Annotated in this window: 52 protein-coding genes (1 of these 52 running past the window's edge); 30 read left to right on the top strand and 22 right to left on the bottom strand. The window is 73.8% G+C overall.

What is annotated here, in order from left to right:
- Positions 1-95, top strand: partial view of a MarR family winged helix-turn-helix transcriptional regulator gene (locus D6B71_RS18160; RefSeq protein WP_121257687.1) — the 3' portion only. 412 nt of this gene lie to the left of the window's left edge; the window shows 95 of its 507 coding nt (coding positions 413-507); the start codon falls outside the window, past its left edge; it ends in the stop codon at positions 93-95.
- The gene (locus D6B71_RS18155) at positions 92-655 is read left to right on the top strand and encodes a DUF488 domain-containing protein (protein ID WP_240641542.1); all 564 of its coding nucleotides are present in this window, start codon (positions 92-94) and stop codon (positions 653-655) included. Before D6B71_RS18160 ends, D6B71_RS18155 begins: the two co-directional genes overlap by 4 nt.
- Before the next feature lies 1 nt (position 656).
- Here D6B71_RS18155 and D6B71_RS18150 read toward each other — a convergent pair whose 3' ends face one another.
- Entirely contained in the window at positions 657-1,292 is a 636-nt protein-coding gene (locus D6B71_RS18150; RefSeq protein WP_121257686.1) for a DUF2238 domain-containing protein, read from the bottom strand.
- 219 nt (positions 1,293-1,511) lie between these two features.
- Here D6B71_RS18150 and D6B71_RS18145 point away from each other — a divergent pair, with 219 nt between their 5' ends.
- A complete protein-coding gene (locus D6B71_RS18145; RefSeq protein ID WP_206051843.1) occupies positions 1,512-2,741 on the top strand; it encodes an MFS transporter in 1,230 nt (409 codons plus the stop codon).
- Positions 2,742-2,767: 26 nt separating this feature from the next.
- Here the strand turns inward: D6B71_RS18145 and D6B71_RS18140 are convergent, their stop codons facing one another.
- The 3 genes from D6B71_RS18140 to D6B71_RS18130 form a co-directional block, all read right to left on the bottom strand.
- Complete coding sequence (locus tag D6B71_RS18140; RefSeq protein WP_121257682.1) at positions 2,768-4,006, bottom strand: flavin reductase; 1,239 nt, start codon at positions 4,004-4,006, stop codon at positions 2,768-2,770.
- Between the two features lie 133 nt (positions 4,007-4,139).
- The gene (locus tag D6B71_RS18135) at positions 4,140-6,428 is read right to left on the bottom strand and encodes a heavy metal translocating P-type ATPase (RefSeq protein WP_121257680.1); all 2,289 of its coding nucleotides are present in this window, start codon (positions 6,426-6,428) and stop codon (positions 4,140-4,142) included.
- Between the two features lie 80 nt (positions 6,429-6,508).
- Positions 6,509-7,897: a hypothetical protein gene (locus D6B71_RS18130; RefSeq protein WP_121257678.1), complete on the bottom strand. Its 1,389-nt coding sequence runs from the start codon at positions 7,895-7,897 to the stop codon at positions 6,509-6,511.
- A gap of 76 nt (positions 7,898-7,973) precedes the next feature.
- Here D6B71_RS18130 and D6B71_RS18125 point away from each other — a divergent pair, with 76 nt between their 5' ends.
- From D6B71_RS18125 to D6B71_RS18110, 4 genes are all read left to right on the top strand, one after another.
- Positions 7,974-8,258, top strand: coding sequence for a hypothetical protein (locus tag D6B71_RS18125; protein ID WP_121257677.1), 285 nt, complete (start codon positions 7,974-7,976; stop codon positions 8,256-8,258).
- Between the two features lie 22 nt (positions 8,259-8,280).
- On the top strand, positions 8,281-9,492 hold the full coding sequence (gene lhgO / locus D6B71_RS18120) for an L-2-hydroxyglutarate oxidase (protein WP_121257675.1): 1,212 nt from the start codon (positions 8,281-8,283) through the stop codon (positions 9,490-9,492).
- 132 nt (positions 9,493-9,624) lie between these two features.
- Positions 9,625-10,113, top strand: a complete 489-nt coding sequence (locus D6B71_RS18115; protein WP_126688313.1) for a hypothetical protein — start codon at positions 9,625-9,627, stop codon at positions 10,111-10,113.
- 158 nt (positions 10,114-10,271) lie between these two features.
- Positions 10,272-11,246 carry a TerC family protein gene (locus D6B71_RS18110; RefSeq protein ID WP_206051842.1) on the top strand — a complete coding sequence of 325 codons (975 nt, stop codon included), beginning with the start codon at positions 10,272-10,274 and terminating at the stop codon, positions 11,244-11,246.
- Here D6B71_RS18110 and D6B71_RS18105 read toward each other — a convergent pair.
- The 7 genes from D6B71_RS18105 to D6B71_RS18075 form a co-directional block, all read right to left on the bottom strand.
- On the bottom strand, positions 11,243-11,542 hold the full coding sequence (locus D6B71_RS18105) for a helix-turn-helix transcriptional regulator (RefSeq protein ID WP_121257671.1): 300 nt from the start codon (positions 11,540-11,542) through the stop codon (positions 11,243-11,245). The genes D6B71_RS18110 and D6B71_RS18105 overlap by 4 nt on opposite strands.
- A 39-nt stretch (positions 11,543-11,581) precedes the next feature.
- The gene (locus tag D6B71_RS18100; protein ID WP_121257669.1) at positions 11,582-11,986 is read right to left on the bottom strand and encodes a nuclear transport factor 2 family protein; all 405 of its coding nucleotides are present in this window, start codon (positions 11,984-11,986) and stop codon (positions 11,582-11,584) included.
- Positions 11,987-12,056: 70 nt separating this feature from the next.
- On the bottom strand, positions 12,057-13,280 hold the full coding sequence (locus tag D6B71_RS18095; RefSeq protein ID WP_121257667.1) for a serine hydrolase domain-containing protein: 1,224 nt from the start codon (positions 13,278-13,280) through the stop codon (positions 12,057-12,059).
- 51 nt (positions 13,281-13,331) lie between these two features.
- Positions 13,332-15,236, bottom strand: coding sequence for an FtsX-like permease family protein (locus tag D6B71_RS18090; protein WP_121257665.1), 1,905 nt, complete (start codon positions 15,234-15,236; stop codon positions 13,332-13,334).
- A gap of 1 nt (position 15,237) precedes the next feature.
- A complete protein-coding gene (locus D6B71_RS18085; protein ID WP_240641541.1) occupies positions 15,238-16,023 on the bottom strand; it encodes an ABC transporter ATP-binding protein in 786 nt (261 codons plus the stop codon).
- Between the two features lie 135 nt (positions 16,024-16,158).
- Positions 16,159-16,860, bottom strand: coding sequence for a response regulator (locus D6B71_RS18080; RefSeq protein WP_121257663.1), 702 nt, complete (start codon positions 16,858-16,860; stop codon positions 16,159-16,161).
- Positions 16,857-18,065, bottom strand: a complete 1,209-nt coding sequence (locus D6B71_RS18075; RefSeq protein ID WP_121257661.1) for a sensor histidine kinase — start codon at positions 18,063-18,065, stop codon at positions 16,857-16,859. Before D6B71_RS18075 ends, D6B71_RS18080 begins: the two co-directional genes overlap by 4 nt.
- Positions 18,066-18,176: 111 nt before the next feature.
- On the opposite strand from D6B71_RS18075, the gene D6B71_RS18070 reads away from it, so the two are divergent.
- Complete coding sequence (locus D6B71_RS18070) at positions 18,177-20,384, top strand: glycoside hydrolase family 15 protein (protein ID WP_121257659.1); 2,208 nt, start codon at positions 18,177-18,179, stop codon at positions 20,382-20,384.
- Between the two features lie 53 nt (positions 20,385-20,437).
- The gene (locus D6B71_RS18065) at positions 20,438-20,737 is read left to right on the top strand and encodes a hypothetical protein (protein ID WP_121257657.1); all 300 of its coding nucleotides are present in this window, start codon (positions 20,438-20,440) and stop codon (positions 20,735-20,737) included.
- A 17-nt stretch (positions 20,738-20,754) separates the two neighbouring features.
- On the opposite strand, the gene D6B71_RS18060 is transcribed toward D6B71_RS18065, so the two are convergent.
- Positions 20,755-22,026, bottom strand: coding sequence for an HNH endonuclease signature motif containing protein (locus D6B71_RS18060; protein ID WP_121257655.1), 1,272 nt, complete (start codon positions 22,024-22,026; stop codon positions 20,755-20,757).
- Between the two features lie 148 nt (positions 22,027-22,174).
- Here D6B71_RS18060 and D6B71_RS18055 point away from each other — a divergent pair, with 148 nt between their 5' ends.
- The gene (locus D6B71_RS18055; RefSeq protein WP_164519732.1) at positions 22,175-23,101 is read left to right on the top strand and encodes an aminoglycoside phosphotransferase family protein; all 927 of its coding nucleotides are present in this window, start codon (positions 22,175-22,177) and stop codon (positions 23,099-23,101) included.
- Positions 23,102-23,117: 16 nt separating this feature from the next.
- On the opposite strand, the gene D6B71_RS18050 is transcribed toward D6B71_RS18055, so the two are convergent.
- The gene (locus D6B71_RS18050; RefSeq protein ID WP_121257651.1) at positions 23,118-23,435 is read right to left on the bottom strand and encodes a hypothetical protein; all 318 of its coding nucleotides are present in this window, start codon (positions 23,433-23,435) and stop codon (positions 23,118-23,120) included.
- A 173-nt stretch (positions 23,436-23,608) separates the two neighbouring features.
- Between D6B71_RS18050 and D6B71_RS18045 the strand changes: the two genes are divergently transcribed.
- The 10 genes from D6B71_RS18045 (at position 23,609) to D6B71_RS18000 (ending at position 38,910) form a co-directional block, all read left to right on the top strand.
- Entirely contained in the window at positions 23,609-24,997 is a 1,389-nt protein-coding gene (locus D6B71_RS18045) for a serine hydrolase domain-containing protein (protein ID WP_121257649.1), read from the top strand.
- 28 nt (positions 24,998-25,025) lie between these two features.
- Positions 25,026-26,663: an ABC transporter substrate-binding protein gene (locus tag D6B71_RS18040; RefSeq protein WP_121257647.1), complete on the top strand. Its 1,638-nt coding sequence runs from the start codon at positions 25,026-25,028 to the stop codon at positions 26,661-26,663.
- 10 nt (positions 26,664-26,673) lie between these two features.
- Positions 26,674-27,714 carry an ABC transporter permease gene (locus D6B71_RS18035; RefSeq protein ID WP_240641540.1) on the top strand — a complete coding sequence of 347 codons (1,041 nt, stop codon included), beginning with the start codon at positions 26,674-26,676 and terminating at the stop codon, positions 27,712-27,714.
- A gap of 1 nt (position 27,715) precedes the next feature.
- Positions 27,716-29,698 carry a dipeptide/oligopeptide/nickel ABC transporter permease/ATP-binding protein gene (locus tag D6B71_RS18030; RefSeq protein WP_240641539.1) on the top strand — a complete coding sequence of 661 codons (1,983 nt, stop codon included), beginning with the start codon at positions 27,716-27,718 and terminating at the stop codon, positions 29,696-29,698.
- Positions 29,695-30,504: an ABC transporter ATP-binding protein gene (locus D6B71_RS18025; RefSeq protein ID WP_121257645.1), complete on the top strand. Its 810-nt coding sequence runs from the start codon at positions 29,695-29,697 to the stop codon at positions 30,502-30,504. Before D6B71_RS18030 ends, D6B71_RS18025 begins: the two co-directional genes overlap by 4 nt.
- On the top strand, positions 30,501-33,917 hold the full coding sequence (locus D6B71_RS18020) for a serine hydrolase (RefSeq protein ID WP_121257643.1): 3,417 nt from the start codon (positions 30,501-30,503) through the stop codon (positions 33,915-33,917). Before D6B71_RS18025 ends, D6B71_RS18020 begins: the two co-directional genes overlap by 4 nt.
- A 3-nt stretch (positions 33,918-33,920) precedes the next feature.
- Entirely contained in the window at positions 33,921-35,087 is a 1,167-nt protein-coding gene (locus D6B71_RS18015; protein ID WP_240641538.1) for a M20 family metallopeptidase, read from the top strand.
- Positions 35,084-36,055: a GNAT family N-acetyltransferase gene (locus D6B71_RS18010; protein WP_240641537.1), complete on the top strand. Its 972-nt coding sequence runs from the start codon at positions 35,084-35,086 to the stop codon at positions 36,053-36,055. Before D6B71_RS18015 ends, D6B71_RS18010 begins: the two co-directional genes overlap by 4 nt.
- Positions 36,052-37,176 (top strand): o-succinylbenzoate synthase, encoded by a 1,125-nt coding sequence (menC, locus tag D6B71_RS18005; RefSeq protein WP_240641536.1) that lies wholly within the window; start codon positions 36,052-36,054, stop codon positions 37,174-37,176. The genes D6B71_RS18010 and menC overlap by 4 nt, the downstream gene beginning before the upstream one ends.
- A 63-nt stretch (positions 37,177-37,239) precedes the next feature.
- Complete coding sequence (locus tag D6B71_RS18000; protein WP_121257641.1) at positions 37,240-38,910, top strand: PucR family transcriptional regulator; 1,671 nt, start codon at positions 37,240-37,242, stop codon at positions 38,908-38,910.
- A gap of 21 nt (positions 38,911-38,931) precedes the next feature.
- Here D6B71_RS18000 and D6B71_RS17995 read toward each other — a convergent pair whose 3' ends face one another.
- Complete coding sequence (locus D6B71_RS17995) at positions 38,932-39,825, bottom strand: alpha/beta hydrolase (protein ID WP_121257639.1); 894 nt, start codon at positions 39,823-39,825, stop codon at positions 38,932-38,934.
- A gap of 143 nt (positions 39,826-39,968) precedes the next feature.
- Here D6B71_RS17995 and D6B71_RS17990 point away from each other — a divergent pair, with 143 nt between their 5' ends.
- From D6B71_RS17990 to D6B71_RS17965, 6 genes are all read left to right on the top strand, one after another.
- Positions 39,969-40,634 carry an ArsR/SmtB family transcription factor gene (locus D6B71_RS17990; protein WP_121257637.1) on the top strand — a complete coding sequence of 222 codons (666 nt, stop codon included), beginning with the start codon at positions 39,969-39,971 and terminating at the stop codon, positions 40,632-40,634.
- Positions 40,631-41,131: a hypothetical protein gene (locus D6B71_RS17985; RefSeq protein WP_121257635.1), complete on the top strand. Its 501-nt coding sequence runs from the start codon at positions 40,631-40,633 to the stop codon at positions 41,129-41,131. The genes D6B71_RS17990 and D6B71_RS17985 overlap by 4 nt, the downstream gene beginning before the upstream one ends.
- A complete protein-coding gene (locus D6B71_RS17980) occupies positions 41,124-41,849 on the top strand; it encodes a DsbA family protein (RefSeq protein ID WP_121257633.1) in 726 nt (241 codons plus the stop codon). Before D6B71_RS17985 ends, D6B71_RS17980 begins: the two co-directional genes overlap by 8 nt.
- Entirely contained in the window at positions 41,846-42,757 is a 912-nt protein-coding gene (locus tag D6B71_RS17975) for a cytochrome c biogenesis CcdA family protein (protein ID WP_121257631.1), read from the top strand. Before D6B71_RS17980 ends, D6B71_RS17975 begins: the two co-directional genes overlap by 4 nt.
- A gap of 50 nt (positions 42,758-42,807) precedes the next feature.
- Positions 42,808-44,436, top strand: coding sequence for an AMP-binding protein (locus D6B71_RS17970; RefSeq protein ID WP_121257630.1), 1,629 nt, complete (start codon positions 42,808-42,810; stop codon positions 44,434-44,436).
- A gap of 169 nt (positions 44,437-44,605) precedes the next feature.
- Positions 44,606-45,304, top strand: coding sequence for a VC0807 family protein (locus D6B71_RS17965; RefSeq protein ID WP_121257628.1), 699 nt, complete (start codon positions 44,606-44,608; stop codon positions 45,302-45,304).
- Here the strand turns inward: D6B71_RS17965 and D6B71_RS17960 are convergent.
- Both D6B71_RS17960 and D6B71_RS17955 read right to left on the bottom strand, forming a co-directional pair.
- Positions 45,294-46,556: an oxidoreductase gene (locus D6B71_RS17960; protein ID WP_121257626.1), complete on the bottom strand. Its 1,263-nt coding sequence runs from the start codon at positions 46,554-46,556 to the stop codon at positions 45,294-45,296. The two genes, D6B71_RS17965 and D6B71_RS17960, sit on opposite strands and share 11 nt — an antisense overlap.
- An 11-nt stretch (positions 46,557-46,567) precedes the next feature.
- Positions 46,568-48,358 (bottom strand): acyl-CoA dehydrogenase, encoded by a 1,791-nt coding sequence (locus D6B71_RS17955; RefSeq protein WP_121257624.1) that lies wholly within the window; start codon positions 48,356-48,358, stop codon positions 46,568-46,570.
- Between the two features lie 103 nt (positions 48,359-48,461).
- Between D6B71_RS17955 and D6B71_RS17950 the strand changes: the two genes are divergently transcribed.
- Entirely contained in the window at positions 48,462-49,385 is a 924-nt protein-coding gene (locus D6B71_RS17950; RefSeq protein WP_121257623.1) for an NYN domain-containing protein, read from the top strand.
- An 18-nt stretch (positions 49,386-49,403) separates the two neighbouring features.
- On the opposite strand, the gene D6B71_RS17945 is transcribed toward D6B71_RS17950, so the two are convergent.
- Entirely contained in the window at positions 49,404-50,273 is an 870-nt protein-coding gene (locus tag D6B71_RS17945) for an alpha/beta fold hydrolase (RefSeq protein ID WP_206051841.1), read from the bottom strand.
- 61 nt (positions 50,274-50,334) lie between these two features.
- Positions 50,335-50,463: a hypothetical protein gene (locus D6B71_RS23850; protein ID WP_276311014.1), complete on the bottom strand. Its 129-nt coding sequence runs from the start codon at positions 50,461-50,463 to the stop codon at positions 50,335-50,337.
- 182 nt (positions 50,464-50,645) lie between these two features.
- Between D6B71_RS23850 and D6B71_RS17940 the strand changes: the two genes are divergently transcribed.
- Positions 50,646-51,641, top strand: coding sequence for a sterol desaturase family protein (locus D6B71_RS17940; protein ID WP_240641535.1), 996 nt, complete (start codon positions 50,646-50,648; stop codon positions 51,639-51,641).
- A 34-nt stretch (positions 51,642-51,675) separates the two neighbouring features.
- On the opposite strand, the gene D6B71_RS17935 is transcribed toward D6B71_RS17940, so the two are convergent.
- From D6B71_RS17935 to D6B71_RS22925, 4 genes are all read right to left on the bottom strand, one after another.
- Positions 51,676-51,933 (bottom strand): hypothetical protein, encoded by a 258-nt coding sequence (locus D6B71_RS17935; protein WP_121257621.1) that lies wholly within the window; start codon positions 51,931-51,933, stop codon positions 51,676-51,678.
- 263 nt (positions 51,934-52,196) lie between these two features.
- Complete coding sequence (locus D6B71_RS17930) at positions 52,197-53,498, bottom strand: NAD(P)/FAD-dependent oxidoreductase (RefSeq protein WP_240641534.1); 1,302 nt, start codon at positions 53,496-53,498, stop codon at positions 52,197-52,199.
- A complete protein-coding gene (locus tag D6B71_RS17925) occupies positions 53,495-53,800 on the bottom strand; it encodes a TraR/DksA family transcriptional regulator (protein WP_121257619.1) in 306 nt (101 codons plus the stop codon). Before D6B71_RS17925 ends, D6B71_RS17930 begins: the two co-directional genes overlap by 4 nt.
- Before the next feature lie 88 nt (positions 53,801-53,888).
- The gene (locus D6B71_RS22925; RefSeq protein WP_164519731.1) at positions 53,889-54,053 is read right to left on the bottom strand and encodes a hypothetical protein; all 165 of its coding nucleotides are present in this window, start codon (positions 54,051-54,053) and stop codon (positions 53,889-53,891) included.
- A gap of 159 nt (positions 54,054-54,212) precedes the next feature.
- Here D6B71_RS22925 and D6B71_RS17920 point away from each other — a divergent pair, with 159 nt between their 5' ends.
- Together D6B71_RS17920 and D6B71_RS17915 are read left to right on the top strand one after the other, a co-directional pair.
- Complete coding sequence (locus D6B71_RS17920) at positions 54,213-55,655, top strand: MFS transporter (RefSeq protein WP_121257617.1); 1,443 nt, start codon at positions 54,213-54,215, stop codon at positions 55,653-55,655.
- A 228-nt stretch (positions 55,656-55,883) separates the two neighbouring features.
- Positions 55,884-57,473 (top strand): IS1182 family transposase, encoded by a 1,590-nt coding sequence (locus D6B71_RS17915; RefSeq protein ID WP_121257791.1) that lies wholly within the window; start codon positions 55,884-55,886, stop codon positions 57,471-57,473.
- The last annotated feature ends 198 nt before the right edge of the window (positions 57,474-57,671 follow it).

Raw genomic sequence — 57,671 nt, 5'->3', positions numbered from 1 at the left:
CGCGGCAGCTGCAGGCGATCAGCCGGCGGGTGATGGGGGCGATCCGTGACGAGGACGGGTGGCGCCCGCCGGTCGGACCGGGCGGTTCCGGGTGAGCGGTGCGGGAGCCGCGCCCGGGCGGCTGCTGACCGTCGGTCACGGGACGGCGGGTCGGGCGGAGCTGGCGGCGCTGCTGACTGACGCCGGGGTCGAGCTGCTCGTCGACGTCCGGCGGTTCCCGGGCAGCCGTCGCAACCCCGATGTGAGCAGCGACGCGCTCGCCGAGTGGCTGCCGGCGGAGGGTGTCGCCTACCGGTGGGAGCCGCGGTTGGGCGGTCGGCGCCGGGTGCCCGCAGGCGAGGACGACGTGGACGGGTGGTGGAAGGTCGCCGCGTTCCGGGGGTACGCCGCCCACATGCGCACGACCGATTTCGGCGAGGCGCTGCGGGAGGTGCTGGGCGAGGCGGCGCAGGGCCGGGTGGTGGCGGTGATGTGCAGCGAGTCGCTGTGGTGGCGCTGTCACCGGCGGATGATCAGCGACGCCGCGGTGCTGCTGCACGGCGCGGAGGTCGAGCACCTCGCGCACGACGGGCGGCGAACCGCTCATGCTCCCGCCGAGGGGGCGCGGCGGGTGGGGGACGAGCTGTTCTACCCGGCTGACCCGGCTGCCGGATAGCTCAGGCCTCGGTGGCCTCGTAGGTGTTGACGCCGGTGACCCGGCGTACCGACCCCCAGCCCCAGACGGCCCACGCGACCAGCAGGAGGGCGCCGAGCGCCGAGCCGACCGCGTCGGCCACGAGGTCGCCGACGGTGTCGGCGTTGCCCTCCGACAGGGCCGTGTCGAGGAGGCCGTCGGAGCTGAACTCGACGATCTCCCAGAGGCCCCCGACGGCCATGCCGATGCAGAACGCGACCATCGCCATGCCGACGTAGTGCCGCACGTGGGTGTCGTCGCGCGGGTCGGGGAGCACGTCCAGCCTGGCGAGCCCGATGTAGATCACCGGGGCGGCGAGGCAGGGCAGCACGACGTGGACGACCCGGTCGAACCACCCCAGCGAGTCGTACCAGCCGAACGCCTCGCCGAGCGCGTGCAGCGTCAGCACGAGGACGAAGCCGAAGTCGTAGGGGCGCGGCAGGTTGACCAGGCGTGCCACGAGGGCGAGGGCGGCGGCGAACCCGAGGGCCAGGCCGCCGGCGACCTCGCCGGCGGCGAACGCGGCGACCATCGCGATCACGAGGACGACCCGCAGCACGTCGATGCCGTCGCGGAACCAGGGGGTCCAGTCGCCGAGGAGCAGCCTTCGGGCGTTCATCCGGGAAGGCTAGCCCGACTGCTCTGAGCGCTCCCGTGGTCGAGCCTGCCCGGCGACGGCGGGTTCTACCTCGTCGACCACACCGGCAGCCGAAGACTTCCCAATGTCGCCTGACGGCACCGGAGGCGGCATGCTCCCGGACACAGGATCCCCTGGATGCTGGACACCCCCACGAGCATCTGACGGGTCACTCGGCACATGGATGGAAGACTGCGGCGCGTGAGCGAGGGCGGGGTCTTCATCTCCCGGCCGTTCCTGCACTACTGGCGCGCTGCGGCGGTCTCGGGGTTGGGCACCTACGTCACGCTGTTCGCGCTGCAGGCGCTGGTCGTGCTGACCCTCGACGGGACCGCTACGCACGTGGGGTGGCTGAACGCCGCGCGGTGGCTGCCCTACCTGGTCTTCGGGCTCGTCGTGGGAGCCCTGGTCGACGGCAGGCGCCGGCTCCCGCTGATGATTCGCACCGACGTCGCCCAGGCTGTCCTGCTGCTGGCCATCCCGGTGCTGTGGTGGGGGGACCTGCTCCCGCTGCCGGTGCTGCTGGCCATCGTCTTCGCCTACGGGACCGCCGCCGTGGTCAACATGGCAGCGACGATGTCGCTGCTGCCGCGCCTGGTCGAGCCGGGCCAGCTGCAGCCCGCTCACGCGCGGGTCGACGGCGCCGACGCGGTGGCATCGACAGCGGGGCCTGCGATCGGTGGCGTGCTCGTCAGCGCCGTCGGAGCGCCGCTCGCGGTCCTCCTGGACTCGGCCACCTACCTCTACTCCGCGCTTACGCTGCGCCGGATCGAGCTGGACGAGCCGCCGCCACGCACCGGGGTCACTGCTCGCGCCCTCGCCGGCGAGATCGCGGACGGCGTCCGCTGGGCCTACGGACGCTCAGGGCTCCGCACCCTGGCGATCGCGACGCACGCCTGGTTCGTCGGCAACGCCATCGTCGGCGTCGTGCTGGCGCCCTACGCGTTCCTCGTGCTCGACCTCCGGGCGGCGCAGTTCGGGGTCGTCGGCGCTGCCGGTGGCATCGGCGCCGTGCTCGGCGCCGCGGTCACGACCTCGGTCGGCCGTCGGCTCGGCACCGGCCGGACGATCATCCTGTGCCACCTGGTCACCACGGCCGCCGTGGTGGCGATGCTGCTCGCCGGCGAGTCGGCGTACGCCGTGGGGGTGCTGGGGCTGGGTCAAGGGCTCTACGGGCTGGCGATGGGGATCAGCAACTCGCACGAGATGAGCTACCGGCAGCTCGTCACGCCCGACGAGCTGCAGGCCCGCACCAACACGACACTGCGGTCGATCAACCGGGCCGTCGTGGTGGTCGTGGCGCCCATCGCCGGTGTGCTGGCCGACGCCGTGGGCGTCCGGTCGATGCTCCTCGTCGCGGCGTCGGCGTTCGCCCTCGTCGCCGTCGGTCTCGCCGCCACCCCGTTCAGGAACGCGCGAGCTCCGGTCTGACCGTCGTGGCCCGGGTGGTCGCGCCCTCACATCGGGAAGTCGGCCTCCCACCAGTCCCGGTAGTCCGACGCCTGCTGCGCGCCACGACCGACCAGGTCCCGTTCGACGCACCCAGCAGCGGTGCGGAGCTCCTCGATCCAGCCGTTCACGACCCGGCCGGGCATGCCGGCGGGCAGCTGGGTGATCCGCAGGACCATCGCCACCCGGCCGTCCGGCCCGTGCACCGGTACGACGACCGCGCCGACGTCGTAGGTCTCGTCGGGCAGCACGTCGAGCTCGTCGAAGAAGTGGCGGGTCTGCGCCAGCACCGTCCGCACCGCCCGCTCCCGCGCCGGGGTGAGCTCGCCCGAGGCGTACTCCGCGAGCGCCTCGTGCAGCCGCTGGTAGTCGCTGCGCGCACCCGGCCCCACCATGCTCAACGCCACGCCCCGCTCGGCCACCGCGGCCAGCCGGCTCCGGTAGCACTCGACCAGCCCCGGCTCGTTCGGGCCGACCTTGGCCAGCCACCGCTCGACGACCTCGGGCGCCGCCCCGGCGACGTACGCCTCACCGATCGGCGGGATCAGCGGGACCCGCTGGCCCAGCGGCTCCACCATCGTCGCCGAGCCGCCGTAGGCGCTCACCGCCGTGGTCAGCTCGTCGGGGCTGATCGCGACCAGCGCCGCCGCCTCGCACTCCAGCCGCGAGGCCAGCCGCTCCACCTGCGGCCGGGCGCGGTCGCCCAGGCGCACGGCCGTGATCAGCTCGGCGTCGGCCTTCGCCGCCATCCCGGCGGGGGAGAAGCCGCCGTAGCCGCCCTGGAAGAACAGCAGCGGCGTCGCCGGGCGGGTCACCTCCATCCCCTCCACCGCGCACAGCACGATCCAGTGGTCGCCCGCCTCCACCACCGACTGCTGCCGGCAGTGCACGTGCGCCACTGCGTCGGTCAGCACCGGCGCCCCCAGCGTCGACGGCACCCAGTCGACGCCGTCGAACTTGTCCGGGCGCGGCACCGCCATCGTCCGGCACAGCTCCAGCTGGTCGTGCGCGAGCACGTTCACGCACAGCGCGGGGGCCAGCGTCAGCCGGTCCCACGTGCGCGAACCGACCTGCGGCATGAACGCCACCAGGGGCGGGTCCATCGACACGCTGCTGAAGGTGCCGACGACCATGCCGACCGGTTCGCCGTCCACGACGCCGGTCACCACCGCGACTCCGGTCGGGTAGTGGCCCATCACCTCGCGGAAGTGGGTGGGGTCGATGAGGGTGCGCTCTGCGGTGTCCACCCCTGCACGGTGCGCCGGGGCGCCGCCCGGCTCAAGTGGCCCATGCCACACTGCGGCACACTGCCCATCATCGCGAGTGACGTGGACGGCAGGTCCGCGACCGCGATCGGCCTGCCGTCCACGTCACTCGGCGTCACGCCTGCGCCGGCAGCAGGCTGAACGCGATCTCCTCCTCCTGGGCGTTGTGCAGCCGCAGCACGCCGTACAGCCCGTAGAGCAGTCGTCGCAGCTCGACCAGGTCCTCCGGCTGTGACGGGCCGCTCGGCCACTCCTCGAGCAGCCGCCCCACCCGGGAGACCAGGTGCTCGATCTCGGCGTGCGTGCGGGTCAGTGCGTACGTCGTGCCGGGGCCGAGGGCGCGGGCCACGATCGGCACCAGCTGCGCCTCGTCGGCGCGTTCGTGGGGCAGCAGGTCCCCGCGCAGCCGGACCAGCAGCCGTCGCGCCGGCTCGAGGTCGGCGCCGGGGGAGGAGAGACCGTCGGCGACCGCCCGGATCTCCTCGACCACGGCCAGCGACGCGTCGTGTTCGGCGCGCAGCACCCGGCCCATCGCGACGTCCTCGGACGACAGCACCACGGTGTGGGTGCGGCCGGGCAGCACCGCGCGCAGGGCGAGCCCGATCGCGAGCAGGTCGATGACCTCCTGGAGCACGGCGCCACCGGCGGGCGGCAGGTAGCCAATGGCCGCGATCACCATCGCCGCCAGCGAGAGCCCCATCCCGAGCCACACGGCCTGGCGGGCGATCCGCCGCGACCGCTGCGCGATCAGCACCGCGTCGGCCAGGGCGTCGACCCGGTCCACGGTCAGCACGACGTCGGCCGCCTCCGACGACGCCGTGGCGCCGCGCGCGGCCAGGGCGACCCCGACGTCGGCGGCCGCGAGGGCCGGGGCGTCGTTGACGCCGTCCCCGACCATGATCGTCGGGCCGGCCAGACGCTCCTCCTCGATCACGGCGAGCTTCTCGGCCGGGTCGCACTCGGAGCGGACCGCGTCGGTGCCGACGATCCGGCCGATCGTGTCGGCGGTGTCGGCACGGTCGCCGGTGACCAGCACGACCCGGCCGATGCCGGCCTGGCGCAGGGCGTGCACCATGCGTGGTGCGTCGGGGCGGACCACGTCCTCGAGCAGGAAGGCGCCCGCCGGCTGTCCGTCGACGGCCGCGAACACGGTCAGCGACCCGTCGAGGGCGGCGCGGCGGCCGACCCGCTGCACCCACTCGGGGGCAGGTTCCGGAGCGATCCAGGCGCGCTTGCCCAGCGCCACCGTCTGGTCGCCGACGCGGCCGCTGAGGCCGTAGCCGTGCTCCTCGACGACCCCGGTGGCCTCCTCCAGGACCAGCCCCCGGGCGTGCGCGGCCGCCACGATCGAGGTGGCCAGCACGTGCGGCGACATCTGGTCGAGCGAGGCCGCCAGCTGCACCAGCCGGGTGGCGTCGATCCCCGGCGCGACGGCGACGTCGACGACCTTGGGGCGGCCCTGGGTGAGGGTGCCGGTCTTGTCGAAGAGCACGATCTCGGCTGCGGCCAACTGCTCCAGGGTGGCGCCGCCCTTGATCACCACGCCGGCCTTCGTAGCCCGGGACAGGCCCGAGATGTAGGCGATCGGCGCGGCCAGGAGCAGGGGGCACGGCGTCGCGACGACCAGCACCGCGACCGCCCGGACCGGGTCGCCGCTGAACGCCCAGGACCCGGCGGCGAGCAGCAGCGTCAACGGGACGAACAGCACGGCGAGCCGGTCGGCCATCCGCACGAACGGCGCGGTCGAGGCCTGGGCCTGCTCGACGAGTCTGACCAGGCCGGCGTAGGTGGAGGCGTCGGCGGTCTCGGTGGCGAGGAGGTCGAACGGGTCGCCCGCGTTCACCGCTCCGCTGCGGGCGGTCTCCCCGGCCGGTCGCTCCACCGGCAGCGGCTCGCCGGTCAACGCGGACTCGTCGAGGACTGCCGGGCCGAGCAGCCGGCCGTCGACGGGGACGACGTCTCCGGCGCGCACCAGCAGCCGGTCGCCCACGGCGACCTCGGCCACCGGCACCTCGGCGACGGTGCCGCCCGTCCGACGCCGCGCGGTGCGCGGCGACCGCTCCAGCAGCAGGCCGAGCTCCCGGTGGGCGCGGGCCTCGGCGCGCGCCTCGAGCAGCTGGCCGGTGGCCAGCATCACCGTCACCACCGCACCGGCGAAGAACTCCTCGACGAGCAGCGCCCCCACCAGGGCCAGCACCGCGATGACGTCGACGGTCGGCCGGTGCCGGCGTACGGCGGCGATGGTCGAGGTCAGCGAGGAGATCAGGCCGAGCGACGCGCCGACGAGCCAGAACCCCTCCGCGGCGGCGTCGCTGTCGGTCGTCCACAGCGCCCCACCGATCGCCAGCAGCGCCGTCGACACGGCGAACACCACCAGCGGGAGGCGCGCCCTCAGCGCATCCACGTCGCCAGCCTCGCACCACGCATCCGGGCCGCGCAGGGGCCTTCGGCCCTGTCGGTCAGGCCTTCGTCCCGGCTCGCCGGTCAGCCGACGTCGGCTCGCACGTCGGCCCACGCCTCGGTCAGCCGCTCGACGTCTGCGGGGTCGGGGGCGGGCCACTCCTCCGGCAGTGGCTCGAAGCCGTCGGCGGTGAGGATCACGACCGTCGGAGCGGTGCTGGTCCGCAGGATCGGCGGGTCGCCGACCTGCACGGTCATCCCGTTCGTCCCGACGCCCACGCGCGCGGCCTCGGTGAGCACCTGCGTCAGGGCGGCGTCGCTGATGCCACGCTCGAGCACGAGGGTGTCGTCGAGCTGCCGGACGCCATCGATGCCGGCGATCAGCCGGTAGGCGCGCGTCAGTCGGGGCGGGGTGGCAGCGCTCACTGTCACCACCGGGTCGGGGGCGAAGCCGATCAGGTCGTTCGGCTCCCGCACCAGGGCCACCGGGCGGCCGTCGACGATGCGGCGTACGGCGACCAGGGTGTCGTAGTCGGCCACCTCGACCCCGTCAGAGCGGACGGCGAGCACACCGGGCAGCGCGAGCAGCCGATCGAGGTCAGGGCCCAGCTCCTCGTGGAGCTCGCGCAGGTCGGCGAAGGTGCGTGCCCGCAGCGGCCCCCAGCCGACCTCCCTCAGCTCGAGCGGCCCGAACGACCGAAGCAGTCGCGGGCCGCCGGCGATCATCCGGGAGAAGGAGATGTCGTCGGCGGCGAGGTGCACGCCGAGGGTGCCGTCGGTGTCGTCGTACCATCCCGCGGTGCCCGGCAGCCGGCGCTGAAGAGCGACGAAGGCGCGCACGGCGTCCTGGTCGAGGGCGCCGCGGACGTTGCTCCACTCGATCCGCATCGAGCCGTCGGGAGAGCCGACCAAGAGCGGCTCGCGGATCTCCTCCGTGGAGGGCACGGCGTCCTCGAGGGCGAGGGCCAGGCCGGCGACGTCGCGCACCGGCGCCAGGACGAGGGTGCCGGAGTCGGACCGGGCCAGATCGTGGCTGGGCCGGAAGTGCGGCCCCGTGCCGGCCCAGGTCGCCCGCCCGTCCTCGCGCAGCCACAGGGCGCGTTCGAGCCTGGGGTCCGGGGAGGTCACCGACCGGGAGAAGAGGTCGACGCTGAACCCGTCGAAGAGCACCTGGAGGGAGTCGGGGTTTCCCTCGCCGGACTCGTAGGCCTCGTCGAGGTTCTTCCGCAGGGCGGCGACCGTGGCGCGCACCTCGCCGTCGTCCAAGCCCTCCTCGAGGGTGACCCGGAGATAGTCGACCTCCCGGTCGTCGGAGTAGGGCACCGACTCGGCGGCGGCGACCCCGTCGATGGAGGTGGCCGGTCCCAGGGCACCACCTTCGCGGTCGTCGCCGGAGCAGGCGGACAGCGCAACAGCGAGGAGACAGGCGATAAGGCACGGGAGTGCGCTCGTGGCCGGACGGTGGCGGGGCACATCGGGCACCCTTCCCCCGGCAGCGGCCCTCACACCTGGGTGGCGTCCGAGTTGGCCGCCCAGGCACGATCGAGGCATGACCGACTCCTCCGAGGGCTCCTTCGTCGACCGCCTGCCGCCGCCCGACCGGGAGGCGTTCCGCAGCCACGCGTTCGGAGTGATGGAGGCCAACCAGGCCCTGCGCGACGTGAGCGCTCTGGCGGACATGGAGACCGCACTGCTCGAGCAGCTCGACGACTCCGAGCTCGCCACGTTCTTCCAAGGGGCCGCCGACAACTGCCGGCGCAACGTCGAGCTGTGGGGCCGGGTCGCCGACCACTTCGAGGCGATGGGGCGGATCATGGAGGAGAAGCTGCGCTGACCGCGGGCGGCAGGAGGAGCGGATGCAGGCCGGGAGTGGGGAGACCATCGGCGTCGTCGGCGGCGGCATCGTCGGGCTCGCCGTCGCCCGCGAGCTGACCAGGCGGAGGCCGGGCACCCGCGTCGTCGTCCTCGAGAAGGAGGACCGCGTCGCCGCCCATCAGACCGGCCACAACTCCGGCGTCGTGCATGCCGGCATCTACTACCGGCCCGGCAGCCTCAAGGCCACCCTGTGCACCCGCGGCCGGCACCTGCTGAGGGACTACTGCGCCGAGCACGGCATCGCGTACGACGAGTGCGGCAAGCTCGTGGTCGCGGTGGACGCCGACGAGCTCGGCCGCCTCGACGCCCTGCAGCGGACCGCCACCGAGAACGGCGTGCCCGGGCTGCGGCGCGTCGACGCCGCCGGCATCCGCGAGCTCGAGCCGCACGCCGCCGGGCTGGCCGCGCTGCACTCGCCCGCCACCGCGATCACCGACTACGTCGCGATCGCCGAGGCGCTGGCTGCCGACGTGCGCGCTGCCGGGGGAGAGGTGCTGCTGGGCGCCGAGGTCACCGGCCTGACCCGCGAGCGTGGGCGTGTGGTCGTGTGCACCGGCGACGAGCGGTACGCCGTGGACAGGCTGGTGCTCTGCGGCGGGCTGCAGGCCGACCGGCTGGCCCGGCTCGTCGACGGCCGGGACGGGCCGCGGATCATCCCGTTCCGTGGCGAGTACATGCGGGTCCACGCCGCCAAGGAGGAGCTGGTGCGCGGCATGGTCTATCCGGTGCCCGACCCGCGCTACCCGTTCCTCGGCGTGCACTACACGCGCCGGGTCGGCGGCGGCCTCGAGGTCGGCCCGAACGCCGTGCTGGCGCTGCACCGCGAGGGCTACCGGCGCAGCGACCTGTCCTGGCGCGACGTCCGCGACATCGCGACCTGGCCCGGAGCCTGGCACCTGGCCCGCGGCAACTGGCGCACCGGCATCGCCGAGGTGCGCGGGTCGGTGTCGGTGAGGGCCTACATGCGCGCGGCCCAGCGCTACGTGCCCGCGATCGGCGCCACCGACGTCGTCCGCGGCGGCGCTGGCGTGCGCGCCCAGGCGGTCGAGCGCGACGGCACCCTCGTCGACGACTTCCGGATCACCCACGCCGACGGCGTCACCGCCGTCCGCAACGCCCCCTCGCCGGCGGCCACCTCGAGCCTGGCGATCGCCGAGCACGTCGTCGAGGAGATGCTGAACCGACGGGGCTGAGCCTGACCGGACCCACTACCTGAACTTTCGGGCTGCTGCGGGCGTCCCACCGGCATGAGGTGCCGGCGGCTGGTCGGGTGGGGGGTGGGGGTGGGCGTCGCCGCCTCCGTGCTGGGAGGCTGCAGCGAGGCCATGGACCCCGAGCCAGGCGCGCGCCCGGTGGCACCGGCCGCGTCCGCGTCCACGCCGCCTCCGCCGACCTCGCTCGAGCAGCGGCTGCCGTGCGACCCCGGCGGCGGCTTCCCGCGGCGGCGGGCCGGATGCCCCGACGCGGTGCCCGAGACCGGCTGGCTGGCCGGGACGCCGGATGCGCTGGTGCTGCGGCCGTTCCGCACGTTGGGCAATGACGCCGAAGGCCGGGCGTGGGCCCGAGCCCACCAGGAGGAGTACCCGTTCTCCAACGACTACCGCGACGTCCCGGACGGCGCGGCCCGCCCGCTCGTGCTCACGCGCGGCACCGTGTGCAGCGGCATCATCCGGGTCGGGTACCGGGAGCCGCTCCGGGACCACCCGGTGACCTGCGCCGAGCTCGTGAGCGTCGCGACACGGCGGCAGCTGAGCGTGGCCGTGTGGATCGTCGGCGCCCGCGTCGTCCAGGTGTCCGAGCTGTACCGTCCCTAGCAACTTGAAAAGCGAACTGTGATTCGTGAATAATCAAGCGCACGAGGGGAGTACCCCGCTCGTGACGTCACCGTCAGTCCGGCCGGCCCTGCCCGGCCCGGTGCGTCAGCCTCCCGGCTCCGGCCGGCAGGCGGGGGAGACCTCCAACGGTCCGCCGCGTGCGGACGCTGGAGGTGCTGGTCATGGATGTTCCGTTCTGGGCGTGGGTCGCGGTGCTCGCCGTCATCCTCGTCATGCTGGCCGTCGACCTTTTCGCCCACCGCGACGCCCACGTCGTCTCGGTCCGCGAGGCGGCGGTCTGGTCGGCGGTGTGGGTCACGCTGGGGCTGGCCTTCGGCGGCGTCGTCTGGTGGGCGTACGGCGCCCAGGCCGGCGGCGAGTACTACGCCGGCTACCTGATCGAGAAGTCGCTCGCGGTCGACAACGTCTTCGTCTTCGCGCTGATCTTCACCTACTTCGCGGTCCCCCGGGAGTACCAGCACCGGGTGCTGTTCTACGGCGTCCTCGGCGCGCTGGTGTTCCGGGCGATCTTCATCGCCGGCGGTGCGGTGCTGATCGAGAACTTCGCCTGGGTCCTCTACCTCTTCGGCGCGTTCCTGGTGTTCACCGGCTGGAAGATGTTCCGCCACCGCGACGACGAGATGGACCCCTCCCGCAACCCGGTGCTGCGGCTGGTCCGGCGCTGGGTGCCCAGCACCGACGAGTTCCACGGGCAGAAGTTCTGGGTGAAGAAGGCTGGCACGTGGGTGGCCACCCCGCTGTTCACCGTGCTGGTCCTGGTGGAGACCACCGACATCATCTTCGCCGTCGACTCGATCCCCGCGATCTTCGCCGTCACCCAGGAGCCGTTCCTGGTCTTCACCAGCAACGCGTTCGCGATCCTCGGGCTGCGGGCGATGTACTTCCTGCTCGCGGACCTGATCCACCGCTTCGTCCACCTCAAGGCGGGCCTGGCCGCGATCCTGGTCTTCGTCGGGGTCAAGATGCTGCTGCTCGACGTCTACAAGGTCCCGATCTGGCTGTCACTGAGCGTGATCGCCGCCAGCATCGCCATCGCCGTGGTGGCCAGCCTGCGGGCCACCCGGGACCAAGCGCCCGCGGTCGAGGGCGACGAGGTCGCCGTCGGGAGCTAGGGGGTGCCGCGGCGCCCCTCCGGCACGACCAGATCGAGGAAGTCACCGAGCGTGACCCCGGCCTCCAGCTCGTGCCGGAAGGTTGCGCCGCGGACCACCGCGTAGCGGTTGCGGCGGCCGACCTTCTCCTTGTGCAGGTAGCCCTGCTCGGAGAGGTCGCGCACGATCTGCTGGACCGCCCGCTCGGTGATCCCGACCGCGTCGGCCACGTCGCGCATCCGGGCGCCGGGGTCGCGGGCCAGCGCCACCAGCACGTGACCGTGGTTGGACAGGAACATCCACCCCGACCCGCTCATGCGAAGCAGGCTACGCGAAGTCACCTTCGGGCTTGGGTGCTACGCGAGCAGTGCGGCCATCCGCTCCCGAAGGGCGGTCGCGGCAGAGTAGGGCCGGACCATCACGGTGAGCTCGGTGAGCCGCCCGCCGGAGCTGCGCAGGATGTCGACACCCTGCAGCTCGCGGTCGCCGACCCGGGTGGTGAAGGCCAGCACGTGCCCCTCGGTGCCGTCGTCGCCCGAGTCGTCGGCGTACGAGGCGGTGTAGCGGAAGTCCTCGAAGACCTGCGCGACGCCACTGAGGATGAGCGCGATCGCGTCGCGGCCCACGTAGGGCTGGTGCACGACCGGGGACCAGAAGGTCGCGTCCTCGGCGAACAGCGACGCGGCACCCGCCATGTCGCGGCTCTCCACCGCCGCCCGGAAGGCCGTGAACGGGTCGGTCTCGGTGGGCTGCGTCGTCATCGCGATCCTCTGGTCGGGCTGCACGGGCAGGCTATGGATAGCAGGACGGCCGCGTCGCGCGCCACAGCAGTCAGGAGCGGCAGATCGCGGTCTCGACCGCCCGGCTGACCGCGGCCACCATCTCCAGGTCCGTGGGCAGCGCGTTCACCGCGACCACGGTCCAGCGCCCGTCCGCGGTGACCAGGTTGCGGGTCTCGAAGCCCTGGATGTCGCCGCCGTGACCCCAGCCGACGACGCCGCAGTCGAGCCGGTGGCGGGCCAGCCCCAGGCCGTAGCGCCAGCCCGGCTCCGCGTCGAAGTGCGGCGCCTTCACGGTCCGCTTCATCTCCCGCAGCTGCTCCGGCGGGAGCAGCTCTCCTCCGAGCAGACCCTCCATGAAGCGGCCCAGGTCGCGTGGCGTGCCGATCAGCTGACCGGCGGCCCAGCCCATGGCGGGGTCCAGTCGGGTGACGTCGTGCCACTCACCGCCGGGCTCGTCGGCGAGATAGCCGCGCGGGTGGGTGCCGCGGATCCGCTGCTCGCCCTCGTGCGGCCAGTAGGTGTCGTCCAGGCCGAGCGGCTCGATGATCCGGCGCTCCACCTCCTCGCCGATCGGCCGGCCGGTGACCCGCTGCACGAGCAGGCCGAGCAGCACGTAGTTGGTGTTGCTGTACTCCCAGTCCGAGCCGGGCGCGAACCGTCGCCTCTCGGCGAGCGCGGCGTCGACGAGCTCGTACGGCTCGTAGTACTGGTGGATGACCGAGCGCAGCGTGCCGCCCGCGTCGATGACCAGGCTGTCGTAGTCGGGGAGCCCGCTGGTCTGCCGCAGCAGCTGGCGCACGGTGATCCGCCGCCCGTCGTTGCCGTGGCCGCGGACGACGCCGGGCAGGTAGGTCTCCACGGGCTCGCCGAGGGCGACCTCCCCCTCGGCGGCGAGCTGGAGGACCACGGTGGCGGTGAACGTCTTGGTGTTGCTGGCGATCCGGACCCGCGCGTCGCGGGCGATGGGCTCGCCGGTCTCGAGGTCGCCGACGCCGGCGCGGTAGGTGCGGACCTTCCCGTCGCTGCCGCGGACGGTGGCGGCCGCCCCGGGGAATCCCGAACGGTTGACCAGGCGGTCGAGGCTGCGCTGGATCGCGGCGGCGGCCTTGTCCGGCTTGTCTGCGTTGGCTGGGTCGTCCGGCTTCGCGGTCTGTGAGGTCCGGGCTCCGGTGGGCGTGGCCGCCTGGACTCCACTGGTCGCCGCGGTCAGGGCGAGGGGGAGGGCCAGGGTCAGGGCGGTCAGGGCGAGTGAGGTGGTGGGGCGCAGGGACATGGTGTGTTCCTCGATAGTCGGGGTGGGGGTCTCGGCAGGCTCGACCACCGGTCAGGCGGGGACGCGGCTGCGCCCGAGCCGGGCGGCGACCGTCGGGACGGTGCTGGCGAGGCTGACCAGGACCACGACCGCGACCAGTGCGGCGTACGTGGTCAGGTCGACGGCGGGCACCTGCGCGCCGAGCAGGCCGAACGAGACGCCGAGCAGGGCAGGGACGACCGAGAGGGTGCCGATCGCGACGGCGGCCGAGGCGGTCACCAGCGACTCGAGCGTCGCCAGCCGGAGCAGCTGGCGCCGGGTGGCGCCGATGCGGCCGAGCAGCAGCCACTCCGGGCGGCGTCCGGCGGTCAACATCACCAGCGCGTTCGCGGCGCCGACGAGCAAGAACCCGAGCAGGGCGAGCAGCAGCGCGGCGGAGAGCCGCTGCTCGCCGGCGCTGGTCGCGGTGGCGGCCTCGATGTAGTCCGCGACGGTGCTCACCTGGTGGCCCGAGGTCGCCAGCCGGTCGGCGAGCACATCGGGCCGTGACGAGGTGACCAGCACGGTGTCGGCGGGCTGCTCGAGCCCCCGGTCGGCCAGCGTCGCCGCGCCGAGGGTGTAGTCCCCGAAGCCGAGGCTGCGGTCGTAGACCGCGACCACGCGCAGCTCGGTGGTCTCGCCGTCGCCGAGGCGCACGGTGACGCTCTCGCCGAGGCCGGCGCCGTTGAGCAGCCGGGCGTCGGTGCTCACCGCGACGGTGTCCGGGTCCTCCAGGGCGTCCAGCGAGCCGTCGACCAGGCCGGGGTCGTACGCCGCGGCGCCACCGGCGGGCAGCACCCGCATCGGGCCGGTCTCCCACGAGAGCCCCTCGAGCGCACCGATCTCCTCCTCGTCGGTGCGGACCCGGACGGTCAGCGAGCTCAGCGGGGTCGCCTCGTCGACGGCCGGGTCGGCCTCGATCCGGGCGACCTGATCTGCGCTCAGACCGTCGGCGGCGGTGACCACGAGGTCGGCGTGGAGGCCGTCGCGCAACTGCTGGCCCGCGGCCTCCTGGACCGCGTCGCCGGTGCTGGTCTGGATGGTCCCCACCGCGACGACCGCGGCCAGGGGCACCACGACGGCACTGAGCCGGCGCGAGAAGCCCCGGGTGTTCGCCCGGGCCAGGTGCCGGACGGGGCGGGCGCCGACGTGGTCGCGTGCGGAGAGGCCGAACGTCCACGCCACGAGCGCCGGCCCGGCCAGGGCGGCGGCGCCCACCAACAGGAGGCCGGAGGTGGCGGCGCCTGCGCCGCCGACCGCGCCGGGCACCACCAGCGGGGTGCCAGCGACGACGACGCCCGTGACGGCCGTGACCAGCGCCAGGACCCGGCGTACCCGACCGAGGCCGGCCGGCTCGACCAGCGTCGAGCCCAGCGCGGACGTCGGGGAAGACCGGAGCGTCTCGCGGACCGCGAGGTGCGCGGCGCCGACGGCGACCGGCACGAGCAGCGCGACGGCGCCGAGGGCGGGCAGTGGGGAGAGCGTCAGCGTGAAGTCGTCCGGGACCATCCCGGCGTCCACCAGGAGAGGCGTCGCGAGCCGTGCGGCCCACAACCCGGGCAGGGCGCCCAGCGGCGCGACCACCACGGTGAGCAGGAGCAGCTCGGCGGTGACCATCCGGCGCACCTGACGCGAGGTCGCGCCCACCGCCCGCAGCAGCGCCAGGTCGCGCCGGCGAGGCCGCATGGCGAGGGTCACCGTGGCGGCCACGACGAGCACGACCACGAGGACGGTGGTCCCGATGAACGAGCTGGCGAGGGCGGTCAGGGCGCCGCCGTCAGCGGCGCCCGGGCCGGTCGGGCCGGTCTCGGCCCGCACGCCGGACTCGACGAGGACACCCGAGGCCGACAGCAGCGCCGCGGCGAGAGCCAGGACGACGACCGTGCCGGTGAGTGAGCCGCGGTGCGCGGCGAGGTTGGAGCGAGCCAGCCGCCACATGTCAGGCACCTGCCAGCGAGAGCATGCGGGTGAGCACCAGCTCCGCCGTCGGGCGGTCGAGCCGGTCGACCACCCGTCCGTCGGCCAGGAACACGACGCGGTCGGCCACCGCGGCGACCTGGGGGTCGTGGGTGACGATCACGACGGTCTGCCCGAACCGCTGCGCGGTCGTGCGCAGCACCTCCAGGACGCTGCGCCCGGTCCGGGAGTCCAGGGCGCCGGTCGGCTCGTCGGCGAAGACCACCGTCGGCTTGGCGAACAGCGCCCGGGCGATCGCGACGCGCTGCGCCTGCCCGCCGGAGAGCTCGGTCGGCCGCCGCTCGTCGTACCCGCTGAGGCCGACGGCGTCGAGGAGCTCCGCGCGCCAGGCGTGGTCCGGCTCGCGGCCGGCGAGCACGACCGGCAGTTCGACGTTGTCGGCGACCGAGAGGTGCGGGACCAGGTTGTAGCTCTGGAAGACGAATCCGACGTGCTCGCGGCGGAAGCGGGTCAGGGCGTCGGCGGAGAGCGTGCTGATGTCGTGGCCGCCGATCGTGACCCGGCCCCCACTCGGGACGTCGAGGCCGGCCGCGCAGCTGAGAAGCGTGGACTTGCCCGACCCGGACGGCCCCATCACCGCGGTGAAGGAGCCGGTGGGCAGGGCGAGGGAGACGCCGCGCAGCGCGTGCACCGGCTCGGCGCCGGCGTAGGTCTTGTGCACCTCGCGCAGCTCGACGGCGGTCGTCGTGCTCGTGATGGTCGGGGGAGGGATGGACGGGGTGATGACGGGGGCGTCGGAGGTGGTCACGGGAGGGCTCCTGAGGTCGTGGGCGGGACGACTACGACGCTAGGAACCGGCGGGCCCCGCCACGAGCGCACAAAGAGCGAACCTGCGGCGTTGCATCCTTCGATGCAAGGGCCGCTCGGGCGGTGCCTGGGACGGTCAGTCCGGCAGATCGACGATGCGGTTCTGGTAGGCCCAGACCGCGGCCTGCAGCCGGGAGCGGACGCCGAGCTTGGGCAGGATCCGGGCCAGGTGCGACTTCACCGTGGACACCTCCAGCACCAGCGCCTGCGCGATCTCGTCGTTCGACATTCCCTGGGCGAGCAGCAGCACGATGTCGAGCTCGCGGGAGGTGAGCAGGTCGGTGCCGCGGGCCGCGGTCACCGGCTGGGTGCGCCGGCGGCTGACCACCTCGCTGAGCACCCGCTTGGTGAGGGTGTCGCCCAGGGTGCCGTTGCCGGCCGCCACCGAGCGCACCGCCTGGACCAGGACGGCCGGGTCGGCGTCCTTGAGCAGGAAGCCGGAGGCGCCGGCCTCGAGGGCACCGAAGAGGTAGTCGTCGATGTCGAAGGTGGTGAGCACCAGCACCGGGATCGGGTCGGCGACGTCGGGGCCGCACAGGGCGCGGGTCGCGGCGATGCCGTCCATGCCGGGCATCCGGATGTCCATGCAGACCACGTCGGGCCGCAGTCGCCGGGCGGCCTCGACCGCCTCGTGGCCGTCGGCCGCGGTGGCGACCACGTCGATGTCCGGCTCGGCGCCGAGCAGCGTGGACAGGCCGGCCCGGACCAGGGGCTGGTCGTCGGCGACGACGGTCCGGATGACGGGGCCGGTCGTGGCGCCGGTGTTGCGCTCGCTCATGTGGTCTCCCTGGGCAGTCGCATGGTCACCTGCCAGCCGCCGTCGTTGGTCGGCCCCGCCTCCAGCTGGGCGCCGGTGAGCTGGGCGCGCTCGTGCATGCCCAGCAGGCCGAACCCGGTGCCGCCCCGTCGCTCCGGTCGCCCGGTGCCCGGGCCGTTGCGGACCGTCACCTGGACCGCGTCGGCGGGGCGCGCGTCGACGGTGACCTCGCAGACGGCTCCGGGGGCGTGGCGGCCGGCGTTGGCCAGGGCCTCCTGGACCGCACGGTACGCCGCGAGCTGGGCGAGCGGGCCGACCTCGCGGCCCATCGCGTCGGCGTCGCCGAGCACGGTGAGGCCGACCTGGCGCCCGGTGGCGGTGACGTCGGCGACCAGGTGGGCGACGCCGGCCAGGGTCTCGGGTCGGGGCTCGGCGGCGGTGTCCCCGTCGCGGAGCAGGCCGACCAGGCTGCGCAGGTCGCGCAGCACCACGGTCGTCTGGTCGCGGACCTGGTGCACCGCCTGCTTCGCCCCGCCGGGGTCGGTGTCGATCTGCCGTTCGACCGCGGCGGCCAGCACCGCGATGCCGGTGAGGTGGTGGGCGGCGATGTCGTGCAGCTCGCGGGCCATGTCGGCGCGCTCGCGCGCGATCGCGGCCTGCACCAGCGCCTCCTGCTCCCGGGCGAGGGCGCGCACCTGGTCGGCCCGGGCCTCGCGGGTCTCACGGCGGGCGGTCATCCAGGTCGCGGCCAGCAGGGTCAGCCCGACGGTGCCCAGCCCCTGCGCGAGCGGGCCGCCGACCGCCTCGTACCAGGGAGCGTCCAGGTCCCGGGCGACGACGATGCCGCCGATCGCCATCGCCGCGGCGACCACCGCGAGCGGCCAGGCGATGCCCCGGACCGGGTGGGCGCTGGCCGCCAGGTAGACCCCGGCCACCACGGCCAGCGAGGTCAGGCTGGTCGCGTCGAGTGCCCCGGCCACCGCCATCACGGGGATCGGCAGGCCGACGCCGAGCAGGGCCGGCACGGGTCGGGTGCGGGCCCAGGTCAGGCTGGCCGCCTGCACGGAGAGGGCGGCCGCTGCCACCCACCAGGCCGCCTCACCTGGCGACGGGAGCGTCGCGGGCGTTTCGCCGACTGCCGTGACCACGGCGAGGAGACCGAGCGACAGGACGCCGCAGACCAGCGACACGACGGCGGGCGAGCGGCTCAGCGTCTCTCGCGACACACCCACCCCTTCGCCGTCGGATCAGCGCCCCCGAGGGCGGCGCGGGTCGAGCGTAACGAGCCCGCGCGGACCCATTGATTGTGACCTGGCTCACTGGGTACGACGACGGGCATGAAGCGCCACCTGCTCGGGACGGCGGCCCTGGCTCTCACCGCCACCACGACGATCGTCACCGCGATCGCTGCGACCATCACGCCGCCCATCACGCCCCTCGCCACGGCGGCCACTGCGCCACCCGACCGTGGCGCGAAGTCGACCTGGACCGAGGGAGACAAGACCGGGTTCGGCACCGCGCGGGCCAGGTCCAGCAACGTCTGGTTCACGCTCCAGGGAGGGCGGATGAGCGAGGTGTTCTATCCCGATCTCTCCACGCCCAGTGTCCGCAGCCTGGAGCTCGTCGTCACCGACGGGGAGACGTTCACCGACCGCACGTCGGTGCACACCGACACCTCGGTCACCCGGCCCGATCCGCGCAGCCTGCGGTTCACCCAGGTCAACATCGACCGGGACGGCCGCTACGAGGTCGTCGAGGAGTACGTCACGTCGCCGGCCTCGGACAGTGTGGTGGTGCGGGTGCGGCTCGCCTCGCTCGACGGGGGCGACTACCGCCTCTACGCACTGCTGGATCCGGCGCTCGACAACAACGGGCTGGACGACCGGGCGCGCAGCAAGGGGCGGGGCCTGCTCGCCACCGACCGGGGGGTCTCGTCGATGCTCCTGGCCGAGCCCTCGCTCGGGAAGCGGTCCAGTGGGCTGGCCGGCACCCGCACCGACCCGTGGCGCGACCTGCGTGACGACCACGCCCTGAACCGCAGCGACCGCCGGGTGGGCCCGGGCAACGTGGTGCAGCTGGCGCGGGTGCGCGGCACTGCGGGTGAGCAGCCGCTCGAGGCGACGCTGCATCTCGGTCTCGGACGCACGCCTCGCGCCGCCGCCGCCCACGCCCGCGCCGCCCGGTCGACCGGCTGGGACGCCCTGAGCGCGGCGTACGACCAGGGCTGGGACGGCTACCTGGACCGGCTCCGGCCGGTGCCGGGCAGCGCCGCTGCGGTCGAGGAGGAGTACCTCGCCTCGGCGCTGGTGCTGGCCGCCGCCGAGGACAAGCTGAACCGGGGCGCGCTGGTGGCCTCTCCCTCGGCGCCGTGGGTGTGGGGTGACGAGGTGGAGGACCTCTCCTCGCCCTCGGGCGCCTACCACCTGGTGTGGTCGCGCGACTCCTACCAGTTCGGCACGGCGCTGTGGGCGATGGGCGACCGGGCCGCCGCTCGGCGCAGCGTCGACTGGCTGTTCGGGGTGCAGCAGAGGCGCGACGGGTCGTTCCCGCAGAACTCGACCGTCGACGGCACCCCGGTCTGGGGAGAGCTACAGCTGGACGAGGTGGCGTTGCCGATCGTGTTGGCGGGGCTGGTCGGCAAGCGTGACGACCGCACCTGGCGCGGGGTGCGGAAGGCGGCCGAGTTCATCGTGGGCTTCCGTGACGAGGAGACCGGGCGCCGGGCGCCGTACTCGCCGCAGGAGCGGTGGGAGAACCAGTCCGGCTACTCGCCGAGCACCATCGCCGCGCAGGTCGCCGGCCTGGTGGTGGCCGCCGACATGGCCCGCGACCGGGGCCGGGAGGTGCTGGCGAAGCGCTGGCTGGAGAAGGCTGACCGCTGGCAGCGTCGGGTCGAGGGCTGGACCGTCACCGAGACCGGCCCGCTCTCGGACGACCCGTACTTCCTGCGTCTGACGAAGAACGGCAAGCCGGACACGGCGAGCCGCTACCCGATGGGTGACGGTGGCCCGAGGTCGATCGACCAGCGTGCGGTGGTCGACCCGAGCTTCCTCGACCTGGTCCGGCTGGGTCTCACCGCCCCCGACGACCCCGAGGTGCTCTCAACGCTGCCGGTGATCGACGCCGAGCTCGGGTTCGACACACCGAACGGCCGGTTCTGGCGCCGGTTCAGCCACGACGGCTACGGCGAGACCCGCGACGGCGGCCAGTGGGAGATCACCGACTCCGGCACCTTCACGACGCTCGGCCGAGGCTGGCCGCTGCTGACGGGGGAGCGCGGCGAGTACGCCGTCGCCGCGGGCGAGGACGGCGCGCCGTACCTCGCCGCGATGGCGGCCGCGTCGTCACCCAGCGACATGCTCTCGGAGCAGGTGTGGGACGGCCGCCCGCCGACGGGCGAGGCCTGCTGCCCGCTTGGCGAGGGCACACGTGCCGCTACGCCGCTGGTCTGGTCGCATGCGGGGCTGGTGCGGCTCGCGTGGACCATCGAGCGGGGAGAGCCGGTGGACCGGCAGTCACTGGTGGCCGACCGCTACCTACGGTGACCGGATCAGCCGGTCGCGAGGGTCCCGGGATCGCGTCAGCGAGGATGGGCGCCGTGACGCGCCCTCGGAAGCTCCCGCGACTACTGGCGTGGCTCTCGCCGGCGTTCGGGCTGTGCCTGGTCGTCCTCGTCTACCGCGCGACCTACGAGAGTGAGGACGGCCGCTATGCCGGGGCCGAGCCGGCCCTGGCAGGGGCTGCCGTAGCGGCCCCCTTCTTCGCCCTGTTCTGTGCCCAGGCCGGTTGTGCGCTGGCGATGAGCCTGTCGAGTTCTCGGCGCGGGCAGGCCGCGTGGGCAGGCGGCGCCGCCCTGTCGGCGGGCGTCGCTGTGATCGGGGCGGCGCTCATCCTCTGAAGAGGGGCATTGCCGGTCTAGGTTCGGAGTCGGGTGAAGGTGACGGTGCCGTCGGGTGCCCAGGCCTGGTCGTAGTCGCTGTCGTGGGCGCGGTGGTGGTGCCAGGGGCACAGCAGGGCGCCGTCGGCGAGGTCGGTGCGCCCGCCCTTGACCCAGGGGTTCTTGTGGTGGGCTTCGCACCATGCGGCGGGGACGGTGCAGCCGCGTGCTTGGCATTGGTGGTGGGCCAGGCCCATCGCGATGCGTTGGGGGCCGGTGAAGAGTCGCTGGTTGCGGCCCAGGTCGAGGACCTGGGACTCGCCGTCGAGAACCGCGGGCAGGAGGCTGTGTTCGCAGGCCAGGCGGCGGAGCTGGCTGATGGAGATCTGGTCGCCGGTCGAGAGGCCGGCGGCGCCCAGGTCGTCACGGAGCTTGTCGTGGTCGATGGTGGCGACGACCTTGACCGGGGTCCGGCCTTGGGTGGGGAGCCGATCGGTGGGGATGTGTTCCACGAGGGCACTGAACGCGAGGCCGAGGAGTTGGTCGTGGGGGATGCGTTCGCCGGTGTCGGGGTCGGTCCTTGGTAGCCCGTCGGCAACTTCCTGGTGGTGGTCGAGTCGGGGGCTGGTGTAGGCGTGGAGGGCGGTCTTGAAGATCGCGGCGACGGCGTCGGGGATGTCGGCGACGATGCGGGTGCGGCCGTCACCCAACGGCTTGAACACCAGGCGCGTTCTGGCTCGGGCTGCGCGTTCTTCGTCTTCGAGGCGTTTGCGTTCTTCTTCTTCGGCGATGTCGGGGGCGACGACCTCGAGGATCCGGCGGCCCAGGATGCGCAGGTCGCGGGGGTTGTGGAGGCCGGCCAACCGGACGAGCTCGGTCTCGGCGGCGGCGAGGACCTCGGCGCCGACGCGGCGAGGGAGCTCGTCGAGCGCTCGGGTGATGACGGTGACCTGGTTGCGGTTCACCGCACCGGTCGCCCATCCGGAGGCGAGGGTGGCGTACTTGCGGTCGAGGGTCTTGGCGAGCTTCTCTTCGGCGGCGCAGGAGGCGGGTTCGTCGCGGGTCTGGGTGGCGAGCCAGGAGGCCACGGAGCGGGCGCCGCGGTCGTCGGCGAGGTCACCGGAGGCAGCGATCACTCTGGCCTTCAGCGCGCCCAGCTGCTCTTGAGCCTGGGCCAGCTCGATCAACACGTCGGCTTTGGTGTCGATGGGCAGCCAGGTGGGGTCGAGGTCGACGACGTCGGCGAGCGCCGCGGTGATCGCGGTGGCGCATGCCTGGAGCGGATGCTCCCGTGTGTTGGTCGTCGTCATGACACTACGTTAAGGGCGACCACCGACAGTCGTGTTCGTGCAGGTGTTCGATCTGTGGATGAGGTTGTGTGATGCTCGGTTGTGGATGGTGAGGGTCTCGGCAAGCTCGACCACCGGGCAGGCCACGGACGGCGGAGAGGATGACCCGGTGAGTCCATTCCACGACGACGAGCTGTCGATCGACGTCTCGCTGGCGCGTCGCCTGGTCGACAGGGCCTTCCCCGAGTACACCGGTCACGAGCTGACGCCCGCTCGAGACTCGGGTTCGTCGAACGCCCTCTTCCGCCTCGGGGACGACCTGCTGGTGCGGATGCCACGACAACCGGGCGGCGGCGAGACCATCGACAAGGAGGCACGGTGGCTGCCCTTCGTGGGCTCTCACGTCACAGCCTCGGTCCCGACCATCCTCGGCGTCGGCGAGCCCGACCTCGGCTACCCCGAGCGCTGGGCGATCACGCGCTGGCTCGACGGTGCGAGTGCGACACCTCCAGTGCCGGGGGTGGGCACTCACGCGCCACTGGGGTTCGCCAGAGGCCTCGCACGGTTCGTGATGGAACTCCGGGCCATGAGCGTGCCTCCTGAGGCAGCAGACGACGAGACCCTGCGGTGGTACCGGGGGCGACCGCTGGGCACTCTCGACGATGACTTCCGCGAGGCTGCGGCGGAGTGCCGGAAGCTCGATCTGACCATCGACATCGACGAAGCGCTCCGGGTCTGGGATCGCGCGGTCGCGGCCTCCCCAGCCGCAGATGAGCGCAACTGCTGGTTCCACGGGGACCTGCTGGCCGAGAACCTCCTGGTCGACGATGCGGGCCGGTTGGCAGGCGTGCTCGACTTCGGCGGCCTGGGCATCGGCAACCCGACCGTGGATCTGATCGTCGCCTGGGAGGTTCTCGACGAGGAGGGGCGTCGCGAGTTCCGGAGGGCGCTCGACGTCGACGACGCCACGTGGACAGCCTCGAGGGGTTGGGCGCTGCTCATCGCCCTGATCACCTTCCCGTACTACGGCGCCAGCATGCCGCGCCGCTGCGCAGACCGGCTCGCGATGGCGCAGGCGGTGATCTCGGCCGCCTGAAGTTGGGCCCGGCGCTTCACGGTCGGGGCAGCGGCCCCGAGGGGTGGCGGGCTTCGAGCTGCTCCTCGGCCTCCGGCTCTGACCGAGGGGCCGGGGCCGGGGCCGGGGCCGGGGGGTCTACCACCACCTCCAGTACGCCGACCAGCCGCAGCACCCGCGCCGCGACCCGATCGACCTGCCAGGAGCCCCCGCGGACGCCGATCACGGCTGTCGCCTGCTGCTCCCGGCCCACGGAGTAGCTGAAGTGGTCGACCTCGTGCTGGCCCAGGGCGGCCACGATGCGCCCGAGCATGGCGTTGCCGTCGTGCGCCCGGACGTGGAGTCGGGTCGACATGGGCAACCCTCCTCCGGTCGTTGGCTCGGGGCACGCGCCTGCGGGCGCGGAGATCCCGGCCACCGTAGGTCCCGCCGTCGCGCGGAAGTTCGTCAGATCCGATGGCCCGGACCATCACGCATTGTCCAGTTCGACGAACACGGCGCCCGCTTGCGCTCCTAGCGTGTCGGGGCATGACCACCCTCGAAGACACCCGGGCCTGGGTCGACGACCGGCTCCCGGCTCTCCTGGAGAAGTACGGCGTCCCGGCCGCTGCCTGGGCCGTCCTCAAGGACGGCGAGGTCGTCGACGGCGCCGCCGGCCTGCTCAGCACCGCCACCGGCGTCGAGGCCACGCCCGACTCGCTCTTCCAGATCGGCTCGATCACCAAGCTCTGGACGGCCAGCCTGGTGATGCAGCTGGTCGACGAGGGCCGCGTCGACCTCGACGCCCCCGTGCGCACCTACCTCCCGGAGTTCCGGATCGGCGACGAGGCCGCCGCCGCGCAGATCACCACCCGGATGCTGCTCCAGCACACCGCCGGGTTCGAGGGCGACATCTTCGCCGACACCGGCGTCGGCGACGACTGCGTCGAGAAGTACCTCGGCGTCCTCCACGAGGTGCCGCAGCTGTTCCCGCCCGGCGAGCGGTTCTCCTACAACAACGCCGGCTACTGCGTGCTCGGCCGGCTGGTCGAGGTCGTTCGCGAGAAGCCGTACGACGCGTGCCTGCGCGAGCACCTCTTCGCACCGCTGGGCCTCAGCCACGCCGCCACCGGTCCCTACGAGGCGATCCTGTTCCGCGCCGCGGTCGGCCACATCGAGCTCGAGCCGGGAGCCGGCCAGCAGCCCGCCCCGATCTGGGCGATGGCCCGGTCGAACGCGCCCGCCGGCTCGATGCTCGCGATGCGCCCCCGCGACCTGGTGGCCTTCGCCCGGATGCACCTCGAGGACGGCCGCGCCGCGGACGGCACCCAGGTGCTCGCCCCCGGCACGCCGGCGCGGATGCAGGCCAAGCGCGTCGAGCTGCCCTACCTCGGCGTGATGGGCACCTCGTGGGGCCTGGGCTTCGAGCGCTTCGACGTGCCCGAGGGCGACGTCATCGGCCACGACGGCAGCACGATCGGGCAGAACGCGTTCCTGCGGATGGTGCCCGAGGCCGGGCTCGCCGTCGCGCTGCTCACCAACGGCGGCGACGTCGTCTCGCTCTACCACGACCTGGTCGGCCACCTCGTCGAGTCGCTCAGCGACACCCACCTGCCCGGCCTGCCCACGCCGCCGCAGCAGCCGGAGCGCATCGACGCCTCCCGCTTCGTCGGCACCTACTCGGCCGAGGTGATGGACCTGGTCGTCAGCCAGGACGACGACGGCCGGGTCTGGGTCGACACCATCCCGAAGGGGCCGCTGGTCGAGATGGGGGAGAGCCCCGACCGCAAGGAGCTGGTCGCGTTCGGCGACGACAGCCTGATCCCGGTCGAGCCGGAGCAGGGGATGCACCTGCCGCACGCGTTCGTCGGCGACGACGGCGCCGGCCACGCCCTCTACCTCCACGTCGGCCGCGCCATCCGCCGCGCCGGCGCCTGACCCACCACCGCGACCAAGGGACCCGTCCATGAAGCAGGCCATGAAGCTCCCCGTGAAGCTCCCCGTGAAGCTGACCTCCACCGCTCTCGGGCTCTGTGTCACCGCCGCCGTCCTCGCCGGGTGTGGTGGGGGCGACGACCCGAGCGGCTCGGGTCCGGACGCCGGGGGCGACGTCGTCGACGGCGGCACGTTCACGCTCGGGGTGTCCTCCGACCCCGGCAACCTCGACCCGCAGATGTCGGCCGGCAGCGCCCTGTTCATGGTCACCCAGTTCGCCTACGACCCGCTGGTCAGCGTCGACGGCGAGACCGGTGAGATCAAGTCCGCGCTGGCCACCTCCTGGGAGACCGAGGGTGAGACCACCACGCTCACGTTGGGCGAGGGCATCACCTGCGCCGACGGCACCGAGCTCACCGCCACCGACGTCGCCGACAACCTCAACTTCGTCGCCGACCCGGCCAACAAGAGCCCGTTCCTCGGCACCTTCCTGCCGGCCGGCTCCAGCGCGGAGGCAGACGACACGGCCCGCACGGTCACGCTGACGCTGAAGTCGCCCGCCCCGTTCGTGCTCAACGGCTTGGCCAGCCTGCCGATCGTCTGCCCCAGCGGCCTGGCCGACCGAGAGGCGCTCGCGCAGGGCACGGCCGGCACGGGCCCCTATGCGCTGACCGAGGCGGCGCCCGGCGACCACTACACCTACCAGATCCGCGAGGGCTACACCTGGGGTCCGGACGGCGCCACCACGGCCACCGAGGGCATGCCCGACACCGTGGTGGTGCAGGTGGTCGAGAACGAGTCGACCGCCGCCAACCTGTTGCTCTCCGGCGGGTTGAACGCCGCGCAGATCGCCGGCCCGGACGCCGTGCGGCTCGAGAAGTCCGGGCTGTTCTACGCCGAGACGCCGGCCCTGGCCGGTGAGCAGTGGTACAACCACGCCGAGGGACGGGTCACCAGCGACCCCGCGGTGCGGATGGCGCTCACCCAGGCCCTCGACCTGGCCGAGCTGCAGCAGGTGATCACCGCCGAGCAGGGCGGCCCGGCCACCGTGCTCGCGGTCAACGAGCCGGTCTCGTGTCCCGGCGACTCGGTCTCGGGAGCGCTGCCGCCGCACGACCCGGACGCCGCGGCCCAGCTGCTCGACGACGCCGGCTGGACCCGCGACGGCGACGGCGTCCGCACCAAGGACGGCCGCCCGCTCGAGGTGGTCTTCCTCTACCAGAACAACCTCGGCAGCAGCGGTGACGCGGCGGCCGAGCTGACGGTGCAGCAGTGGCGCGAGGTCGGCGTCGACGCCACCGCCCGGGCCCAGAACGAGGGCACGCTCACCGGCACGATCTTCGGGGCCGGCGACTGGGACGTGGCCTGGGTCTCGCTCAACGTGAACAGCCCCGACCAGCTGGTGCCGTTCCTCTCCGGCCCGGCGGCACCCGACGGCACCAACTTCTCCGCCATCGACGACCCGGCGTACGAGGCTGCCGTGCAGGAGGCCATGGCGCTGCCCGGCACCGAGGGCTGCGACGCCTGGCTCGAAGCCGAGGCCGGCCTGATCGCGAACGCCGACATCGTGCCGTTCGCCAACTCCATGGTCCGCACCTTCGGTGCGAAGGCGCAGTTCGAGACGCCGGGTCAGCTGGTCCCCACCAGCATCCGGATGATGGCGAAGTAGCGGCGATCGCGTGACGACGGCGAACTCGGCGGTCGCCTCGACCCCCGCCACTCCCACCTCCGGCCCCCAGGCCGGTCCAGGGGGGCGCCTCTCCTCGGCCCTCACCCACCACTGGGTGCGGTTCGCGGTCCGGCGCCTCGCGCGGCTGCTGGTCTCGGTGTGGGTGCTGGTCACCGCGTCGTTCCTGATGATCCACCTGATCCCCGGCGACCCGGTGCGCGGGGCGATGGGGCCGACCGCGCCCGCGGAGCTGGTGGCGGCCCGGCGGGAGGCGCTCGGCCTCGACGACCCGCTCTGGGTGCAGTACTGGGACTACCTGCGGGGCCTGGCCACCGGCGACCTGGGCACCTCGCTGATCTCCCAGCTGCCGGTCGCCGACGTGGTCGCGCAGCGGCTCCCGGCGACCGTGTCGCTGGCGGCGCTGGCCTTCCTCGCCGCGGTGACGGTCGCGGTGCCGCTCGGCGTGACCATGGGGGTGCTGACCCGCCGCGGCCGCGGGCGGCGTACGGAGCTGGCGTTCACGACCAGCAGCGTGGTGCTCGCGACGGTCCCGGACTTCCTGCTCGGCGTCGGCCTGGTCTACGTCTTCGGCGTGCAGCTGGGCTGGCTCCCGGTCGCCGGCAACGTCGGGCCCGAGGCCTACCTGCTGCCGGTGCTCTCGCTGGCGGTCGGGCCTGCCGCGATCCTGGCCCGGATCATCCGCGTCGAAATGGTCACCGTGCTCGAGGCCGACTACGTGCGGACCGCCCGCGCCAAGCGGCTGCCGGCCCCGCGCGTCTATCTCGGCCATGCCCTGCCGAACGCGCTCACCGCCGCGCTCACGCTCGGCGGGCTGATCCTCGGCGCGATGGTGGCCAGCACCGTGCTGGTCGAGAACGTCTTCGCCTGGCCCGGTCTGGGCAGCACGATCGTGTCCTCGATCCTCAACAAGGACTACCCGGTCGTGCAGGCGATCGTCCTCGTGTACGGCGTGGGCGTGCTGCTGGTGAACACCACCGTCGACGTCGTGCTCGCCCTGCTCGACCCGCGCTCGATGATCCGGGAGGACTGACGTGGCCGCGCAGAGGACCCGGCAGCCGACCCGGCGCTGGCGGCAGGTGGTCCGCACCCCGCTGGGCGCGGGGGCGAGCCTCCTGATGGCGCTGGTCCTGCTGCTCGCGCTCGTCGCGCCGATGCTGTGGACCGACCAGGCGGACGCGGTCGACACCGGCAACATCCTGGCCGGACCGTCGGCGGAGCACTGGGCCGGCACCGACAACCTCGGCCGCGACATCCTCTTCCGCTCGCTCGTCGCCGCCCGGCTCTCGGTCGGCCTGGCCCTCACCGCCACCGCGATCGCGATCGTGCTCGGCCTGCTGCTCGGCACCGCCCCGATGCTGCTCGGACGCCGCCTCGGCCGGCTGGTGACCGCGTCGGTCGACATCGCCGTCGCGTTCCCCGGGCTGCTGCTCGCGCTGTTCTTCGCGGTCATCTTCGGGGTGGGCGCGCGGGGTGCGGTGCTCGCGATCGGCATCGCGGGGGCCCCGAGCTTCGCCCGGCTCGTGCACACGCTGGTCGCCGGGGTGGCCGCGCGCGACTACGTCGCCGCGGCGCGGGCCGCCGGGGTCGGCCGGGTGCGGGTGCTGCTGCGCCACGTGCTCCCGAACATCTCCGAGCCACTGATCGTCAACGCCACCATCGGCGCCGGCGGTGCGCTGCTGTCGTTCGCCGGTCTCTCGTTCCTCGGGCTGGGCGTCCAGGCGCCGCAGTACGACTGGGGGCGGCTGCTCTTCGACGGCATCGGCGCCCTCTACGTCAACCCCGCCGCCGCGCTGGCGCCGGGACTGACCGTGCTGCTGGCCGGCCTCGCCTTCAACCTGTTCGGCGAGTCGGTCGCCAAGGGCCTCGGGGTGGCCACGCTCGGTCACCTGCCCGAGCGCAGGAGCGCGGGCCCGGCCACCTCCGGCCCACCCACGATCCGCGCCGAGGAGCCGGTGGTCGCCGGCGACGACGAGGCCCCGGTGCTCGACGTGCGCGACCTGTGGGTGAGCTTCCCCGGTGCCGACGGCCCGGTGCAGCCGGTGCGCGGCGTGAGCTTCGCCGTACGCCGTGGCGAGGCGGTCGGCGTCGTGGGGGAGTCCGGCTCGGGCAAGTCGCTCACCGCGTTGGCCGTCTCGCGGCTGATCGAGGAGCCGGGTCGCGTCGAGGCCGCCCGGCTGCAGCTGCTCGGCGCCGATCTGCGCACCGGCTCCGAGCGTGCCCAGCGGCAGCTGCTCGGCACGTCGCTGGCGATGGTCTTCCAGGATCCGATGACCTCGTTCAACCCCACCCGGCGGATGGGCGGCCAGCTGGCCGAGGTGGCCCGCCAACACCAGGGCATGACCCGCCGCGACGCCTTCGGCCGGGCCGTCGACCGGCTCGCGGCCGTGCGGATCCCCGAGGCGCGGCGGCGCGCCGGGCAGTACCCCCACGAGTTCTCCGGCGGGATGCGCCAGCGGGCGATGATCGGCATGGGGCTGATGGGCTCGCCCGCCCTGATCATCGCCGACGAGCCGACCACCGCCCTCGACGTCACCGTGCAGCAGCAGGTGCTCGACCTGCTCCAGGCGATCCGCGAGGCCGACGACGTCGCGCTGGTGCTGATCAGCCACGACGTCACCGTGGTCGGCGAGGTGTGCGACCGGGTGCTGGTGATGTACGCCGGCCGGATCGTCGAGGACCTCGCGGCCGCCGACCTGGCCACCGGCGCCGCCCACCCCTACACCCGGGCCCTGGTCGCCGCCGTCCCCGACATGGAGACCGACCTCGAGCAGCCGCTGGCGGTGGTCCCCGGCCGCCCGGTGGCGCCCGGCGAGGTGCCGGCCGGGTGCGCGTACGCCGCCCGCTGCCCGCTGGCCGACGACCGCTGCCGGGCCGAGGACCCGCAGCTCGCCTCGTTCGAGACGCCGGACCACCGGGTCGCCTGCTGGCACGCCGGCGAGCCGATCCCGGTCGACGGGCCCCGCGAGCCGGCGCCGGTGGACCCGGTGGAGCTGGTGGAGGTGGACGCGCCGTGAGCACGCCTCGGCCCACATCTCAGAGCGCCCGGCCGACCGGACGGCCGACCGCGGAGCTGCGCTTCGAGGACGTCACCGTCCGCTACGGCAGCGCCCGGCGCGGCCACACCGCCGTGGACCGGGTCAGCCTCACGGTCCCGCCCGGCCAGGTCGTCGGGCTGGTCGGCGAGTCCGGCTCGGGCAAGTCGACGCTCGCCCGGGCCGCCGTGGGCCTGGCGCCGCTCACCGGCGGCCGGGTGCTGCTGGGCGGGGCTCCGGTGCCCACCCGCGGCCGCCGGCGTCCGCTGCAGATGGTCTTCCAGGACCCCTACTCCTCGCTCGACCCGCGGATGACGATCGGCGACAGCATCGCCGAGGCCATCCCGCCGGGACCCTCCCGCGAGGAGCGGCGCGCCGAGGTGGCCCGGCTGCTCGAGCTCGTCCACCTCGACCCCGACCGGGCTGCCGTGCGCCCCGGCCTGCTCTCCGGGGGCCAGCGGCAGCGGGTCGCGCTCGCCCGGGCGCTCGCCGGCGACCCGCAGGTGGTCATCGCCGACGAGATCACCTCAGCCCTCGACGTCTCGATCCAGGGCGCGGTGCTCAACCTGGTCCGCGAGCTCCAGCGCGAGCTGGGCCTCTCGATGCTGTTCATCTCCCACAACCTGGCGGTCGTCCGATACGTCGCCAGCCACGTCGCGGTGATGCGCGACGGCGTGATCGTCGAGGAGGGCCCGGCCGCCCGGGTGCTCGCCGACCCCCACCACGACTACACGCGCGCGCTGCTCGCCGCCGTGCCCGGCACTCGAACCCCCAGGAGGACCCCATGACGACCACGAGGCCCGCGGCGACGACCGCCACGACGACCCGCCGGATGCGCGTCGGCGACCTGGCCGACCTCGCCGTCCCCTCCCAGCCGGACCTCTCCCCGGACGGGGCACGCGTCGCCTACGTGCTGCGCACCCTCGACGTCGAGGACGACCGCAACGTCGACCAGCTGTGGACCGTGCACACCTCCGGCGACCGGCCGGCCCGCCGGCTGACCTCCGGCCCCGCCGACACCGCTCCCGTCTGGTCGCCGGACGGGTCGCGACTGGCGTTCCTGCGAGAGGGCCAGGTGCACCTGCTGCCCGCCGACGGCGGGGAGGCAGAGCGGCTCACCGACCTGCCGCTCGGCGCCGGCGTCCCGGTCTGGAGCCCCGACGGCACCCGGCTGGCGTTCAGCGCCCCCGTCGACCCCGCGCCGCACCAGGGTCCCGGCGCCCCGCCTCTCGTCGCCCGCCGCGTCGACTACCAGGCCGACGGGGCCGGCTGGGTCGGCGCGGTCCGCCAGCAGCTGCACCTGCTCGACCTCGGCACCGGCGAGACCCGCCAGGTCACCGACGGCGACGAGCACGCGGGCCAGGCGGCCTGGTCGCCCGACGGCCACACCCTCGCCTTCCCCCGGCGCGTCGGGGCCGACAGCGACCTCACCGGGCGCACCGCGGTGCACCTGCTGGACGTCGCGGACCCGAAGGCGACGCCGCGGGTCGCCGGCTTCGCCGACGGCCTCGCCGGCACCGTCTCGTTCACCGGCGACGGGAGCAGCCTGCTGGTGGTCGGCCACCCCGACGGTTCGCTCGGCTCCCGGTTCGGCCACCAGCACCTGGTGCGGGTGCCGGTGCCGGGCGCGGCTCCCGCAACGGGCGGCGGCGAGCCCGTCGACCTCACCGGCCACCTCGACCGCAACGTGATGCCGGGTGGGCCCGGCTACCCCGGCGGCCGGCCGCAGGAGACCGCCGACGGACGGCTGCTGTTCTGCGTGCGCGACCGCGGCTGCACCCACCTCTGGTCGCTCCCCGGCCTCGAGGCACCCGGCGCCGACGCCACCCCGGTGCTCGCCGGCGCCGGCCGGGTCGTCTCCGGGCTGACCGTCGCCGGGCACACCGCCGTCGTCGTGCTCGGCACCCCGACCTCGCACGGCGAGCTGGTCGCGCTCGACCTGCGCACCGGCCGCGAGTCCGTGCTCACCGACCACGGCGCCCCGCTCGCCGACGTCGAGCGGTTCCTGCCCGAGGAGCGCACCTTCACGATCTCCGACGGCACCGAGGTGCAGACCTGGCTGGTGCGCGACCCCGGCCTCGACGGCCCGCGACCGCTGCTGCTCGACGTGCACGGCGGCCCGCACAACGCGTGGAACGCCGCCGCCGACGAGATGCACCCCTACCACCAGGAGCTGGCCGCCCGGGGCTGGGTTGTGCTCCTGGTCAACCCCCGCGGCAGCGACGGCTACGGCGAGGAGTTCTTCACCGCCGTCAACGGCGCCTGGGGCACCGCCGACCACCGCGACTTCCTCGAGCCGGTCGACGCCCTGGTCGCCGAGGGCCTCGCGGACCCGCAGCGGCTCGCGGTCACCGGCTACAGCTACGGCGGGTTCACCACCTGCTGGCTGACCGGCCACGACCACCGGTTCGCGGCCGCGGTCGCCGGCGGCGTCGTCGCCGACCTGACCAGCATGTACGGCACCGCCGACGACGGCCCCGCGATGGGCTCCTTCGAGCTCGGCGGCCCGCCCTGGGAGCGCCCCGAGGAGTACGCCGCGATGTCACCGCTCACCCGCGTCCACGACGTGCGCACCCCGACCCTGGTGCTGCACGGCGCCGACGACCGCACCTGCCCGGTCGGCCAGGCCCTGCAGTGGCACACCAGCCTGCGCGAGCGCGGTGTGCCCACCGAGCTGGTGCTCTACCCCGGCGCCGCGCACGTGTTCATCCTGCTCGGGCCGCCCTCGCAGCGCCTCGACTACGCCCACCGGCTCGTCGACTGGGTCGAGCGGCACACCCGGCACGGCGGCCGCCCGAAGCTCGACCTGGTCCACTGGCAGCGGCGACTGTCCCGGCTGGCCGAGCGGCACGGCGTACCAGGTGCGCAGCTGGGCATCCTGCGGCTGCCCGCCCACGGTGAGGGGGAGGACGAGCTCGTGGTGGCGACCCACGGCGTGCTCAACCAGGCGAGCGGAGCGCCGGTGACACCCGACTCGGTCTTCCAGATCGGCTCGATCACCAAGGTGTGGACCGCCACCGTGGTGATGCAGCTCGTCGACGAGGGGCTCGCCGACCTCGACGCCCCGGTGGTCGAGGTGCTGCCCGAGCTGCGGCTCGCCGACCCCGACGTGACCAAGCAGGTGACGCTGCGGCACCTGCTCGACCACACCAGCGGCATCGACGGCGACGTCTTCACCGACACCGGCCGCGGCGACGACTGCCTGGAGCGCTACGTCGAGCTGCTCGCCGAGCAGACCCAGAACCATCCCCTCGGCGCCACCTGGTCCTACTGCAACGCCGGCTTCTCGCTGCTCGGCCGAGTGATCGAGCGGCTCACCGGGCAGACCTGGGACCAGGCGCTGCGCGAGCGGCTGTTCACCCCGCTCGGCCTCGAGCACACCGTCACGCTGCCGGAGGAGGCGCTGCTGCACGCCGCCGCCGTCGGCCACGTCACCCACGAGGGCAGCCGCTCGCTCGCCCCGGTCTGGCAGCTCCCGCGATCGCTCGGCCCGGCCGGACTGGTCACCGCCAACGCCGCCGACGTGCTGGCGTTCGCCCGGCTGCACCTCACCGGCGGCCTCGCCGCCGACGGCACCCGGGTGCTCGGCGCGGACTCCGCGGCGGCCATGGCCGCCCACCAGGCCGACCTGCCCGACAAGCACTCGTTGGGCGACTCGTGGGGGCTGGGCTGGATCCGGTTCGGGTGGGGCGAGCACCGGCTCTACGGCCACGACGGCAACACGATCGGGCAGTCCGCGTTCCTTCGGGTGCTGCCCGACCCCGAGACCGGGGGCGGGCTCGCGGTCGCGATGCTCACCAACGCCGAGAGCAGCCGCGACCTCTACGAGGACCTCTACCGCGAGGTGTTCGCGGAGCTGGCCGAGGTCACGATGCCGCAGCCGCTCACCCCGCCGCAGCCGCCGCTGCCCGACCCCGCCGGCGCGGTCGCGGCGTACCTCGGCCGCTACCAGCGTGCCGGGGTGACCATGGAGGTGCTGCTCGGCGACGACGGCCCGTCGCTGCGCACCACGCTCACCGGCCCGATCGCCGAGATGGTGCCCGACCCGGTGGACGAGCACGCGCTGGTGCCCTACGCGCCCGGGCTGTTCCTCACCAAGCCGCCGGAGGCCGAGACCTGGTTCCCGGTCACGTTCTACGAGCTGCCGAGCGGCGAGCGCTACCTGCACTTCGGTGCCCGGGCCACGCCGAAGGTGGGCTGAGCCGTGACCAGCCTGCCGGGCCTGCTGGCCGACATCCGGACCCTGGTGGAGTGCGAGTCGCCCTCCTCCGACCTGGCCGCGGTCGCCCGCTCGGCCGAGGTCGTGGCCCGCGTGGGGGCGGCCCACCTGGGCCGGGAACCGGAGCGGATCGTGCTCGACGGCGTGACCCACCTGCGCTGGCGGCCGCTCGAGGGTCCGGGCCGGGTGCTGCTGCTCGGCCACCACGACACCGTCTGGCCGCTGGGTTCCCTGGCCGCCCGACCGTGCACGATCACCAACACCAGCCCCGACACCGGCGCCGGCCCCGTGCTGCGCGGACCGGGCTGCTTCGACATGCTGGCCGGGCTGGCGATGGCGTTCCACGCCGCCGTCGGCCTGGAGGGGGTGACGATCCTGGTCACCGGCGACGAGGAGCTCGGCTCGCCGACCTCGCGCGGGCTGGTGGAGGAGGAGGCACGCCGCTGCGACGCGGTCCTGGTGCTCGAGGCGTCCGCCGACGGCGGGGCCCTGAAGACCGAGCGCAAGGGCGTCTCCCTCTACGACGTGGGGGTGCGGGGGCACGCCGCCCACGCGGGCCTGGAGCCCGAGCGCGGGATCAACGCCACCGTGGAGCTCGCCCACCAGGTGCTGGCCGTGACCCGGCTCGCCGACCCCGCCGCCGGCACCACGGTGACGCCGACCCTGGCCGGCGCCGGCACCACCACCAACACGGTCCCCGCAGCCGGGGCCTTCAGCGTCGACGTCCGCGTCCGCACGATCGCCGAGCAGGAGCGGGTCGACGCCGCGATGCGGGCCCTGCGTCCGGTCCTGCCGGGTGCGCAGCTGGAGATCACCGGCGGGCCCAACCGGCCGCCGCTGGAGGCGTCCGCGTCCGCCGGACTGCTCGCCCGGGCGCACCGGGTCGCGGAGTCGCTGGGCCTGGAGCCGCTCACCACCGCCGCGGTCGGCGGCGCCTCCGACGGCAACTTCGCCGCCGGCGTGGGTACGCCGACCCTCGACGGCCTCGGCGCCGTCGGCGGCGGGGCGCACGCCGAGCACGAGCACGTGCTGGTCGACCGGCTCGTCGACCGGACCCGGCTGCTGCGCGGTCTTCTCGTCGACCTGCTCACCGACCCGCCGACCACCGACCGGCCCGACCTGCGCGCGAGCGCGACGGCGACCCGGCCATGACCACCCCCGACCCCTGGAGCAGGACCCACACCGTGCCGCACCCCACCTCCCTGGACCCCCGACCGCCCACCGGTGCGTCTGCCGGGCCACCCCTCGGCCCGGCCACCGACCCGGCCCTCGACGCCGACCTGGCGGACGCCGCGCGGGCCGCCGACGCCGCCGCGTCGGCCGCGGGGGTCACCGTCACCGAGCTCACCGAGCTCGAGCAGCTCGAGCAGGTCGTGGCGCTCTACGCCACGATCTGGGGCCGCTCGGAGAACCCGCCGATGACCATCGAGCTGCTGCGCGCCTTCGCCAAGGCCGGCAACTACATCGCCGGCGCTCTCGACGGGGACCGCCTGGTCGGCGCCTGCGTCGGGTTCTTCCACGCCCCGGCCGACGACACGCTGCACAGCCACATCGCCGGCGTCGCCGGGGGCATGACCGGCCGCTCGGTGGGCTTCGCGCTCAAGCTCCACCAGCGGGCCTGGGCGCTGCGGCACGGCGTCGCCGAGATCGCCTGGACCTTCGACCCGCTGGTCAGCCGCAACGCCTACTTCAACCTGGTCAAGCTGGCCGCCCGGCCGGTGGAGTACCTCCCGAACTTCTACGGCCCCATGGTCGACACCATCAACGGCGACGACGACTCCGACCGGCTGCTCGTGCGGTGGCGGCTGCGCGACCCGGGCGTGGCGCTCGCCTGCGCTGGATCCGGGATGCCGGCCTCGATGGAGGAGGAGGTCCGCGCCGGCGCGGTCATCGCCCTCGGCATCGCCCCGGACGGCGCACCGCAGCCGGGCCGTCTCGACGGCGCGGTGTCGCTGGTCGCCGTGCCGCGCGACATCGCGCGCATCCGGTCCACCGATCCGGCGCTGGCCCAGCGGTGGCGCGAGGAGGTCCGCGCGGCCCTCACCACGCTCCTCGCCGGCGGCGCCTCGATCACCGGCTTCGACAGGGCCGGCTGGTACGTCGTGCGGAGCGCCCGGTGAGCGGGGCAGGCAGGCTCGAAGGCGTCGAGCTGTGCCACGTGTCGATGCCGCTGGTCTCGCCGTTCCGCACCTCGTTCGGCACCCAGACCACCCGCGACCTGCTGCTGCTGCGGGTGGTCACCGACGAGGCCGAGGGCTGGGGTGAGTGCGTGGTGATGGCGAGCCCCCTCTACTCCTCCGAGCACGTCGAGGGGGCCGCGGACGTGCTGCGCCGGTTCCTGGTGCCCGCCCTGGCCGGCGTCCGCGAGGCCACCGCGGTCGCTCCGGCCCTGGCGGCGTTCAAGGGCCACCGGATGGCCAAGGCGGCGCTGGAGATGGGGGTGCTCGACGCCGAGCTGCGCGCCGCCGGCCGGTCGTTCGCCCGCGAGCTCGGCGCCGTGCACGACCGGGTGCCGTGCGGCGTATCGGTCGGGATCATGGACACCATCCCCGCCCTCCTCGACGCGGTCGGCGGCTACCTCGACGAGGGCTACGTCCGGATCAAGCTCAAGATCGAGCCGGGCTGGGATGTCGAGCCGGTCCGCGCGGTCCGGGAGCGGTACGGCGACGACGTACTGCTGCAGGTCGACGCCAACACCGCCTACACCCTCGCCGATGCCCGCCACCTGGCGCGGCTCGACCCGTTCGAGCTGCTGCTGATCGAGCAGCCGCTCGAGGAGGAGGACGTCCTCGGGCACGCCGACCTGGCCAGGCTGATCCGCACCCCGGTGTGCCTCGACGAGTCGATCGTGTCCGCGCAGTCGGCGGCCGCGGCGATCCGGCTCGGTGCCTGCTCGATCGTCAACATCAAGCCGGGCCGGGTCGGTGGCTACCTGGAGGCGCGGCGGATCCACGACCTGTGCGCCGCACACGGCGTCCCGGTGTGGTGCGGCGGCATGCTCGAGACGGGGCTGGGCCGGGCGGCCAACGTCGCGCTCGCGGCGCTGCCCGGCTTCACGCTGCCCGGCGACACCTCCGCCTCGGGCCGCTACTACCGCACCGATGTGACCGAGCCCTTCGTGCTCGACGACGGCCACCTGACGGTGCCGACCGGTCCCGGCCTCGGGGTGGCCCCGATCGCCGAGCGGCTGGAGGAGGTCACCACCGCCACCGAGTGGATCCCCGTCGGCGCCGGGTCCTGACTCGGCGTCGGACCCCGATTAGGCTCGGCGCGTCGCCCGCCCGAGGAGAGCGTGTCGTCCGCCATGAGCACCAGCGAGATCCCGAGCAGCCCGTCGGGCGCCGCGGCCGCGCGGCCGCGGGCCAGCCTGCGCCGGGTCCTCGACGACCTGGGCGCGACGCTGCTGGAGCTCGCGCACGGCGACCCCGACCGTGAGGTGGACCTCGGCGGGGTGGTGATCCACGACCCGGACGACCCGCCGGTGTTGCCCCCGCACTCGTTGGTGCTCGGCGTCGGGGTGAGCGACCCCGACCAGGTCGCCGGGTTGCTCTCCCGCCTGGGGGAGCAGGGGGCGGTGGCGCTGGTGCTGCGGGCCCCCGTGCCGCTGGATCCCGCGGTGGTGGCGGCGGCGGACGCCGCCGGCACCGCGCTGATCGGGTTCCGGCGGGGTGCGCCCTGGGCGCACCTGGCCACGCTGCTGCGCTCGGTGCTCGCGGAGGGTGACGTCGGCCCGGCCGAGCCGGAGTCGCTGGGCGGCCTGCCGTCCGGCGACCTGTTCGCGGTGGCGAACGCGATCGCCTCGCTGCTGGACGCGCCGATCACGATCGAGGACCGCAGCTCGCGGGTGCTGGCGTTCTCCGGCCGCCAGGACGAGGCCGACCCCTCGCGGGTGGAGACGATCCTGGGCCGGCAGGTCCCCGAGCGCTATGCCCGGATCCTCACCGAGCGCGGGGTCTTCGGCGACCTGCTCCGCTCCGAGGGCCCGGTCTTCATCGACCCCGGCAGCGAGCCGGCCGGCGAGTTCACGATGCCCCGGGTCGCGATGGCGGTGCGAGCCGGCGACGAGATGCTCGGCTCGATCTGGGCGGCGGTGCCCGCGCCGCTCAGCGAGGAGCGCACCGCGGCCCTCGTCGACGCGGCCAAGCTGGTCGCGCTGCACCTGTTGCGGGTGCGGGCGGGGGCCGACGTGCAGCGCCGGGTCCGCGCCGACCTGGTCAGCTCGGTGCTCGAGGGCGGCGCCGGGGCGCGCGAGGCGCTGGAGCGGCTCGGCCTGGCAGACACGCCCCTGGTGGTGCTGGGCTTCGCGCTCGCCGAGCCGGCCAGCGGCTCCGACGCGGCCGTCCGGCACGAGCGCGAACGGCTCGGCGACGCCTTCTCGATGCACCTCAACGCGGTCACCAGCCGCTCCGCCTCGGCACTGCTGGGCGGCGTCGCCTACGGGCTCGCCGCCGCGTCCGCCGCGCCGGAGGAGAGCGAGCTGTTCGCCGTCCGGCTGGCCACCGACTTCCTCGACCGGATCGGCGATCGGCTGCGGCCGGTGCTGGCCGTGGCACCGGTGGCGGGCTCGCTGGCGGAGGTCGTGGACGCGCGCCGGACGGCCGACCGCATCCTGCGGGTGCTGCGCGAGGGCCGCGTCGACCGGCGGGTCGCCCGGCTGGCCGACGTCCAGACCGAGTCGCTGCTGCTCGAGCTGCGCGACCTCGCCGCAGCCCGCGGCGAGCGGCCGACGGGGGCCCTGAGCCGGCTGCTCGACTACGACCTCGCCCACGGCGCCAGCCTGGTGCCGACGCTGCGCGCCTGGCTGGACGCCTTCGGCGACGTGGCCGCGGCCTCGGAGGCGCTGTTCGTGCACCCCAACACGTTCCGCTACCGGCTGCGGCGGGTGGCCGAGGTGGGGGAGTGCGACCTGCGCGACCCGCGACAGCGGTTCGACCTGATGCTGCAGCTGGCCCTGCTGCACGACCGGGCTCACTGATCCCCTGGGGGTCCGGCGGGGTCAGCGGGCCAGGTCGAGCAGCCAGGTCGCGACCGGCTCGCCCGCGACGACGGCGGCGAAGAGGCCCAGGTGGTCGACGTCCGGGACCAGCTCGACGGTCGTCGGGTGGCCGGCGTCCTCCAGCGCCTGCGCGAACTGGGAGGTGAGATCGGCGGGCACCACGTCGTCGGCCTCGCCGTGCAGGAGCAGCACGGGTACGTCGGGGCGGAGGTCGGCGCGCCGGACCGGGTTGGCGGCCTCCCAGGTCGCCGGGTCGTCGTCCGGGCTCGAGCCCAGCAGCGCACCGGCCATCTCCGGGACCTGCGCGATGTCGTAGGGACCGGCCAGCCCGACGAGCGCGTCCGGGGCGACGGCGGGCGCCTCGCAGTCGGGGGAGTAGTCGTCGACCGCCAGCACCGCCAGCGCGGCCAGGTGGGCACCCGAGGAGTGGCCAAGCACCGCCACCGGGCCGGCGGCGAACCCCTCGGCACGGGCCCGGTCCACGGCTGCGGCGACGGCACACAACACGTCCTCGACGGGCGTGGGGTAGACGACGTCGTCGTCGACGGCGGCCCGGATCCGGGCGGGGGCCGCGACCAGGCCGGCGACCGCGAGGCTCGCCGCCAGCCCGGCCAGGCCCCCGGGGTCCGCGGTGGTCCACGACCCTCCGGGCACGAGCACCACCAGCGGCGCGTGCCGGAGCCGGCCACCGCCGGTGCCTTCGCCCACGTCCTCGGGCAGGTAGAGGTCCTCGGTCAGCCCCGCGGCGTACTCGACCGGCACCACCTCGAAGCCCTCGGTCGGCACGCCGGCGCCCGGGTCGGGGCTCTCGGCGTCGGCGCAGGCGGCCCCGAAGAGTGTCAGCACCAGCGAGAGGGCGAGCGCGACCGTCCGCCGACGGTCCGGGCCGGTCATCGGGCACCACCTCCGCGTCGCCAGTCTCCGCGGTCGGCGCCCCCGCGCGCCAGGGGCCGAGGTCGGGAGGGGGACGAACCGCCGGTTGGAGTCGCCGGACGGTTGGGCTACCGTGACTCCTCCAAAGATCTTTGGAGGAATAGATGAGTGTCTCCAAGCACGGCGTCTTCGACGAGCTCGCCGTCGTCGGCAAGGCCTTCGGCAGCGCCAAGCGGCTCGAGCTGGTCGACCTGCTCGCCCAGGGGGAGCGCACCGTCGAGGGCCTGGCCCGTGCCGCCGAGATGGGCGTCACCACGGTCTCGGCCCACCTGCAGGTGCTCAAGCTGGCGAACCTGGTGCAGACCCGGCGGCAGGGCACCCGCATCTACTACCGGCTCGCCGGCGACGACGTGGCCGCCCTCTACGAGGCGATGCTGACGGTGGCGCGCACCCGCTCCGCCGACGTGGAGCGCGCCCTCAACGCCTACCTCGGTGTGCCGGACGGTGGCGAGGTCGGCCTGATCACCCGTGAGGACCTCACCCGGCTGCTGGAGTCCGGCGACGCCGAGGTGCTCGACGTCCGCCCCCGCGAGGAGTACGACGCGGGCCACATCCCGGGTGCGCGGAGCCTGCCGTTCCCCGAGCTCGCCACGGCGCTCGACGAGCTGCGGGGCGCCTCCACGATCGTCACCTACTGCCGCGGCGCCTACTGCGTGCTCGCCCACGACGCGGTCCGGCTGCTCGGCGGCGAGGGCATCGACGCGCTCCGGCTCGAGGACGGCATGCTCGAGTGGCGCACCCACGGGCACCCCGTCGAGGTCGGCGCATGATCGCCGCGCTGCGGCTCTGGCCCGCCCGCCGCTGGCTCACCGCCCTGGTCTCCGGCGCCGCGTTCGTGCTCGTCGTGGCGATCCCGACCGACCTGATCGACACCCCGGTCTTCGGTCGCGAGGTGCCGCCGACGTGGTGGGCCTGGCCCTCGCTGCTGGTCTCGTCGGTGCTCGCCGGCCTGCTGGTCGGCTCCTACGTCGCCAACCCGGTCGAGACCCCGACCGACCGCGGCTCGCGGCGCGGCGGCTGGGCCGGGAGCCTGCTGACCTTCTTCGCGGTCGGCTGCCCGGTCTGCAACAAGCTCGTCCTGATCGCGCTCGGCAGCGCCGGCGCCATGACCTGGTTCGAGCCCGTCCAGCCGTTGCTGCAGGTCGCCGCGGTGGCGTTGCTCGCCTGGGCGCTGCGCCAGCGGCTCCTCGGCGAGCTGTCCTGCCCCACCACCGGTGGCCCCGCCGCCGACCCCGCCACCCCCGACTCGGAGGAAGCACGTGCCTGAGCGATCCACCCGCAAGAGCCCCGTCATCCCGCTCGTCATCGCCGCCGTGGCGGCGGTCGCGTTGCTGGCCACGCTGATCGGCCAGCTCACCGGAGGTGACGGCGACGCCGGCGACGAGGCGGCGGGCCCCGCGGCCGCGAGCAGCGCCGAGCAGGGCGGGGGCGACGACCCGCTGGCCGGGCTCGCCCGCCGCCAGCAGGACGACCCGATGGCCATGGGCGACGTCGACGCCCCGGTGGTGCTGATCGCCTACTCGGAGTTCCAGTGCCCGTTCTGCGGCAAGTTCGCCCGCGACACCGCCCCGGTGCTGGAGGAGAAGTACGTCGCCGACGGCACGCTGCGCATCGAGTGGCGCGACTTCCCCTACCTCGGGCCCGAGTCGACCACCGCGGCGCTGGCCGGCCGCGCGGCCGCCGCGCAGGACAGCTTCTGGGAGTTCCACGACGCGATGTACGCCGAGCAGCTGCCGCCGAACAGCGGCAACCTGGACCGGGACTACGTGATCGGCATCGCCGAGCAGCTCGGCCTCGACGTCGAGCAGTTCGAGGCCGACCTCGACTCCGCGAAGATCGAGCAGCAGGTCCGTGACGACTTCGCCGAGGGCCAGTCGATCGGCGTCACCGGCACCCCCTCCTTCCTCGTCAACGGGACGCCGATCGTCGGCGCCCAGCCGACCGAGGTCTTCGAGCAGGTCATCGAGGACGCGGCAGCGTCGTGACCGAGGTCGGTGTGCTCGCGGCGTTCGCCGCCGGCGTCCTCGCGCTGCTCTCGCCGTGCAGCGCGCTGCTGCTGCCGTCGTTCTTCGCCTACGCGTTCGCCAGCAAGCGGGCGCTGGTGGCGCGGACCCTGGTCTTCTACGTCGGGCTGCTGCTCACCCTGGTGCCGCTGGGCACCGGTGCGGCGGCGGCGTCGTCCCTCTTCTACGGCCACCGGCCGCTGCTGATCGCGGTCGCCGGGTGGACGATCATCGGCCTGGGCGTGTGGCAGCTCCTCGGTCGCGGCTTCGCGCTTCCGTTCGCGGGCCGGCTGCAGTCCTGGTCGAGCAGCCGCCAGGGTTCCGGGTGGCTCTCCACGATGGTGCTCGGAGCGGTCTACGGGCTGGCCGGGTTCTGCTCGGGGCCGGTGCTCGGGGCGATCCTGACCGTGGCGGCGACCCAGAGCTCACCGTGGCGCGGTGGCCTGCTGCTCGCGGTCTACGCGCTCGGCATGGCCGCGCCGCTGCTGGTGCTGGCCGGTCTGTGGGACCGCTTCGACCTCGGCGGCCGGCGCTGGCTGCGCGGACGGGTGCTGACCTGGGGACCGCTCCGGGTGCACACCACCTCGGCCGTCGCGGGAGTGCTGCTCGTCGCGGTCGGGGTGCTGTTCCTGCGCTACGACGGCACCGCCGGCATCACCGGCACGTTCGGGCTCGGCGACACCGTCGACCTCGAGTTCTCCGCCCAGCGCGCGGTCACCGAGTGGGCGGCGGGGGTGCCGGCCTGGCTGCTGCCGGCCGGGGTGCTGCTCGTGGCCGTCCTCGTGGCCTGGCGCCGGGTGCGCGGGGGAGCGAGGAGTGGACCGGGGCCGGCCGGTGCGATGAGTTGTCAAGCGTTCCCCGACACGCCGCGAGAACGCGTGACTCAGTGACGCCTCGGCGAGGGTGTGGCTCCGGTCACGCGCGGCCTATCCTCGGCTCCATGAGCGTCGAGCCGTCCTACGCCCAGGGGGAGACCCAGCCACCGCTGCTCGAGGAGACGATCGGGGCCAACCTGGCGCGCACGGTCGCCGCCCGGCCCGACGGCGAGGCGCTCGTCGAGGTCGCGACCGGACGCCGCTGGACCTGGGCCGAGCTCGACCGCGACGTCGACGACCTCGCGCGCGGGCTGCTCGCCGCCGGCCTCGAGAAGGGCGACCGGGTCGGCATCTGGGCGCCCAACTGTGCCGAGTGGACCCTCGTGCAGTACGCCACCGCCCGGATCGGGGTGGTGCTCGTCAACGTCAACCCCGCCTACCGCTCCCACGAGCTCGCCTTCGCCGTCGAGCAGTCGGGCCTGCGGATGCTGCTGGCGGTCAGCCGGTTCAAGACCAGCGACTACGCCGCGATGATCGAGGGCATCCGCGCCGACCAGCCGGGGCTGGAGCGGGTGGTGCTCATCGACACCGACGACTGGGCCGCGCTGGTCGACGAGGGGCGGTCGGTGGCCGACGACGCCGTCGCCGCCCGGGCCGCGACGCTCGACCCCGGCGACCCGATCAACATCCAGTACACCTCCGGCACCACCGGCCGGCCCAAGGGCGCGACGCTGAGCCACCGCAACATCCTGAACAACGGCTACCTCACCACCGAGCTGATCGAGCTCGGCGCGGAGGACCGGCTCTGCATCCCGGTGCCCTTCTACCACTGCTTCGGGATGGTGATGGCCAACCTCGGCAGCACCAGCCACGGCGCCACGATGGTGATCCCGGCCCCCGCCTTCGACCCCGAGGTCACCCTGCGCACCATCGCCGCCGAGCGCTGCACCGCGGTCTACGGCGTGCCGACGATGTTCATCGCGATGCAGAACCACCCCACGTTCGCCGAGCACGACCTCGGCTCGCTGCGCACCGGGATCATGGCCGGCTCGGTCTGCCCGGTCGAGGTGATGCGCCGCTGCATCGACGACATGGGGATGACCCAGGTGTCGATCGCCTACGGGATGACCGAGACCTCGCCCGTCTCCTGCCAGACGCGGCCCGACGACGACCTCGAGCGGCGTACCGCCACCATCGGGCGGGTGCACCCGCACCTGGAGATCAAGGTCGTCGACCCGACCACCGGCCAGACGGTCGACCGCGGCACCCCCGGTGAGTTCTGCACCCGCGGCTACTCGGTGATGCTCGGCTACTGGGAGGAGCCCGCGAAGACCGCGGAGGCGGTCGACGCCGACGGCTGGATGCACACCGGCGACCTGGCGGTGATGCGCGAGGACGGCTACTGCGAGATCGTTGGCCGGATCAAGGACATGGTGATCCGCGGCGGCGAGAACATCTACCCCCGCGAGATCGAGGAGTTCCTCTACACCCACCCCGACATCGAGGACGTCCAGGTCGTCGGCGTGCCCGACGAGAGGTACGGCGAGGAGCTGTGCGCCTGGGTGCGGCTGCGGTCCGGAGCCGCATCGATCGACGCCGACGCGGTGCGGGAGTTCGCCACCGGCAAGATCGCCCACTACAAGATCCCGCGCTACGTGATGGTCGTCGAGGAGTTCCCGATGACGGTCACCGGCAAGATCCGCAAGGTCGAGATGCGCCAGCGCAGCGCCGAGGAGCTCGGCCTCGGCGGGTGAGGGCCAGAGGAGAAGGTCACCGGACCACGGGCCGACGACCCGGCCGGGGAACGGCCGTTCTCCGCGTACAGTGGAGGGGCCGGGAAACCCCGCAGACGTCGATTCCCGTCGTCGGTTCGCGGCGACGACACCAGTCCGGCGTCCACCGCGCCGGCAGGACCGGCTTCTCGTGGCATCTGCTGACACCCTGACCACCGACCCCGCCCCGCTGTGCGCCGATCAGCCGCACCGGCCCGGTCTGCTGACCGTGGTGCGCCGGGTCTCGCTGAGCCTCCTGATCGCCGTGGTCGTGCCCGCCGTGCTGTTCTACGGCGTGTTCGTGCTCGCCGGCGTCTGGGCGGCCATCGTCGTCGCGCTCGGCTGGTCCTACGGTGCGATCGCCTGGCGTGCGGTGACCGGACGGCGTACCTCCGGGCTCCTGATCCTGGCGGCCGTCCTGCTCACCGGCCGGACCCTGCTCTCGGTCGTCGCCGACAGCGCCTGGCTCTACTTCTTCCAGCCGATCATCAGCGATGGCCTGGTCGCCGGGCTGTTCCTGCTCTCGCTGGCCAGTGCCCGGCCGATGGTGGCCCGGCTCGCCGGCGACTTCTATCCGATGGACCACGAGCTGGCGATGCGCCCGCGCGTGCGCCGGCTCTTCCGCAACCTCACGATCATGTGGGCGGTGCTCGGCCTGGCCAAGGCCGGGATGACCCTGTGGTTGCTGCAGTCTCAGTCGCTGGAGACGTTCGTGCTGGTCAAGAGCGTCTCGATGCTGACGATCAACGTGGTCGCCGCGTTCGCGACGATCGGCCTGGCGGCGCTGGTCGCCCGCCAGGAGGGCCTGCTGGGGCCCGCGCGGCTGCAGCCGGTCCCCGTCACCGCCTGAGCGTCGGGGCCGAGCGCCGGTCGGCCAGGTCCGCCCGCCGCATCCGCGACCGCCTCTCGACCAGTGCGCGGGCCGAGTCGAGCGCGGCGTAGTCCGCCGCGGCGAGCAGCGCGGGCAGCCGCAGCGCGGGCGGCCGGCCGGCGGCGGTGCGGGCCAGCTGCAGCCGGTGCCAGCCCGGCCCGGCGGAGACCCCCACGGTGCGGCGGAACCAGGTCGGGCCGCCGAGCCGCGGCGCCGGCCGGTCCAGTGAGTCCGCCTCGGCTCGCACCAGCTCGCCGGCCAGCCGTGGGCGTACGGCGAGCGGTCGCCCGGCGCCGACCGCGGCGACCCCGGCGCCCAGCGTCCGCTCCATCGCGGCCCGGGTGAGGAAGCCGCCGGTGAGGACCACCGGCACCGTGGTCGCGGCCGCCACCGCCACCGCGGCGGCGCTGAACGGCGACTCCTGCGGGCCGGTCTCCAGCGGCCGGCCGTCGGCGTCCAGGCCGACCATCGCCGGATCCTCGTAGCTGCCGCCGGACACCTCCACCAGGTCGACGCCGGCTGACTCGAGCAGGCCGACCAGCCGAACCAGGTCGTCGAGACCGCCGTCGCGGGAGTCGAGCTTCACCGCCACGCCGGCCTCCCGAGGCAACACCTGGCGCAGCCCCTCGACGATCTCCAGCAGCAGCCGGGCCCGCCCGGCCAGGTCGCCGCCGTACTCGTCGTCGCGCTGGTTGTGCCGCGGGTCTAGGAAGCTGCTGAGCAGGTAACCGTGCGCACCGTGCACCTGGACACCCGGGAAGCCGGCCGTGACCAGCCGCCGGCCGGCGTCGACGAAGCGGTCGCGCAGCTCGCCGACCTCGGGGCGGGTCAGCGCCCGCGGCGCCGCGAACAACCCGGCCAGCGCCACGGCCGGCCCCGCCGACGGAGCCACGGGGTGGGGATTGACGAACCTGGAGGTCTGCCGTCCGGGGTGGCTCAGCTGCACGAAGGTCGGCGCCGCGGCGCACGACTCGGCCCACCGGCGCAGTGCCTCGCGGTCGGTCGTTGCGTCGACGACCACGTTGCGGCTGCGCTCCAGGTGGCGCCGGTCGACCATCACGTTGCCGGTGAGGACCAGCCCGGCGCCGGCCGCGCAGGTCTCCGTGTAGAGCCGGCGGAGCCGATCGGACGGCTCGTGCCCGCGGTCGGCCAGGCTCTCGGTCATGGCCGCGCGCACCAGCCGGTTGGGCAGCCGGAGGCCGCAGGGCAGGTCGAGCGGTTCGTCAAGCACGCGTGGGCTCCTCAGAGACTGGTCGGGTCGAGATCGAGAGTGAGGCCGTCGGCGGCCGCCACCACGTCGAGCCACGGCGCCACCCGGGGCAGCTCCCGGGTGAGGAAGAAGCGGGTGGCCGCGCGCTTGCCGTCGTAGAAGCCGCCCTCGCGCCCGTGGGCGGCCAACCACTGCTCGAGCCACAGCCAGCCCACGATCAGGTGGCCGGTCGCCTCGAGGTACGCCGTCGCCTCGGCCAGCACCTGGCGTGGGTCGCCGAGACCGCCGACCCGGGCGGTCACCTCGAGCAGCCGGTCCAGCGTCGCGGTCAGCGCGGCGGCGTGCCCGGGCCCCTCGCCGCCGGCCGCGGCGGCCCGCTCGGCGGTGCCGCGGACGCGGTCGGCCAGCACACCCAGCGCGGCACCGCCGTCGAGCAGCACCTTGCGGCCGAGCAGGTCCATCGCCTGGATGCCGTGGGTGCCCTCGTGGATCGGGTTGAGCCGGTTGTCGCGGTAGTGCTGCTCGACGTCGTGGTCGCGGGTGTAGCCGGCGCCGCCGAGGACCTGGATCGCCAGGTCGTTGGCGGCCAGGCACCACTGCGAGGGCCAGCTCTTCGCCACCGGCGTGAGCAGGCCGAGCAGCTGCTCGGCCTGGGTGCGCGCCGGCCCGTCGTCGAGGGACTCCACGTCGTCGACCAGCCGGGCGCAGTAGAGGTTCAGCGCCAGCGCCCCCTCGACGTAGCTCTTCTGGGCCAGCAGCATCCGGCGGACGTCGGCGTGCTCGACCAGCGGGACCTGCGGGTCGTCGGGGCCCGCGCCGGGGAGCCGGCCCTGGGTGCGCTCGCGGGCGTAGGCCAGCGACTTGAGGTAGCCGGTGTAGCCCAGCGCCGTGGCGCACAGGCCGACGCCGATGCGCGCCTCGTTCATCATCGAGAACATCACCGGCAGGCCGCGGTGCAGCTCGCCGACCAGGTGGCCGACCGCGCCTGCGCGGCCACCGGGGGTGAAGGCGCCGTCGCCCAGCACGGGCGCGGTGTTGACCGTGCCGCGGAAGCCCATCTTGTGGTTGATGCCGGCGAGCACGACGTCGTTGCGCTCGCCCAGCGACCCGTCGTCGCCCACGAGCACCTTCGGCACGCAGAACAGCGAGATGCCGCGAGTGCCGGCCGGTGCGCCGGGGGTCCGGGCGAGCACGAGGTGGACGATGTTCTCCGACAGTTCGTGGTCGCCGCCGGAGATCCACATCTTGCGTCCGAACAGCCGGTAGCTGCCGTCGTCCTGCGGCTCGGCCCGGGTGGTGATGTCGGCGAGGCTGGAGCCGGCCTGTGGTTCCGAGAGCGCCATGGTGCCGAAGAACCGGCCCTCGGTCATCGGGCCCACGTAGCGGGCCACCTGGTCGGCGTCGCCGTGCCGGCTAAGCAGGTTGGCGGCCGCCAGCGTGAGCAGGGCGTAGCCGGTGGTGCCGGCGTTGGCGGCGTGGAACCAGGCCATGCAGGCCCCGAACACCGACTGGGGGAGCCCCATCCCGCCGGCGGTCTCCGGCAGCGGAGCGGCCAGGAAGCCCGCCTCGGCGAACGCCCGCAGCGCGGCGCCCACCTCGGGGAGGACCTCGACGCGCTCCCCGTCGAAGCGCGGCTCGGCCAGGTCGGCGGCCCGGTTGTGGGTGGCGAACAGCTCGGTGGCCAGCGCCTCGGCCAGGTCGAGCACCGCGTCCACGGTGTCGCGGGAGTGCTCGGCGAAGGCGGCGCGGCCCAGCAGGTCGTCGGTGCTCAGCCACTCGTGCAGCAGGAAGTCCAGGTCGCGTCGGGACATGATCGAGCTCATCGCTGCGGTGCTCCTCGGGCCGGGCGGGCGTGGTGCCGTCGCTGGAAACCTAACGGGTGGGTCTCGGCAGGCTCGACCACCGGCCAGGGCTAGGGTCTCGAAGATGGCATCACCGGACTTCACCAAGCTCGCCGTCCTCATCGACGCCGACAACACCAGCCCGTCGGTCGTCGAGGAGCTGCTCGCCGAGATCGCGAAGTACGGCACCGCCTCGGTGAAGCGGGCCTACGGCGACTGGACCACCCCCCAGCTGCGTGGCTGGAAGGACGTCCTCAACGCCCACGCCATCCAGCCGATGCAGCAGTTCGCCTACACCACCGGCAAGAACTCCACCGACAGCGCGCTGATCATCGACGCGATGGACCTGCTCTACACCGGCGACCTCGACGGGTTCTGCCTGGTCTCCTCCGACAGCGACTTCACCAAGCTGGCCTCCCGGCTGCGCGAGTCCGGCAAGCCGGTCTACGGCTTCGGGGAGCGGCGTACCCCCGAGGCGCTGCGGGTGGCCTGTGACAAGTTCGTCTACCTCGACGTGCTGCGCAGCTCCGACAAGGAGCGCGAGCCCAGCACCGACGTGCCCACGACCTCGGCGCCGTCGCGCCGCTCGACCAACGAGCTGCGAGGCGACGCACGGCTGGTCCGGCTGCTGCGCGAAGGGGTCAGCGCCTCCTCCGACGACGACGGCTGGGCGCACCTGGGCGTGGTCGGCAGCTATGTGGCCAAGCAGTCGCCGGACTTCGACTCCCGCAACTGGGGCTACGCCAAGCTGGTCGACCTGGTCACCGCGATCGGGCTGTTCGAGGTCAGCCGGCAGGCCGGCCAGGGGGTCCTGGTGCGGGAGAAGCCCAAGGGGCAGGCGTCGGCGAAGGCCGGCGGGGACAGGCTGGCGGGGGACAAGCCCGCGGGAGACAAGCCCGCAGCGGAGAAACCCGCCGACGAGCCCCCGACCATCAAGGTCACCTCGAAGCGGACGACCTCGAAGCGCACCGCGGCCAAGCGGGCCGCGGCGAAGAAGACGGCCGAGTAGCCGGGCAGCGAGTCCGGGTCAGACCGCCTGCGTCGGGAACCGGCGCAGGTGCGAGAGCAGCAGCTCGCCGACCGTCTCGGGGGCGTCCTCGGGGATCCAGTGGCCGACCCCGGCCAGCACGTGCAGCTCGTAAGGGCCGGTGACGAACCGCGCGGTCGCCCGCGTCGCCGCCTCGCCGAGGAACGGGTCCTGGTCCGACCACAGGTGCAGGGTCGGCACGTCGACCGGCGGGATCGACGCGTTCCGCTCGCGGGTCTGGGCGGCGTACCAGTTCAGCGCCCGGCGCAGGCGCTCCGGCGTGCCGAGCCGCTGGAGCATGTGCGCCACGTCGACGTCGCCGCTCGGCCCCAGCAGTGTGCGCAGCGCTGCCGCGTCGTCGGCCAGCAGGACCTCCTCGTAGCCGGGGCGGGCGAAGTCGAGCATGTACGTCGATCGGGCGCGCTGGTCGGGGTCGTGCGCGAGCGTCTCGAGGAAGGCGCCCGGGTGGGGCACGGACAGGACCGACAGCGTGCGGACCCGCTCGGGGTGGAGGCCGGCGGTCTGCCAGGCGACGGCGGCGCCCCAGTCGTGGCCGACCAGGTCCACGGCGTCGAGGCCGAGCGAGTCGAGCACCCCGAGCACGTCGGCGACCAGGTGCTCGCCGGTGTAGGCCTGGACCGGATCGGGGCTGGCGTCGAGGGAGTAGCCGCGCTGGTCGAGCGCGATCGCGCGCAGTCCGGCCTCGGCCAGCCGAGGCATCACCCGGCGCCACGACCAGCTGGATTGCGGGAAGCCGTGCAGCAGCAGGACCGTGCGGCCGTGGGCCGGCCCGGCGACGGTGGCGTCGAAGACCAGATCGCCGACGGGGATGCGCAGCCGGCCGGGGGAGAGCGTCTCGGGTGGGGGCACAGGGGCAGTGGAGCACGCGGCCCTTGACCGGGTCGAGGGGCGGGGTCTCAGGGGCGGGGTCTCAGGCGGCGGCGGTCCGCGGCCGAGCCACCGCGGGCTCCTCGGCCCGCTCCCACGTCGCCATCAGGCGGCGGCGGCCGCGCTCGTCGACTGTCTGCACCCAACGGCAGACCATCTCCGGTCGCCTCACGTCACTCACCTCGACACCTTTCGTTCACCTTCTGTTCACCAAAGGGTACCTGATGTTCAACCGACTTCCGGACGAACCAGCGATCGGCCGCTGGCTCGGCCCGGCACTCGACGGGCGGACCGGGCGTGACGCCGCTCACGGACGGGCTTAGGATCGCGGCACCCATCCCCCCTGGAGGACCCGTGCAGGCAGTGGCCGACCTGTGGCAGTCGATCCCCGAGGTGCTGCGCGACCCGGTCGCCCTGGCCGCCCCGTTCTTCCTGCTGTTCATCGCCCTGGAGGGGCTCGCGGCCGCGCTGCTCGAGGACGAGCGGCCCGAGGCCGAGCGCCGCGGCCCGGACGGGCGGGCGCTGTCGCTGACCGGCGGCTACGACCGCCGCGACGCGCTGGCCAGCATCGGCGCCGGGGCGGTGTCGGTGCTGACCATGTCGCTGTGGAAGGGCCTCGGCCTGCTCGGCTACGCCGTGCTCTTCGCCTACGTCGCTCCCTGGCAGTTGCCGGCGGACCGCTGGTGGACCTGGGCGCTGGCGATCCTCGGCGTCGACTTCTTCTTCTACTGGGCGCACCGCGTCGCCCACCGGGTGCGCCTGGTGTGGGCGACCCACCAGGCCCACCACTCCAGCGAGTACTTCAACTTCGCGACCGCCCTGCGCCAGAAGTGGAACAACTCCCACGAGCTGGTCCTCTGGGCGCCGCTGCCGATCCTCGGCGTGCCGCCAGCGCTGGTGTTCTTCGGCTTCTCCGTCAGCCTCGTCTACCAGTTCTTCGTGCACACCGAGCGGATCCGCACCCTGTGGCGGCCGGTCGAGCTGGTGTTCAACACCCCCTCCCATCACCGGGTGCACCACGGCAGCGACCCGGAGTACCTCGACCGCAACTACGGCGGCATCCTGATCGTCTGGGACCGGCTCTTCGGCTCCTTCCAGCCCGAGCTGCACCGGCCGACGTACGGCCTGACGACGCCGGTCGGCACCCACAACCTGCTGCGCCTGCAGACCCACGAGTACGCCGCGATCGCCCGCGACGTGCGCACCGCGCCGACGCTGCGCGACAAGCTCGGCTATGTCTTCGGCCCGCCGGGCTGGCGGCCGGACCCGCGGCCGGAGGCGGCTGTGGCCGCGGCCGGCGCGGGCGTGCCCGCTCCCGCGCTCGAGGTCGCGGGCGAGCCGCCGGCCTGACGTCGCCACTGCCTCCCTGCTGCGCCTCGGCTGCTCAGAGCGGTGCCACCCGGAGGCGCACCCCGTTCTGTCGCGCCGACCGGCGCCAGGCCGCGACACACTCGGTGCAGAGGAGATGGACCTCGACCGCGCAGTCGCAGCCGGCGACGGCGCAGAGCAGGCTCACCCGGGCCGCGGCTCGTTCGCCGCACTGCTCCCGGGGCGGACCGTGCTGGCACTCGCAGGTCGGTGCGGTGTCGGAGCCGAAGCGGGCGGCGAGGTCGTCGATGGTGGGTGGGGTGGAAACGCTCATGTCGGCCTCCGGGAGCGGGTGAGGTGTCGCTCCCGACGCTCCGATCCGCCACCGACACTCGCGAGGCGTCCTCCACAGGCCAGCGCACGCGTCTTCCCTGGGGACGAAGCCACGCCGAGCCGGCGCTACTGCAGGCCTGACGTCGCCGAGTCGGCGCTACTGCCGGGCGATGAGCTGCAGAAGCGCCGACTCGGCGCGCTCGCGCCTGCACTTGCGCCGACTCGGCGGAGGTGGCCTGGGTGATCGAGTGGCCGGGCTCGCGATCAGCGCATCGGGTCGAACGCGGCCAGCTCGGCGGGTCGGCGACCGGTCACCACCTGCTCAGCCAGCAGTCGACCGCTCACCGGGCCCAGCACGACCCCCCACATGCCGTGCCCGCCGGCCGTGAACACGCGCGGGGACGCGGTGGCGCCGACCAGTGGCAGACCGTCTGCGGTGCAGGGCCGGGAGCCCACCCACTCGTCGAGCCGGTCGTCGAGCTCGGCGCCGTCGAGCAACGGGCGGACAGCGGCCACGATCGCCTCGATCCGGCGCGGGTCGAGCGGCTCGCCGGGAGCCCGGAACTCCATCATCCCGGCCACCCGCAGCCTCGGCCCCTGCGGCGTCTGCAGCGGCGTGCAGGCGACGCGCTGCGCGGGGAAGTAGACCGGCCCGCGTGGCAGGTCACGGCAGCGCACGCTGAACGAGTAGCCGCGGCCGGCCTGCACCAGGCGGCGTACGCCGAACGGCCGGGCCAGGTCGCCGAGCGCCGCGCCGGTGGCGAGCACGACCGCGTCGAAGCGGTGCCGGCCACCGAGGGCATCGGTGAGGAGCACCGACGGTCCGTCGTCGCGGACCTCGCTCACTCTCACGCCCTCGCGCAGCTTCGCGCCGCGGCTGCGCACGGAGTCGGCCAGTGCCGCCACCAGCTGCGGCGGGTTCACGAACCGCTGTTGGTGCAGTCGGATCGCGGCGCCGACCTCGGCGGAGAGCGCCGGCTCCGACGCGCGTGCCTGCTCGCCGGTGAGCAGTTCGAAGTCGACCGGCTGGCTGCGGCGGATGGCCAGCAGCTCCTCCACCAGTGTCTCCCGCTCACGAGGCGTGCGGTAACAGGCCAGGAACGGGGTGGCCGGCTGCGGCGCCGGCACCGCGCCGGCCTCGACCAGCTGGTCGAAGGCGTCGAGGGCGAGTCGGTTGATCGGTGCGTAGGCGGCCATCCCCGCCCGCCATCGGGCGCCGGTGCAGTGCCGCACGAAGCCGGCGAGGAACCGCCACAGCCGCAGGTCGGGACGGATCGGCACGTAGACGGGAGACGACGGGCGGAGGGCAGTGCGGAGCCCGTAGCGGAGGACGGCCGGCTCCGGGAGCGGGGTGGTGAGGGCGGGGGTGAGCCACCCCGCGTTGCCCCACGAGGCGCCGGCTCCCACGTGGTCACCCTCGAACACGGCGACCTCGACTCCGTGCTCCTGGAGGAACCAGGCGGTCGACAGTCCGGCCACGCCGCCGCCGACGACGGCCACCTGTCGCGGTGGCTCGTCGGGGTGGGTGCGCCGGGGCATCGTGACCGGGTGCCGTCGGGTGCTCATGGCTGGAGGCACCCACCGCAGTGGGTGTCCCAGGGGCGCCGCTGCAGCCGCTCGAGCGGGATCAGTGCGGCGCAGCCCTGGCAGGTGCCGAAGCTGCCGTCGTCGAGTCGGTCGAGGGCGTCGAGGACCTCGCGCAGGATCCGTTCGACGCTACGGCGGTGGGCCGCGGCGACGGCGCTCTCCCGATCGCGAGGGGTGCGGCGCAGGTCGATGAGCTGGCGGTGGCGCAGCTCCGCGGCCTCGAGCAGGGAGCTGCGGATGCCGGCGGGGATGGTGCGGTGCGTGCGGTTGCGGAGTCGCATGAGTGGGTTCCTGGGCTCGGGAGCGGCGGGCATCCGCCCGGCTCCGGTGACCCCCGGTGTCCGTGACGGACGCCGGGGTGGGGAGTTGTCAGGAACCCGTCGGTGGAGCGCGGTCGACGCTGCGGCGCAGCACGTCGAGGCCGCGAATGCCGCGGGCCTCCTCGCCCAGCTCGATCGCCAGCAGCGCGGCACCCGACGGCACGTGCGACGGCTCCGCCGTCGCCGTCTGCGCCGCTGCCCACTGCTGCACCATGCCGGCCACCATAGGTCGGTTCCCGCGGGTGGGCCAGTCCGCTCGCGAGGGAGCGTCCCGGCAGCCGGGAAGGCGGCGGGGCGGCACCGGCCATCGTCGGTAGCCTGCGGCGTCGCCGTACCGAAACGCCGCCTGCGGCCCCGAGAGTGAGCCCCCCACGTGCGCCCCGAGCCCGAGCCGTCCCGACCGACGTCCCCGGCGCTGTGCGTCGTGGTGCTCTGCCTCGGCGGGCTGGCCGCCTCCCTCACCCAGACACTGGTGATCCCGATCCAGGGGGAGCTGCCCGGGCTGCTCGGGGCGGCTCCGGCGGACACCGCCTGGGTCGTGACGATCACGCTGCTGGCGGGGGCGGTGTCGATGCCGATCACCGGGAGCCTCGCCGACCTGTTCGGCAAGCAGCGGATGCTCGTGGCCACCGCGGGGTGTCTGCTCGCCGGGTCGCTGGTCTGCGCCGTCGCCGACGCGCTGGCGCCGATGCTGGTGGGGCGCGCCCTGCAGGGCCTGGCGATGGGCTTCATCCCGGTCGGCATCTCGCTCGTGCGTGAGGTCGCGCCGCCTGCACTCGCGGCCAGCGGGATCGCCGCGATGAGCGCGACCCTGGGCGTCGGCGGCGCGGTCGGCCTGCCGCTGTCGGCGTGGGTGGTGCAGGTCGCCGACTGGCACGCGATCTTCTGGCTGGCCTCGGCCCTGGCGGCGGCGGTCACCGCGCTGGCCTGGTTCGCGCTCCCGCGTCTGCCTGTCACGGGCGGACGCCGCTTCGACGGCGTCGGTGCGCTCGGACTGGCCGTCGGCCTCGGCTCGCTCCTGGTGGGCATTTCCAAGGCCACGGACTGGGGCTGGACCGGTTCGCGCACGCTGGTGGCGCTTGCGGTCGGCCTGGCGACGCTCGCCCTGTGGGCGGTCCACGAGCTGCGACGGGCCGACCCGTTGGTCGACCTGCGGGCGACCGCGCAGCGACCGGTGCTGCTCACCAACATCGCCGCCATCGCGATCGGCTTCGGCATGATGGCCCAGGCGATCGTCGTGCCGCAGCTGCTCCAGCTTCCCGAGGAGACCGGCTACGGACTGGGGCAGAGCCTGCTCGCCGCCGGCCTGTGGATGGCGCCGGGAGGGGTGATGATGCTGCTGGTCGCTCCCTTGTCGGGCCGGCTCATCTCCCGATGGGGCGGCAGGCCGCCGCTGTTGCTGGGTGCCGGGGTGATCAGCCTCGGCTACGCGCTCGCAGCAGTGCTGATGGACGCGCCCTGGCAGCTGCTGGTCGCCTCCTGCGTCACGACGGCCGGGGTCGGCCTCGCCTACGCCGCCATGCCGACCCTGATCATGGACGCGGTGCCCCCGCGGGAGGCCGCGGCGGCGGTGGGGCTCCACGCGCTGATGCGCTCGGTCGGCACGACGCTGGCCGCCGCGGTCATGGGCACGATGCTCAGCGCGAGCACCAGCACCTTCGGTGAGGTCGAGGTGCCGAGCGAGGGCATCTTCCGGCTCTGCTTCGCGGTGGGCGCCGTCGCCGCCTTCGTCGGCCTTCTCCTCGCTGCGGGGATACCGCGGCGGGTGGCCGTTGTCGAGGTGGCGGCGGCGCCCGTACCTGCCAGGCGCTATTAGGGCGTGTCTCCCAAGTCCGTGGCCTGCTGCGCGCCGCCCCGCGAGCGCCTCGCGGCGTTGCAGCCGCTCGACAGACAACCCCGGTATGCCTTCACGGCTGCGCCTGGCGGGGCATCTCGCGGATACGACGCTCGCGACGGCCGAGACCTGGGAGACACGCCCTAGGAGACCGCTGAACAATCCGCGCGCCGTGGGCGCCGTGCGGCGGTGACCTGAAATCCTGTGGTCATGCAGGGTGAGTCGGATCGGCAGCGTGAGCTGCTAGACGTGGAATCGGTGGCCGGGCACCTGCTCGAGCCGGGCAGCGTGTTCGCGCTGCTGGCCGAGCATCGTGACCGGTTGTTCCCAAGCGAGTTGTTCGCCGATCTGTTTCCCTCGGGACGCGGCCGGCCCTCGATCCCGGGCGAGGTGATCGCCTCGGTGATCGTGTTGCAGGCGCTGTACGGCCACTCCGACCGCGAAGCGGTCGACGCGTTGACCTTCGATCTGCGGTGGAAGGCGGCGTGTGGGTACGCCATCGACGCGAAGGGCTTCGATCCCTCGACGCTGACCTACTGGCGGCGCCGGCTGGCCGCGAGCGATCGTCCGCAGCGGATCTTCGAGGTGGTCCGCGAGGTCATCACCGAAACCGGTGTAGTGGCCGGCAAGCAGCGCCGGGCGCTGGACTCCACGATCCTCGATGACGCGGTCGCCCGCCAAGACACCGTGACCCAGCTGATCGCCCAGATCCGCCGGGTCGGGCGTGAGGTCCCCGACGCCAAGGACCTGATCGCCACCGAGTGCACCCGGCTGGTCGCGTTGACCGGGCAGGGCTATGACCAGCCGGGCAAGCCGCGGATCGCGTGGGACGACCAGATCGCCCGCGACGAACTGGTCACCGCGTTGGTCGGCGACGCGCTCGCTTTGCTCGCCGCGCTCGACATCGAGCAGATCACCAATGACAGCGGAAAGCCGGCTGAGGCGGTCGCGTTGCTGGCCCTGGTCGCGGGCCAAGACGTGGAGCCGGCCGAGGACTCTGATGGCACCGACGGCCGGTGGCGGATCGCCCGGGCGACCGCTCCGGATCGGGTGATCTCGACCGTGGACCCCGACACCCGGCACGCCCACAAGACCCGGGAACGTCGCCAGGACGGGTTCAAGGCACATGTGGTGGTCGAGCCCGACACCGGTCTGACCACGATGTGCGAGCTGACCAAGACCAACGGTCCGGAGAACTCCGACGCAAGCGTGGGTGCCGAACTCGTCACCGTCGACCCCACCATCGCCGGCGACGAGCAGATCGAGGTCCTGGGTGATTCGGCCTACGCCAGCGGCGACATGTTGCACACCTTGGCCAGCAAGCAGTGGATCCCGCTGGTCAAGCCATGGCCGATCAAGCCAGCGGTCGAGGGCGGTTTCACGATCGACGACTTCGTCTATGACGTCGCCGCCAACACCCTGACCTGTCCCGGCAATGTCACCCGGACGGTGTCCGCGCAGGGCCGCGCCACGTTCAAAGCAGCCTGTCGTGGCTGCCCGCTACGCGACCAATGCACCACCTCGGCAACAGGACGCACCGTACTGCTCGGTGAGCACCATCAGCTGCAACGCGAGCACCGCCAGCGGGCCACCGACGAAGGCTTCCAGACCCTCTACCGACAGCACCGCCCGATGGTCGAACGCTCGATCGCCTGGCTCACCCGCGGCGCGCGCCGCGTGCCCTACCGAGGGATCGAGAAGAACAACCACTGGCTCCACCACCGCGTCGCCGCCCTCAACCTGCGCCGACTCCTCGCCATGGGGCTCACCATCGAAAACGGAGCCTGGGTCCTCACCTGACAAGGCCCCACGGGCCCTCCCAACGCCCCTTGCGACCGGCCACAGCGCCGCCCAAGATGGTCACAGGCGGGCGGAACGACCCCGTGTCGCACCCAGAGTGCTGACCTCACTGCCGCTCGACGGCCAATTGGTGGCGCTCCGCCCGCCGCCCACCCCGTCAACGCCGCCCAGATGGCGCCTTGTTCAGCGGTCTCCTAG

The organism is Nocardioides ferulae (assembly GCF_003660455.1).
GTDB classification, from domain to species: Bacteria; Actinomycetota; Actinomycetes; order Propionibacteriales; family Nocardioidaceae; genus Nocardioides; species Nocardioides ferulae.
This window is presented reverse-complemented; position numbering and strand designations above follow the sequence as displayed.

Coding starts and splice junctions, on each gene's coding strand:
- D6B71_RS18150 (WP_121257686.1), bottom strand. CDS start 1,292: ATGAACGCCCGAAGGCTGCTCCTCGGCGACTGGACCCCCTGGTTCCGC.
- D6B71_RS18125 (WP_121257677.1), top strand. CDS start 7,974: ATGACCGACTCCTCCGAGGGCTCCTTCGTCGACCGCCTGCCGCCGCCC.
- lhgO (WP_121257675.1), top strand. CDS start 8,281: ATGCAGGCCGGGAGTGGGGAGACCATCGGCGTCGTCGGCGGCGGCATC.
- D6B71_RS18115 (WP_126688313.1), top strand. CDS start 9,625: ATGGACCCCGAGCCAGGCGCGCGCCCGGTGGCACCGGCCGCGTCCGCG.
- D6B71_RS18105 (WP_121257671.1), bottom strand. CDS start 11,542: ATGAGCGGGTCGGGGTGGATGTTCCTGTCCAACCACGGTCACGTGCTG.
- D6B71_RS18100 (WP_121257669.1), bottom strand. CDS start 11,986: ATGACGACGCAGCCCACCGAGACCGACCCGTTCACGGCCTTCCGGGCG.
- D6B71_RS18095 (WP_121257667.1), bottom strand. CDS start 13,280: ATGTCCCTGCGCCCCACCACCTCACTCGCCCTGACCGCCCTGACCCTG.
- D6B71_RS18090 (WP_121257665.1), bottom strand. CDS start 15,236: ATGTGGCGGCTGGCTCGCTCCAACCTCGCCGCGCACCGCGGCTCACTC.
- D6B71_RS18080 (WP_121257663.1), bottom strand. CDS start 16,860: ATGAGCGAGCGCAACACCGGCGCCACGACCGGCCCCGTCATCCGGACC.
- D6B71_RS18070 (WP_121257659.1), top strand. CDS start 18,177: ATGAAGCGCCACCTGCTCGGGACGGCGGCCCTGGCTCTCACCGCCACC.
- D6B71_RS18060 (WP_121257655.1), bottom strand. CDS start 22,026: ATGACGACGACCAACACACGGGAGCATCCGCTCCAGGCATGCGCCACC.
- D6B71_RS18050 (WP_121257651.1), bottom strand. CDS start 23,435: ATGTCGACCCGACTCCACGTCCGGGCGCACGACGGCAACGCCATGCTC.
- D6B71_RS18045 (WP_121257649.1), top strand. CDS start 23,609: ATGACCACCCTCGAAGACACCCGGGCCTGGGTCGACGACCGGCTCCCG.
- D6B71_RS18040 (WP_121257647.1), top strand. CDS start 25,026: ATGAAGCAGGCCATGAAGCTCCCCGTGAAGCTCCCCGTGAAGCTGACC.
- D6B71_RS18020 (WP_121257643.1), top strand. CDS start 30,501: ATGACGACCACGAGGCCCGCGGCGACGACCGCCACGACGACCCGCCGG.
- D6B71_RS18010 (WP_240641537.1), top strand. CDS start 35,084: ATGACCACCCCCGACCCCTGGAGCAGGACCCACACCGTGCCGCACCCC.
- D6B71_RS18000 (WP_121257641.1), top strand. CDS start 37,240: ATGAGCACCAGCGAGATCCCGAGCAGCCCGTCGGGCGCCGCGGCCGCG.
- D6B71_RS17995 (WP_121257639.1), bottom strand. CDS start 39,825: ATGACCGGCCCGGACCGTCGGCGGACGGTCGCGCTCGCCCTCTCGCTG.
- D6B71_RS17990 (WP_121257637.1), top strand. CDS start 39,969: ATGAGTGTCTCCAAGCACGGCGTCTTCGACGAGCTCGCCGTCGTCGGC.
- D6B71_RS17985 (WP_121257635.1), top strand. CDS start 40,631: ATGATCGCCGCGCTGCGGCTCTGGCCCGCCCGCCGCTGGCTCACCGCC.
- D6B71_RS17970 (WP_121257630.1), top strand. CDS start 42,808: ATGAGCGTCGAGCCGTCCTACGCCCAGGGGGAGACCCAGCCACCGCTG.
- D6B71_RS17955 (WP_121257624.1), bottom strand. CDS start 48,358: ATGAGCTCGATCATGTCCCGACGCGACCTGGACTTCCTGCTGCACGAG.
- D6B71_RS17950 (WP_121257623.1), top strand. CDS start 48,462: ATGGCATCACCGGACTTCACCAAGCTCGCCGTCCTCATCGACGCCGAC.
- D6B71_RS17935 (WP_121257621.1), bottom strand. CDS start 51,933: ATGAGCGTTTCCACCCCACCCACCATCGACGACCTCGCCGCCCGCTTC.
- D6B71_RS17930 (WP_240641534.1), bottom strand. CDS start 53,498: ATGAGCACCCGACGGCACCCGGTCACGATGCCCCGGCGCACCCACCCC.
- D6B71_RS17925 (WP_121257619.1), bottom strand. CDS start 53,800: ATGCGACTCCGCAACCGCACGCACCGCACCATCCCCGCCGGCATCCGC.
- D6B71_RS22925 (WP_164519731.1), bottom strand. CDS start 54,053: ATGGTGCAGCAGTGGGCAGCGGCGCAGACGGCGACGGCGGAGCCGTCG.
- D6B71_RS17915 (WP_121257791.1), top strand. CDS start 55,884: ATGCAGGGTGAGTCGGATCGGCAGCGTGAGCTGCTAGACGTGGAATCG.